The 49,591-nt window shown below is 61.5% G+C and carries 35 protein-coding genes (1 of these 35 running past the window's edge); 15 read left to right on the top strand and 20 right to left on the bottom strand.

Annotation, left to right across the window (positions count from 1 at the left end):
- A partial coding sequence (locus LQ952_RS00415; RefSeq protein ID WP_430733748.1) for a thiamine pyrophosphate-dependent enzyme occupies positions 1–1,737 on the bottom strand: 1,737 nt, incomplete at its 3' end.
- Between the two features lie 136 nt (positions 1,738–1,873).
- Between LQ952_RS00415 and uvrD the strand changes: the two genes are divergently transcribed.
- The 8 genes from uvrD to LQ952_RS15960 all read left to right on the top strand — a co-directional run bounded on the left by uvrD (position 1,874) and on the right by LQ952_RS15960 (position 13,219).
- Positions 1,874–4,063 carry a DNA helicase II gene (gene uvrD / locus LQ952_RS00410; protein ID WP_238620571.1) on the top strand — a complete coding sequence of 730 codons (2,190 nt, stop codon included), beginning with the start codon at positions 1,874–1,876 and terminating at the stop codon, positions 4,061–4,063.
- 29 nt (positions 4,064–4,092) lie between these two features.
- Complete coding sequence (locus LQ952_RS00405; protein ID WP_238620570.1) at positions 4,093–5,175, top strand: TRAP transporter substrate-binding protein; 1,083 nt, start codon at positions 4,093–4,095, stop codon at positions 5,173–5,175.
- A complete protein-coding gene (locus tag LQ952_RS00400; protein ID WP_238620569.1) occupies positions 5,172–5,402 on the top strand; it encodes a hypothetical protein in 231 nt (76 codons plus the stop codon). Before LQ952_RS00405 ends, LQ952_RS00400 begins: the two co-directional genes overlap by 4 nt.
- 1 nt (position 5,403) lies before the next feature.
- A complete protein-coding gene (locus LQ952_RS00395; RefSeq protein ID WP_238617185.1) occupies positions 5,404–7,482 on the top strand; it encodes a RecQ family ATP-dependent DNA helicase in 2,079 nt (692 codons plus the stop codon).
- Complete coding sequence (locus LQ952_RS00390) at positions 7,479–8,888, top strand: DNA-processing protein DprA (protein ID WP_238620568.1); 1,410 nt, start codon at positions 7,479–7,481, stop codon at positions 8,886–8,888. Before LQ952_RS00395 ends, LQ952_RS00390 begins: the two co-directional genes overlap by 4 nt.
- Positions 8,889–9,103: 215 nt before the next feature.
- On the top strand, positions 9,104–11,950 hold the full coding sequence (locus LQ952_RS00385) for a TrlF family AAA-like ATPase (protein WP_238620567.1): 2,847 nt from the start codon (positions 9,104–9,106) through the stop codon (positions 11,948–11,950).
- Position 11,951: 1 nt separating this feature from the next.
- A complete protein-coding gene (locus LQ952_RS00380; protein ID WP_238620566.1) occupies positions 11,952–12,599 on the top strand; it encodes an AlbA family DNA-binding domain-containing protein in 648 nt (215 codons plus the stop codon).
- Complete coding sequence (locus LQ952_RS15960) at positions 12,506–13,219, top strand: ATP-binding protein (RefSeq protein ID WP_238620565.1); 714 nt, start codon at positions 12,506–12,508, stop codon at positions 13,217–13,219. The genes LQ952_RS00380 and LQ952_RS15960 overlap by 94 nt, the downstream gene beginning before the upstream one ends.
- 31 nt (positions 13,220–13,250) lie before the next feature.
- Here LQ952_RS15960 and brxL read toward each other — a convergent pair whose 3' ends face one another.
- The 12 genes from brxL to LQ952_RS00315 all read right to left on the bottom strand — a co-directional run bounded on the left by brxL (position 13,251) and on the right by LQ952_RS00315 (position 31,357).
- The gene (gene brxL / locus LQ952_RS00370) at positions 13,251–15,293 is read right to left on the bottom strand and encodes a protease Lon-related BREX system protein BrxL (protein WP_238620564.1); all 2,043 of its coding nucleotides are present in this window, start codon (positions 15,291–15,293) and stop codon (positions 13,251–13,253) included.
- A gap of 6 nt (positions 15,294–15,299) precedes the next feature.
- A complete protein-coding gene (gene pglZ / locus LQ952_RS00365; protein ID WP_238620563.1) occupies positions 15,300–17,618 on the bottom strand; it encodes a BREX-1 system phosphatase PglZ type B in 2,319 nt (772 codons plus the stop codon).
- On the bottom strand, positions 17,615–18,223 hold the full coding sequence (locus LQ952_RS00360; protein WP_238620562.1) for an HNH endonuclease family protein: 609 nt from the start codon (positions 18,221–18,223) through the stop codon (positions 17,615–17,617). The genes pglZ and LQ952_RS00360 overlap by 4 nt, the downstream gene beginning before the upstream one ends.
- Positions 18,211–19,488 carry an AAA family ATPase gene (locus tag LQ952_RS00355; protein ID WP_238620561.1) on the bottom strand — a complete coding sequence of 426 codons (1,278 nt, stop codon included), beginning with the start codon at positions 19,486–19,488 and terminating at the stop codon, positions 18,211–18,213. Before LQ952_RS00355 ends, LQ952_RS00360 begins: the two co-directional genes overlap by 13 nt.
- Positions 19,489–19,832: 344 nt before the next feature.
- Positions 19,833–20,471 (bottom strand): retron system putative HNH endonuclease, encoded by a 639-nt coding sequence (locus tag LQ952_RS00350; RefSeq protein WP_238620560.1) that lies wholly within the window; start codon positions 20,469–20,471, stop codon positions 19,833–19,835.
- A complete protein-coding gene (locus tag LQ952_RS00345) occupies positions 20,468–21,742 on the bottom strand; it encodes an AAA family ATPase (protein ID WP_238620559.1) in 1,275 nt (424 codons plus the stop codon). The genes LQ952_RS00350 and LQ952_RS00345 overlap by 4 nt, the downstream gene beginning before the upstream one ends.
- A gap of 45 nt (positions 21,743–21,787) precedes the next feature.
- On the bottom strand, positions 21,788–25,351 hold the full coding sequence (locus LQ952_RS00340) for an Eco57I restriction-modification methylase domain-containing protein (RefSeq protein WP_238620558.1): 3,564 nt from the start codon (positions 25,349–25,351) through the stop codon (positions 21,788–21,790).
- The gene (gene brxC / locus LQ952_RS00335; RefSeq protein WP_238620557.1) at positions 25,351–28,815 is read right to left on the bottom strand and encodes a BREX system P-loop protein BrxC; all 3,465 of its coding nucleotides are present in this window, start codon (positions 28,813–28,815) and stop codon (positions 25,351–25,353) included. The genes LQ952_RS00340 and brxC overlap by 1 nt, the downstream gene beginning before the upstream one ends.
- A gap of 62 nt (positions 28,816–28,877) precedes the next feature.
- Complete coding sequence (locus LQ952_RS00330) at positions 28,878–29,423, bottom strand: BREX protein BrxB domain-containing protein (protein ID WP_238620556.1); 546 nt, start codon at positions 29,421–29,423, stop codon at positions 28,878–28,880.
- Positions 29,416–30,195 carry a hypothetical protein gene (locus tag LQ952_RS00325; protein WP_238620555.1) on the bottom strand — a complete coding sequence of 260 codons (780 nt, stop codon included), beginning with the start codon at positions 30,193–30,195 and terminating at the stop codon, positions 29,416–29,418. Before LQ952_RS00325 ends, LQ952_RS00330 begins: the two co-directional genes overlap by 8 nt.
- A gap of 89 nt (positions 30,196–30,284) precedes the next feature.
- Positions 30,285–30,635 carry a DUF2782 domain-containing protein gene (locus tag LQ952_RS00320; protein WP_238617189.1) on the bottom strand — a complete coding sequence of 117 codons (351 nt, stop codon included), beginning with the start codon at positions 30,633–30,635 and terminating at the stop codon, positions 30,285–30,287.
- Positions 30,632–31,357 (bottom strand): LOG family protein, encoded by a 726-nt coding sequence (locus LQ952_RS00315; protein ID WP_008932970.1) that lies wholly within the window; start codon positions 31,355–31,357, stop codon positions 30,632–30,634. The genes LQ952_RS00320 and LQ952_RS00315 overlap by 4 nt, the downstream gene beginning before the upstream one ends.
- A 135-nt stretch (positions 31,358–31,492) precedes the next feature.
- On the opposite strand from LQ952_RS00315, the gene polA reads away from it, so the two are divergent.
- Complete coding sequence (polA, locus tag LQ952_RS00310; RefSeq protein WP_238620554.1) at positions 31,493–34,195, top strand: DNA polymerase I; 2,703 nt, start codon at positions 31,493–31,495, stop codon at positions 34,193–34,195.
- 659 nt (positions 34,196–34,854) lie between these two features.
- Here the strand turns inward: polA and yihA are convergent.
- The gene (gene yihA, locus LQ952_RS00305) at positions 34,855–35,484 is read right to left on the bottom strand and encodes a ribosome biogenesis GTP-binding protein YihA/YsxC (protein ID WP_238620553.1); all 630 of its coding nucleotides are present in this window, start codon (positions 35,482–35,484) and stop codon (positions 34,855–34,857) included.
- 170 nt (positions 35,485–35,654) lie between these two features.
- Between yihA and LQ952_RS00300 the strand changes: the two genes are divergently transcribed.
- The 5 genes from LQ952_RS00300 to LQ952_RS00280 all read left to right on the top strand — a co-directional run bounded on the left by LQ952_RS00300 (position 35,655) and on the right by LQ952_RS00280 (position 41,720).
- Complete coding sequence (locus tag LQ952_RS00300) at positions 35,655–36,278, top strand: c-type cytochrome (RefSeq protein WP_238620552.1); 624 nt, start codon at positions 35,655–35,657, stop codon at positions 36,276–36,278.
- Between the two features lie 194 nt (positions 36,279–36,472).
- Positions 36,473–38,503, top strand: coding sequence for a cytochrome c biogenesis protein ResB (locus LQ952_RS00295; protein WP_238620551.1), 2,031 nt, complete (start codon positions 36,473–36,475; stop codon positions 38,501–38,503).
- A gap of 27 nt (positions 38,504–38,530) precedes the next feature.
- The gene (gene ccsB, locus LQ952_RS00290) at positions 38,531–39,871 is read left to right on the top strand and encodes a c-type cytochrome biogenesis protein CcsB (protein ID WP_238620550.1); all 1,341 of its coding nucleotides are present in this window, start codon (positions 38,531–38,533) and stop codon (positions 39,869–39,871) included.
- Positions 39,872–39,881: 10 nt separating this feature from the next.
- A complete protein-coding gene (locus LQ952_RS00285; RefSeq protein ID WP_238620549.1) occupies positions 39,882–40,751 on the top strand; it encodes an endonuclease/exonuclease/phosphatase family protein in 870 nt (289 codons plus the stop codon).
- 72 nt (positions 40,752–40,823) lie between these two features.
- Entirely contained in the window at positions 40,824–41,720 is an 897-nt protein-coding gene (locus LQ952_RS00280) for a carbohydrate kinase family protein (RefSeq protein WP_238620548.1), read from the top strand.
- A 381-nt stretch (positions 41,721–42,101) separates the two neighbouring features.
- Here the strand turns inward: LQ952_RS00280 and LQ952_RS00275 are convergent, their stop codons facing one another.
- The 6 genes from LQ952_RS00275 to LQ952_RS00250 all read right to left on the bottom strand — a co-directional run bounded on the left by LQ952_RS00275 (position 42,102) and on the right by LQ952_RS00250 (position 49,021).
- Positions 42,102–43,064 (bottom strand): mechanosensitive ion channel family protein, encoded by a 963-nt coding sequence (locus LQ952_RS00275; RefSeq protein WP_238620547.1) that lies wholly within the window; start codon positions 43,062–43,064, stop codon positions 42,102–42,104.
- A gap of 196 nt (positions 43,065–43,260) precedes the next feature.
- On the bottom strand, positions 43,261–45,273 hold the full coding sequence (gene asnB / locus LQ952_RS00270) for an asparagine synthase (glutamine-hydrolyzing) (RefSeq protein WP_238620546.1): 2,013 nt from the start codon (positions 45,271–45,273) through the stop codon (positions 43,261–43,263).
- Positions 45,274–45,340: 67 nt separating this feature from the next.
- Entirely contained in the window at positions 45,341–46,408 is a 1,068-nt protein-coding gene (locus tag LQ952_RS00265) for an aspartate/ornithine carbamoyltransferase family protein (protein WP_238620545.1), read from the bottom strand.
- A 78-nt stretch (positions 46,409–46,486) separates the two neighbouring features.
- Positions 46,487–47,227 carry a cysteine hydrolase family protein gene (locus LQ952_RS00260; RefSeq protein WP_238620544.1) on the bottom strand — a complete coding sequence of 247 codons (741 nt, stop codon included), beginning with the start codon at positions 47,225–47,227 and terminating at the stop codon, positions 46,487–46,489.
- A complete protein-coding gene (locus LQ952_RS00255) occupies positions 47,224–48,480 on the bottom strand; it encodes a Zn-dependent hydrolase (RefSeq protein ID WP_238620543.1) in 1,257 nt (418 codons plus the stop codon). The genes LQ952_RS00260 and LQ952_RS00255 overlap by 4 nt, the downstream gene beginning before the upstream one ends.
- A gap of 28 nt (positions 48,481–48,508) precedes the next feature.
- Positions 48,509–49,021 (bottom strand): MarR family winged helix-turn-helix transcriptional regulator, encoded by a 513-nt coding sequence (locus LQ952_RS00250; RefSeq protein ID WP_430733416.1) that lies wholly within the window; start codon positions 49,019–49,021, stop codon positions 48,509–48,511.
- Positions 49,022–49,098: 77 nt separating this feature from the next.
- Between LQ952_RS00250 and LQ952_RS00245 the strand changes: the two genes are divergently transcribed.
- Positions 49,099–49,591, top strand: partial view of a sucrose synthase gene (locus tag LQ952_RS00245; protein WP_238620542.1) — the beginning only. It continues 1,892 nt past the right edge of the window; only the first 493 of its 2,385 coding nucleotides appear in the window; the start codon lies at positions 49,099–49,101; its stop codon lies beyond the right edge, outside the window.

Below are 49,591 nucleotides of genomic sequence, written 5' to 3'. Positions count from 1 at the left end.
TTCAAAGCCTTCGGGCAGGTCCACCATGCGGCGCCACAGCCCACGCAGCGTATCCATGCTGACCCGGGTCTCGGTGGGCTCGCGCCAATCCTGGTCGATGAAGGGTTTCCAGTCCACCGCCTTGTCGTAGGAAGACTCGGACTTGTCGATGAGGAACGGCATCAGGCTGGCACCGGCATCCAGGCGGGCGCGGCAGGAGGTTTCCATGGCCCGGGCCTCTTCTCCGTCGAGGATCCCCTGCTGTTCCAGGCGTTCCGCATAGCGGGCGCGGGTGGTGGGCATGGACTTGATGCGTTGGTACATGACGGGCTGGGTGGCGGAAGGCTCATCGGCCTCGTTGTGACCATGCCGCCGGTAGCTGACCAGGTCGATGACCACATCCTTCTTGAAGGTCATGCGGTAGTCCAGGGCGATTTGAGTGGCGAACAGCACCATTTCCGGGTCATCACCGTTCACGTGCAGGATGGGGGCGTTCACCATCTTGGCCACGTCGGTGCAATAGGGGGTGGAGCGGGCGTCCTTGAGGGTGCTGGTGGTGAAGCCGATCTGGTTGTTGATGACAATGTGCACCGTACCCTTGGTGGAGAAACCCCGGGTCTGGGACATGTTCAGGGTTTCCATCACCACACCCTGACCGGCAAAGGCGGCATCGCCGTGGATCACCACGGGCAGGACCTCGTCACCATCGCGGTCGTCGCGGCGGGTCTGACGGGCACGCACCGAGCCTTCCACCACCGGACCCACGATCTCCAGGTGGGAGGGGTTGAAGGCCAGGGCCAGGTGCATGGGGCCGCCGGGGGTCTCGATGTCGGAGGAAAAACCCATGTGGTATTTCACGTCACCGGTGCCCGGATGGCGGCGACCGGTGCCCTCGAACTCCTGAAACAGTTCCGCCGGGGATTTGCCCAGGATGTTCACCAGCACGTTCAGGCGGCCCCGGTGGGCCATACCCATGATCATCTCCCGAACCCCCTGTTCACCGCCGCGCCGGATCATTTCGTCCAGCATGGGAATCAGGCTCTCGCTCCCTTCCAGGGAAAAGCGCTTCTGGCCTACGTAGCGATTGTGGAGATAGCGCTCCAGGCCTTCGGCGGCGGTAAGGCGGTCCAGGATGTAGCGCTTACGATCGGCGGTGAAGCCGGGTTCACCGCGCACCGGCTCCAGGCGTTCCTGCAGCCAGCGTTTTTCCGTGGTCTCGGTAATGTGCATGTATTCGGCACCCAGGGTCTTGCAGTAGGTGCTCTTGAGGATGCGGGTGATCTCCCGCAGGGAGGCTTCCCTGGGGCCGAACAGGGAGCCGGTATTGAAGACGGTGTCCAGATCGTCTTCCGAGAGTTCGTGGTGTTCCAGGGTCAGTTCCGGCAGGACGGTGTTGGGTTCGTACAGGCCCAGCGGGTCCAGGTCGGCCTGCAGGTGGCCCAGAAAGCGGTGGGCGTTGATGTACTGGAGTACGCGGACCTGCTTGCGTTCATGTTCCAGGCTGCCCATGGGCAGGCCGCGCTGGGTGCCGGCCTCGGCCATCTGGCGGAATTCCTCGCGGATCCGGCTGTGAATGACCTGGGGTTCCCGGCCGGCTCGGGTCATGTCTTCGAAATATGTTCGCCAGGCCTCCGGGACTTGTTGCGGATCTTCCAGGTAGGTTTCGTAGAGCTGGTCCAGGTAGGCGGCATTCCCGGCATCCAGGTGGGAGGTGTTCCATTGGGCCTGCATGTCGCGGGTTTGGGTCGCTTTGGTCATCGGCGCGTCCGCTGGTGGCGTGAATAGCGTGAGTTTATGGTTTCGGGGGTCCCTATATATGTAGACCTTTCCGGCGTTCTATCCAAGAGGATAACCCCGGATTCGCCCGGTCGCAGGTTTTGATAGACTCCCCGGGATGGATGCTGCCCCCTTGCTTGAATCACTGAACGAAGCCCAGCGCGAAGCGGTGGGTAGTCCCTGTGGTCCCCTGCTGGTGCTGGCCGGCGCCGGCAGCGGCAAGACCCGCGTGCTGGTCCATCGGGTGGCCTGGCTGATCCAGGTGGAGGGGCTCTCGCCCCACAGTATCCTCGCCGTGACGTTCACCAACAAGGCCTCCAGCGAGATGCGTGGGCGGTTGGAAGCTCTGTTGGGCCTTTCCCCCCGAGGCTTGTGGGTGGGGACTTTCCACGGTTTGGCCCACCGCCTGCTGCGTACCCACTGGCGTGAAGCCGGTCTGCCGCAAGCCTTTCAGATTCTGGATTCGGAGGATCAGTTCCGTCTGGTGAAACGGGTGCTCAAGTCCCTGGAGCTGGATGAGGCCCGCTGGGTGCCCCGGCAGATGCAATGGTACATCAACAGCCGCAAGGACGAAGGGGTGCGGCCCGAACACATGCAGGACACCGGCGATCCGGTGAACCGGCAGATGATTCGCATCTACAGCGCCTATGAGGCCGCCTGCCGTCGCGCCGGTGTGGTGGATTTCGCCGAGCTGCTGCTGCGCAGCCTGGAATTGCTGCGGGATACCCCTGATCTGCTGGAACACTATCGCCATCGCTTCCGCCATATCCTGGTGGACGAGTTCCAGGATACCAATGCGATCCAGTATGCCTGGCTGCGGCTGCTGGCGGGAGGGCGCACGCCGGTATTTGCCGTCGGTGACGATGACCAGTCCATCTACGGCTGGCGCGGTGCCCGCATCGAGCATATCCAGAAGTTCTGCCGTGACTTTCCGGGTGCCCGCACCGTACGTCTGGAGCAGAATTACCGCTCCACCAGGACCATCCTCACAGCCGCCAACGCCCTGATCCGAAACAACGGTGAGCGTCTGGGCAAGGAACTGTGGACCGAAGATACCGCCGGTGCTCCGGTCACCCTCTATGCGGCCTACAACGAGCATGACGAGGCCCGCTTCGTGCTGGAGCAGATCCGTGCCTGGCGGGCGGCGGGCGGCGCCTGCCGCGACGTGGCCATTCTCTACCGGTCCAATGCCCAGTCCCGGGTGTTCGAGGAAGTGCTGATCCAGGCCGCCGTGCCCTACCGCGTCTATGGCGGGCTACGCTTTTTCGAACGGGCGGAAATCAAGGACGCCCTGGGGTATCTGCGTCTGGTGGAGAACCGGGAGGATGACACCGCCCTGGAGCGGATCATCAACCAGCCGGCCCGGGGACTGGGGGAGCGGACCCTGGCCCTGATCCGGGGGCAGGCCCGCGAACAGGGCAGCAGTCTGTGGGTCGCCGCCGGCCACCTGCTGGCACAGGGCACCCTGACCGCCCGTGCCGGCAATGCCTTGCGCGGCTTCACGCAGCTGATCGAAGCCATGCAGCAGGCCGGCCAGGGGATCGAACTCCACGAGCAGGTGGAACATGTGGTGGCCCATTCCGGTCTGCGGGAGCACTACGCCCAGGAGAAGGGCGAAAAGGCCCAGACCCGGCTGGACAACCTGGATGAACTGGTCAGCGCCGCCAGGGGCTTCGTGCCCGATGCCGAGGCCCATGGGGACATGTCGCCCCTGACCGCCTTTCTCTCCCATGCCGCCCTGGAGGCGGGGGAAGGGGAAGCAGACCCCTGGGAGGACTGCGTTCAGCTCATGACCCTGCATTCCGCCAAGGGGCTGGAGTTTCCACTGGTATTCCTGGTGGGCATGGAAGAGGGGCTGTTTCCCCACCGCATGTCCCTGGATGAGCCCGGGCGTCTGGAGGAGGAGCGGCGTCTGGCTTATGTGGGCATCACCCGCGCTTGCCGCCGGCTGGTGATGAGTTACGCGGAGACCCGTCGGCTGCACGGCCGGGAGACCTATAACGCCCCCTCCCGCTTCGTTGGGGAACTGCCTACCGAGCTGTTGGAAGATGTCCGGCCCCGGGCCATGATCCGGCGTCCGATACCCGAGAGTCCCGCCCGGCCCCAGGCGCGACCGTCCCCGTTCCGCGCGCCGGCGCAGGCGGGTGGGCTGGCCATGGGCGCCCGGGTGCGTCATCCCAAGTTCGGGGAGGGCGTGATCACCGACCTGGAAGGGCAGGGCAAGTCGGCCCGGGTCCAGGTACGGTTTGTCGGCGGCCAGGGCAGCAAGTGGTTGGTGGTGGGTTTTGCCAAGCTGGAACCCATCTGACACTTTGAACAACAGAACCGAGGTCATCCATGCATCGACGGGATTTCCTGGGCAAGGCCGCCCTCACTGCCCTGGCTGCCGGCGGCGCCCTGAGCGGTTGCGGTATGCCTCAGGGCAGTGACCATTCGGCGCCGGATACCGGCCGTCGCTTTCACTGGCGCATGATCACCGCCTGGCCCCATGAGTCTCCCGGCCTGGGCGCCGGCGCCCAGTTGCTGGCACGGACCATCCATGAGCTGTCCGAAGGTCGCATTCAAATCCGGATCTTTGCGGCAGATGATCTGGTGCCGCCCTTCGAGATCTTCGGTGCCGTCTCCCGTGGTGCCGCCGAGATCGGCCACGGTGCTGCCCATTACTGGCGGGGCAAGAGCGGGGCTGCGCAGTTTTTTACCGCAGTACCGTTCGGCATGAATGCGCTGGAGACCCAGGCCTGGCTGTACGAGGGCGGTGGTCTGGCCCTCTGGCGGGATCTGTATCGTCCTTTTGACGTGATCCCCTTCCCCTGCGGCAATACCGGTGCCCAGATGGGGGGGTGGTTCCGGCGCGAGATCGAGTTCATTGAAGATTTCCGGGGGCTACGCATCCGTGCCGTGGGGCTGGGGGCCGACGTCCTGCGGCGCGCCGGGGCCGAGGTGATCCGCCTGCCTGGTGATGACCTGCCGGAGGCCATGGAGTCGGGGCTGCTGGATGCAGCCGAGTGGATGGGACCCCACGAGGACATGGCGCTGGGCCTGCATCGTCAGGCCCCCTATTACTACCACCCGGGTTGGCAGGCCCCCAGTTCGCAGGTGGAGGCCCTGATCAACCGGGATGCCTACGAGGCCCTGCCCCAGCACCTTCAGATCGCTGTGGCCCAGGCCTGTCGTCTGGTCGGCGAGCAGATGCTCCATGAATTCCTGGCCCGCAATCAGCAGACCCTGGATCGACTGGTGAGTGAGCAAGGGGTTCAGCTGCGGCGTTTCCCGGATGCCGTGCTGGATGATCTGCGCCGGCTGAGCCGGGACATGCTGCTGGAGATGACAGCGGACGACCCCTTCATCCGCCGGGTTCATGCCTCCTACATGGGGTTCGCGTCGGAGATGGTCCGCTGGAAGGAAATTCACTCGATTTGACCGTGCTGGATCCTTCCACACTGGGAGATTCGCCCGACCGTTGCCAGCTCTGCGGTCGGGCCGAAGTGCTTACCCGGCATCATCTGATTCCCAAAACCCGACACCGCAACCGGCGCGCTTATGAATTCAGGCTCTGGCTGAAAGATCACCTGGCGCTTTATGGCGTCAAGAAGACTGTGTTGGCACCGGGTTACCGCTCGCCCGACCAAAACAATGGAGAGCAATAACGTGATCTACGATCCAAGACGCGCGATGGAACTGCTACGGATCGGCTCCCGACACGCCGATGCCACTTTCCGCGAAGGCCAAGAGGACGCTATTCGTCACATCGTCGAAGGCAAAGGCCGCTTGCTGGTCGTGCAGAAGACCGGATGGGGTAAGAGCTTTGTCTACTTCATAGCGACCAAGTTGCTGCGGGAAGCTGGGGCTGGTCCTGCGTTATTGATCTCGCCGCTACTGGCGCTGATGCGAAATCAGATTGCTGCCGCAGAGCGGATGGGGGTTCGCGCCGCCACCATCAACTCCAACAACATGGACGACTGGACGGGAGTCGAGGGCAAGCTGGTCAAGGGGGAGATCGACATTCTCCTGATCTCGCCGGAGCGCCTGGCGAACGAGCGCTTTCGGACGCAGGTTCTGGCCAGCATCGCTGAACAGATTTCGTTGCTGGTCATCGACGAGGCCCATTGCATTTCCGACTGGGGGCACGACTTCCGACCTCACTATCGCCTGTTGGAGAGGATCGTCAAGATACTACCGCCAAACCTGCGACTGCTTGCCACCACGGCAACAGCGAATAACCGCGTGATGGACGACCTTACAGCCGTGCTTGGCCCGAAGCTGGACGTCTCACGTGGCGACTTGAACCGGACCTCGCTTTCCCTGCAAACGATCCGCTTACCCAGTCAGGCTGAGCGCCTTGCCTGGCTGGCAGAGCAACTGACCACGCTGCAGGGCCACGGCATCATCTACACGCTGACGGTTCGTGATGCCAATCAAGTGGCGCAATGGTTGAAGACCCAAGGCTTCAATGTGGAAGCCTACACTGGTGAGACTGGAAATCGCCGAGAACAGCTTGAGCAGGCGCTGCTCAACAACCAAGTCAAAGCGCTGGTTGCCACAACGGCACTTGGCATGGGTTACGACAAGCCGGATCTGGCATTTGTCATCCACTACCAAATGCCGGGATCGGTCGTCGCCTACTACCAGCAGGTTGGTCGCGCGGGACGCGCACTGGACTCCGCCTATGGAGTACTCCTCAGCGGTCAGGAAGAGTCTGACATCACTGACTGGTTTATCCGGACTGCCTTCCCGACCCGACAGGAAGTTGCCGATGTCCTGGGAGCGCTTGAAGACGAGCCCAACGGGTTATCAGTCCCCGAACTGCTGAGCCGAGTCAATCTGAGCAAAGGACGTATCGACAAGACGATTGCACTTCTATCCCTCGAAGCGCCGGCACCCATCGCCAAGCAAGGCAGCAAGTGGCAGCTCACGGCGGCAAGGCTAAGTGAAGTGTTCTGGGAGCGAGCGGAACGCCTCACTGCGCTACGGCGAGACGAGCACCAGCAGATGCAGGACTACGTCAGCCTGCCGTTTGGTGAGCACATGGGCTTCTTGATTGGCGCGCTCGACGGCGATCCAAGTGTTGTCACAGAACCTGCCTTACCGCCATTGTCTACAACCGTGGATACCGAACTGGTCAAAGCTGCCGTCGAATTTCTCCGTCGAACCAGCTTGCCCATCGATCCGCGCAAAAAATGGCCTGATGGTGGAATGCCCCAGTACGGCGTCAAGGGATTCATCGCTCCTGCCCATCAGGCTGAGTCCGGCAAGGCCCTCTGCGTCTGGGGCGATGCCGGCTGGGGTGGTTTGGTTCGACAGGGCAAATACCACGATGGCCACTTTTCTGATGACCTCGTTGCTGCGTGCGTGAAGATGATCCATGAGTGGAATCCGCAGCCGAGCCCGACTTGGGTGACATGTGTTCCTTCACTTCGGCATCCCGAATTGGTACCGAATTTTGCGCAACGCTTGGCTGCTGCGCTGTGTCTGCCGTTTCGTATGGTCATCGCGAAAACAGACGCAAGGCCCGAACAGAAAACGATGGCAAACAGTACACAACAGGCGCGCAACATTGACGGTTCACTCGCACTCAATGGCCAGCCCATTACTCCCGGCCCGGTCCTCCTGGTGGATGACATGGTCGACTCGCGCTGGACGCTGACGGTGTCTGCATGGCTGCTGCGCAAAGGCGGTAGTGGCGCCGTTTGGCCTATGGTCCTTGCTCAGACGGGGCACGACGAATGACGCCAGTCCTTTCACCCAATACCCAGGCGATCCTGCTGCTGACTGCGCCACTCATTGCCGGACGAGGTGCTGTGTCATCGGATTTGCTCACGCCTGGTGAATACAAACGTCTCGCACGTCATTTGCGCGAGATCCAGCGTCAGCCTGCGGATCTCCTCTCGCCGGATGCGCCTGAGATCCTGCGTGCGTGCCAATCGGTGATTGACGAGAACCGCCTGCAGAAATTGCTGGGACGCGGATTCCTTCTGAGCCAAGTGATTGAGCGCTGGCAAGCACGCGCCATCTGGGTAGTCAGTCGCGCCGATGCAGAGTACCCCCGCCGCCTGAAGGCCCGCCTGCGCGAAGACGCCCCGGCAGTGCTCTACGGCTGTGGCGACATGGCTTTGCTCGAAACCGGCGGGCTTGCCGTCGTGGGATCGCGCCATGTGGACGACGCCCTCATCGATTACACCATGGCAGTTGGCCGGCTCGCTGCTCGGGCAGGCAGAACACTTGTCTCCGGTGGCGCCAAGGGCATCGATCAGGCCGCCATGTGTGGTGCGCTCGAGGGGGGAGGGAAAGTTTGTGGTGTGCTGGCGAACAGTCTGGAAAAAACCACCATGAACCGCGAGCACCGTAACCTGCTGCTCAATGGGGAACTGGTGCTGATTTCGCCCTACGACCCGAGTGCCGGGTTCAACGTCGGCAACGCCATGCAGCGGAACAAGCTGATTTATGCATTGGCAGACACCTCACTGGTGGTCAGTTCCGATCTCAACAAAGGTGGCACTTGGTCGGGTGCTGTCGAGCAGCTTGACAAACTCAAGTTCATCCCGGTCTTCATTCGATCGACGGGCGAGTCTTCCGCAGGATTGAATGGTTTGCGAAAGAAGGGTGCTCTTCCCTGGCCGAATCCGCAAGACGTGGATTCGTTCGAGGATGTTTTCAACGTGGAGATGCCAACGCCGCCGGCATCCCCACAGGTTGGTTTTGCGCTGTTCTCGAACGAAGAGTCATCGTTGGCTGACGCCAAGCCAACGGCTCCAGTGCCACGCAATACGGCTCCGGTGCCCCAGAACGAGATTAAGCCATTTGCGATGGTCGATGTTGTTTCCGATACGCAGCCACCCGCTCCACCATTGGAAAAAGCGCCGTCGGCCACGCCAGAGGCAGTAGCGCTACTAGACGGTGCCGAGAAACCTCGGCAGCCGGAATCTACCCCAGCAGAAATGCTCTTCGCTGCCGTTCGTGAAGCAATTGAGCAGCTATTGAGTACGCCGATGAAAGACGCAGAAGTGGCTGCAGCGCTGGACGTGTCAAAAACTCAGGCCAAGGCGTGGCTGCAGCGCCTGGTCGACGAAGGCGTACTGGAAAAGCAGAAGAGGCCTGCGGGTTACATCGTCAAGCAAAAGCGGCTATTCGAGTAATCGATAAAACGGTTACGCCCCTGTCATAGCCAGATCCATCGGGTAGGACCACTCAGCCGTAGATCACCTGCGCGTCAACTGCAAGGACATTGAGGCGTGTCTCACCTGCGATCTGGACGAGTTCGACGACAGCCCGTTCAGGGATGAGGTGCAGGCGTTCATGCCGGTGCCGAGAACCAAGGCGGAGGAATGATGGCCGCAATCAGGAGAAGAGCATGAGCCAACCCTGGTCCTATCCCGGCGCACGCTGGTGGAAGTTCGATTTCCATACTCACACCCCGGCTTCCAAAGATACGAATGCCTGGCAAGCCGCCATCGGCACGTCCGATGAACTGACGCCGCAAACCTGGCTGCTCAAGTACATGGCCGCCGAGATTGACTGCGTGGCGGTCACCGACCATAACACGGGTGAGTGGATCGACAAGCTCAAGACTGATTATGCAGACATGAAGCGCCAGGCCGACGCTGGAACTCCGCCTGTCGGTTTCCGTGAATTGCACCTGTTCCCTGGCGTGGAAATCTCGGTGCAGGGCGGCTTTCATATATTGGCGATCTTCGACCCGTCGGCTACCAGCCAGACCGTCAGCGACCTGCTGGCGAGGGTGGACTACCAAGGCACGCGCGGCGACAGCGATGGCGTCACTCGAATCGGTGCCGCCCAGGTGGTGGAGCGCATTCTGGCGGAGGGCGGTCTTGCCATTCCGGCACATGTAGAGGGTGACAAGGGACTGCTGCAGGTCGAGCCCGGCACGCGCAAATGCCTGCTGGATACCATCACGGTCAAGCAGGTTTTGCAGGAACCCGGCATCCTGGCCCTGGAGTGGGCAGCATCTTCCAGTCCTACGCCGATGGTGCTGGACGAACTGAAGCTGCGCTTTGCCAGCGTGGTCGGCAGCGATTGCCACAGCTTCCAGGGTGCGGCTGTTCCAGGGTCGCGCTACACCTGGATCAAGATGGCCAAGCCCAGCCTGGAAGGCTTGCGCCTTGCGCTGCTGGATGGGCAAGAGATTTCCGTTCGGCGCAGTGATGAAAGCAGCGGTTTTACGCCGTTCAACACGCCCGAGCATTTCATCGAGTCGATTGAAATCCGCGAGGCGCGCTATATGGGGCGCGGCAGCTTGCCCGCCAGCTTGCCCCTCAACCCCTACTTCAATGCCCTGATCGGCGGACGCGGTACTGGCAAATCAACCATTGTGCATGCCCTGCGTTTGGCCTATCGGCGGGAGCGGGAGCTGTCACCTGCCTCGGAAGCGGGGCAGACCTTCAACCGCTTCAACAAAATCGCAAAGACCCGCAACGACGAAGGCGGTTTGCGCGCGGAAACCGCCATTCACGTGCAAGTGCATCGTGATGGCACGTCCTATCGCCTGATCTGGCGGCAGGATGGCCACGGGCATGCGGTGGAAGAATGGGACGTCGTCACAGCTGGTTTCAAACCCTCGGTCAGCCAAACCATCACCGAACAACGCTTCCCGCTGCGCTTGTTCAGTCAGGGGCAGATTGCGGCCTTGGCCGGCGACAGCCAGCAGGCATTGCTGAAGGTGATCGACGATGCGGCTGGCACGCAGTCGCAGCAGGCTGCCTTCGAAGAGGCCAAGCGTGCTTTCCTGGCCGCTCGGGCACAGATGCGCGAGCTGGAAGGCAAGCTGCAAGGGCGCGAGTCGTTGACGCTTTCCCTGCAAGACATTCAGTGCAAGCTTGCCCGCTTCGAGGGTGCTGACCATGCGGCGGTATTGAAGAACTACCAGCGCACCAGCCGACAAAGCCGCGAGCTGGAACGTCAGTTTGAAGCTTCCGCCGAACTGGCTGCCCGCTTGAAGGACGTTGCTGCAGACTTGCTGGCGGAAGACTTGCCGGAGAGGTTGTTCGATGCCGCCGAAGACGGTCCAGCACTGAGTCTCGTCCAGGCGCTACACGCGGCCATCGACAAAGCGAGGCAGGAGGTCGAAAGCGCGGCTGCCGCGCTGCGGGAGCGCGGGCAAGTCCTGCGCGGAGAACTGGACGCATCGCCCTGGTTTGCGCGGATCGGTGTGGCCGAGGCGGCTTACGCTCAGCTCAAGGCCGATTTGCAGCAACAGGGGGTCAGCGACCCCAGCGAGTACGGCCGTCTGGTGCAGGAAAAACAGCGGCTGGAAACTGAGTTGAGGCGGTTGGAGGCCTTGCAGAAGCAGCACGCGAATCTGCGCGAAAAAGCCAAAGCGTTACTGGAGCAGGTGCAGTCCGCCCGCCGCGCCATCAGCGCGCAGCGCAGCGCGTTTCTACAGGCAACGCTGCACGGCAATCCCTTTGTGCGGATTGAGCTGATCCCTTACAGCCGGGATGCGCAAGGCATCGAGCACTCATTGCGGGAGGTGCTCGGCGCTGCTGACGGCAAATACGTGGACGACCTGTATCAGGCGCAAGATGGTGAGTCCCCCAAGGGGCTTGTAGCGGACCTGCTGGGCACGGTTGATCTTATCGAGCAGCCGGGAGCATGGGACACAACGGCCTTTGAGCAGGCGTTGCTGGCGCAAAAGAAGCGCCTGTTGCAGGCATGTGGTGGTAGCGCGGAGTTTGGCGGGTGGTTCAATAGATTCCTGAAAGCTGAGGCCGACAAGCGCCCTGAGTTCGTCGATCACATCCTCTGCTGGTTCCCCGAAGACGGTTTGCAAGTAGAGTACAGCCGCAAAGGCGATGGTCGGGACTTTCAATCCATCGGCCAAGCTTCCGCCGGACAGCGCGCAGCCGCCATGCTGGCCTTCCTGCTGGCGCACGGCAACGAGCCGCTGGTGCTCGACCAGCCCGAGGATGATCTGGACAATCACCTGATCTACGGCCTGGTGGTCCAGCAAATTCGCAGCAACAAACTGCGCCGTCAGCTCATCATCGTGACCCACAACCCCAACATCGTTGTCAATGGTGACGCGGAGCTGATTCATGTGCTGGACTTCAACCACCAGTGCCATGTGAAGCAAACCGGCTTCTTGCAGGACAAGACCATGCGCCGGGAAGTCTGCCAAGTGATGGAGGGTGGCGAAGAGGCGTTCGAACGGCGTTATCAGCGCCTGGGAAGGGAGGTTTGACGTGTTCGATAACATTGCCGACTTGCTTGACAAGATTCGCCTGGGGGAGGACTCCTATCTGGAACTGAAGGAAGTGCGCTTTACCGGTCCAAAGGTATCGGCACCCCATAAAGATTCCCTGGCCGATGAACTGGCGGCCTTTGCCAACAGCCGTGGCGGTGTATGCGTGCTGGGCGTTGATGATACCCGGGAGGTGCTTGGCATTCCCCTTGAGCGTCTGGACTTGGTGGAGGATTTCGTCCGGCAAATTTGCCTGGACAGCATCACCCCACCGCTGACGCCAGTGATCGAGCGCCTGACCCTGCCCAGTACCTCTGGCGAACAACTGCCGGTTTTGAAAGTCGATGTCACGGGCAGCCTGTTCGTGCATAAAAGCCCTGGTGGTTATTTGCACCGCGTTGGCAGCGCCAAGCGCGAGATGGCACCGGATTATCTGGCACGATTGTTCCAGCAACGCAGCCAAGTCCGCATTATCCGCTTCGACGAGCAGCCGGTGCCCGGCGCCACGCTCGACGATCTGCCGACGACCTGTGGCAGCGTTTTGCCAGCCCCCGCGTGCAGGACTCGCGCGAGGTGCTGCTGGACAAGCTCGCCATGGCGCGTTCCGATGCCGACGGAGCACTTCGCCCTACGATTACCGGCGTGCTGATGGCGAGTACAGACCCCCGCCGCTGGTTGCCGAATGCCTTCATTCAGGCCGTGGCGTATCGTGGCACCGAGGTGCTGCCGCAGGGTGACACGGCCTATCAGCTCGATGCCCAGGACATCACAGGGCCGCTCAACGTCCAGGTGCTGGCGGCCTGTCACTTCGTCCGCAAGAACATGCAGGTCTACGCCATTAAGGATGAGGGCCGGCGTGATTTGCCGCAATACGACATGACGGCCGTCTTCGAGGCGTTGGTCAATGCCGTTGCCCACCGGGATTACTCCATCCACGGCGCCAAAATCCGTCTGCGGATGTTTGCGGATCGGCTTGAGCTGTATTCTCCCGGCGCCATCCCCAATACCATGACGGTGGACAGCCTTCCCTACCGTCAGGCCGCCCGCAACGAAGCCATCACCAGCCTGCTGGCCAAGTGCCAAGTGCCCGCGGCTGACAAAGCCATAACAGGTCGCGGCGCCATGATGGATAAGCGTGGCGAGGGTGTTCAGATCATCCTGGATCAGAGCGAACGATTGTCCGGCAGGCGCCCGGTGTACCGGTTGATTGATGATTCCGAGCTGTTGTTGGTCATCCCGGCAGCCGTACCGCCCGAAGCGGATGAATAAGATGAACGGGATGCATTCACTAACGGTAGATCTACTCCACAATCGCCTTCAACAATGCATCACGCGCATCCTGGTAGAACTGAATATCAATCTTGGTTGCCATATCATCCGATAAATCATAGAGCTGTCGCCTTGAAGTCACTGGCATCAAAAGCGTACTTGCTCCTTTCTCCACAGCTAATTCGGCGATGTTTACAGCGCTGCTGATGGGCTCAATAGACCCGCCTAAATTAATTTCTCCAACCACGATCAGGCCGCCTTTTATAGACTTTTTCAGCAAACTGCTACACATCGCGATCAGGGCGGCCATGCCAAGCTTGGAACCACGCCTTGCAGCATCGAAAGCACGAAGCTGAATGGAGAACTCGTGAGCACGCGGGTCGCGGTCACCGATCAGCTGTCCAGCACGTGAATACAGGTTTTGCTCGGCATAGCGTACCGATTCCTTGAATGCCGGGGGTGCTGGATTGTTGAGGATCTTAACCCCAGAGCCTGGTCCTTCGTTGACCTCGATACGGTACAGGCCGGCATTGTCTTCAATGTCTGAGCCGCCTTCACTGATGGTCCAGATCTGACCCGGCTCCAGCGGGTCATCACCGATCTCATTGTCAGCTCTGAGCTCGGGCGTTGCTACGAACTTCTCAATGCCGTCATCACCAATGAAGTAGCTGAAATGGGTATTGCGGAACTCGGCTGCGCCCACACGCTTTTGCTGTTCCTTGACCCGTCGGCGTACTTCAAGGCCAAGACGGGTAGCCCACTCCAGATCCTCGTCGGAGATCGGCATATCCTGGCTGGGATACATCAGCTTGAGCAGGCCAGACACCGTCTTGTTGACGGCATTGGTATCACGGCCACTGAGTGCACCGCCGAGATGGACACGGTTTTGCAATGCCGACACGCGGCTCTCGAACCTGAGCCGGCTCATGCACTCGGAGAAAAAATCACTCACCAGACCGAAGTGGTCCGTGGTCAGTTCCCTGCTCATCTTCGGCACATCCCAGCCAGGCAGGTAACAGTGGATACGGTCCATCCAGGCGGTGTCATCGCGCATTTCGGCCGGCAGCGGGCCAAACAAATGCCCGATCCGTTGTTGGTGCTCGACATCCACATCAAAATTGCCGACAAACACCATGGAGCCATCGGCACGGATACTTTCCTTGCCACGGCTGAACTCACCGGACTCCATGTAGCCCTTCATGATGTTGATCCCTTCCTTGGTGTCAAAGGAGATCCCGCTGACCTCATCAAAGCAGACCACATCGTACTGGCAGACCAGACCACGCTGACCATTGGCATTGTTAACGAACATCTTGGCGATGGTCGCCTTGCCACCGGAAATCAGGTGAGCATAAGGTGACACCTGCTGAAATAGATGGCTTTTGCCGGTTCCCCGCGGTCCCAGCTCAACCATGTTGTAGTTGCGCTCCACGAAGGGCACCATTCGTAGCAGGATGGCATCCTTGTCACGCTGGGTCAGCGCGTTGGACTCCAGACCAATGGAGCGAATCAGAAAGTCACGCCATTCCTCACTACTGAAGTTGCTACGCGCCTCAGCCAGAATGTCCAGCACATTGCGCTTGGACATCTGAATCGGCCGCAGCTCCGATATGCCGAAAGCGTTGCCCTTCTCCTCGGCAATCACACTGTCATATTCCAGGGTGACCTCGGCATAAAAACCACCGGTCAACAAGCGCTCGTTGTCATCGACAATCTTGTCAGGGATGCGTACACGGTTCAGGTTCAGGCTGGGCAGGCTGGCCAGGTAACCGCCTTCCTTTTCCACGAAACGCACACTGACAATATCAATCAGTTTGGCCGAGCCTTGTTTATAGGCCCGGGCTTTGAACAGCTCCTCTTCGCCGGCACGCACGGTTCGGGAGGACAGTTGACGCTGAACGATCTCAAGTCCTTCCTCAATCTCCTCTGGATCGGTCGATGCACAGTAACGCCCCAGCATAAACTCGACCACATAGGTCGGCACCGGAAACTGGCGGGCAAAGGTTCGGACCAAATCCTTACGGACCAGGTAACCCTCGAAGGCTGCAGCCGCCTTGTGGTCCAGCGTATCCATTTCCACCTATTCGCCTCCTACCAGTGTCGGCTTCTTCGCCAGCACATGACCTTGATCATCCAGCAATACCAGTACCGCCGAGCTGCCCTCAAACTGGTCGTCCACCATCAAGCTGCATTTGCCCTCTTTGAGCGGCTTGCGCTTGGTGATTTCTGAATCAGGGTCACCGGGGTGAGTTCTCAGTACCGCCAACACGCCTTCAGCCTGGGTCTCAGCCTGAATCTTGCAGATCAGGCCCAGCCAGCGAATATCCGACAGGGTCGCAGTGACGGCCGGTACAGCAACGGCTGACTGTGCACTGCGTATTTCAATCACGGGCGTCAGGCACTCCTGCAAGCTCAAGCCGCCGTGGTCATAGTGCTGGCCGGCCTTGAAGCTGCAGACACCAGGCGCCATGGCGATACTGACAGCACTGTTCCAGTACCAGCCCACTTGCTGATAGCCCGTATCCACAGAGTCCTTGATGACCGCGCAACGGCTCCAACGGGTCTCGGTCAGGTGCTTGGGCAAATCAACTTTCGACATCGGCCGGGGGGTGAGTACCCAGCCGTGGTCGGTGACAATGCGGATCTTCCGCCAGCCGGCGGCAATCAGTTCCTCGCTTCGCTCGACCACCTCATCCAGCAAGGTATCGATGCGAGCAGCCAGTTTCAAACCTTTAACATGGCCTTCCTTGTCGATATCGCCACTTTGCAGCCAGGCATTCGACGAAGGATCACCGGCATCACCTTCTTCCAGGTATTGCCAGCCTTTCTCTTGCAGCAGCCTGCGAAGATGGTGGGCGGAAAAGTCCTTGTCACCATCCGCAAGGCTCGGTTCAAAATCCCGATCCGTCACCCGCCCGGTCAAGCGATCATGCACGGGCGTTATCGCCGCCTTGGCCGTTGCCGTCACGGAAGGCAATGCCGCCCAGCTCGAGCCAAGCTGGACGTCGCCCAGGCCTTGCAGCTTCTCGCTCAAGCGCTGAGCCGTATCAAAGCGCAGGCCATCGACAAAAAATACCGCCTCACCCGCCATGGCATAATCCGCCGTGGCTTCATTGGCACGATCCAGGCCCGGATAGCCCTTGCTGTGCACCAGGTTCTGAAAGTTGCGTGTGATGCCATCCAGCCAAGGGGTATAGATCAAATCCAGAAGGCCTTGCACCAAACCCTGTTGCCCAGAAGTCAGCGGATAGGCCAATGCGCGCAGGGCGTGATCATCCGCACGCCAATAGTGGTCCCGATACTGGCTCGCCATCTCCTCGGGATCAGCACCGGAGAACGTGGTTGACGTGGCTTTGGCGACCTCGGCCAGATGCTGCAGCACGCCCGCCAGGGGAGCCATGCCCAGGGCATGCCATACCCAGTCGCGGCGCTCCGCATGGTGGCTCTCAAGGTGTGTGATACCCAAGCGGGCCTTGGCCGGATCAAGCTGCAGCAGCCCGTTCAGGTCGTGCTCAAGCTGTTGCTCCTCACTGGCGTTTATCGCCGGGTAACTGGCACCACTGGCCGCAAGATCCGCCCGTACCTTCAACAGCAGGTGCGGCAACCGGGGGTAGTGGTTGCATGACTCCAGGAAACGCTGCCAGACCCCTTCCCAGACACCCTGACGCTGGCACAGCAGTTCTGCCGCGGTGAGTTCGCCATCCTGTTCGGGGTGGAAGTGGAATTCAGTGTCGCAAATGCCGACCAGGGCTTGCCAGCGTGAAGGCTCCCAGCGCTCCCGACAGGCCTGGCTGTCATTCATCCAACTGAGCAAGTCACGCACCGGATCGCTGCTGACCAATTTATTGAAGTCCGCCGCTTCCAGGCGGCGATTGCACAGATCATCGCGCTCACTCGTGAGAATGTCAGGCAGCACGCGAAGCATAACCTGCTGGGTCTTATCATCTTTAGCTACATCGAGCCCGGCACCCCCGTTACTCGATACTAAAAAAGCATTGACCGTCCAGTCTCGGCCAGCATTGCTGTATATCCACCAGCAGCCACGGTACTGAAGTTCAGCCAACGGCTTGAGTGACTCCGGGCACGCCGAAATTGCCCGCAAATCACGCCGCTCATAGCCCGGCAGATAGACAATGGGCGTTCGGTCGGAGGGCAACTCAACACCTGGCAAAACACCTTCGACCACACACTTGATCCAGATGGCCGGCCCGGTTTTACGTTCGGGGGTATAGTCACCCAGCACAATCAGTTCTGGCAAAGCAGCCTGCAGCAGAGGCAAAGCCGACTCCCACTGACGTAACTTGTCGGTCCAGAGAATGACCTTGGGCGCGACTTGCACGTTGGAGTTGTAAGCGGCGCTGGCGCGGACTTCCTGGGCCAGCAGGTCAATCAGTTTCATAGCAGTCCCTGGCGGTTGGCTTCGTACCAGACAAAGGGCGATTTCTTTTTCAGGTAGTCGGCAGGCAGTTTGTGTTCCAGGTAATCCTGATACCAGCTGGTACGCAGCGCACGACACTGGGGATCATCAAGACCAAGCTGTTCAATGGTTTCCTCAACCAAACGCATAGCCTGGGCAGGTAGATTCGGATTTGGGTAAATATGGCCTGTGGAAAGCTGCAAACGGAACAGGTCAGGCGCCAGATAAAAAGGATCCAGCACATCACTGTACTCACGTTTACGACTGTTCATTGTGGTACAGGCCAGTCGGTAATTCTTCCACTCATAGGCCAAACCGGCATTGGCTGACTTGGCGATGAAGTGATCGACACTGCCGCCCCCCATTACCCGCTCGAAGTGCACGCCAAGATAAGCGCAAATCCCGCCATACGCTTGGTACAGATCAGTTAAGCAGTCACGCCAATAGGGCGTTATCTTCGCATTCGGAGGCAAGGGCTGATTCAGGGAAAATCCCTTTCTCTGAAGATGCGCCAACCCCTTTACCCTCACCTGCGCATCAAAAGTGCGAGGCTCTGGCTGTTCCGCAACGGGGATCATTGCAGCCACCCCTGCTTCTCCCCCACATAACGCCATCTGATCCAGAACGGGTCGGTATCCCCCAACAAGGTGCGCAATTTAGCGTCGAGGGTCTTTGCCAGCTCAGCATCAATGACCTCTTCCGACAGGATTCTTGCGGCCTGCTCCAGGGTTTCTTCGGCTTCCAAAGACCTGGCGCTGCCCAAGTCAAACGCTTCGCTGGTGAGCCAGCGTGATGCATCTCCATGGCGGACAAACGGGCGCTTGCGCAGTACCACATCACCCTTCTCAAGATCCAAGTCAAACCAGGCATCCCTGCGCTCATCAAACAGCGGCTCAACCGATGCCATGATCAACGGGGAATGGGTGGCGGTAATCAGTTGCACGTCAGGGCGTTTGGTCAGTTGCTTCATCACATCGAGCAGCGCAGGCACGATGGTTCTTTGCCAACTCGGGTGCAGGTGGGATTCGACCTCGTCAATCAGGAACACCACCTGATGGGTCGGTTCTTCACCCAGGTGCTCGGCGGCCTTGCCATGCTCCAGCCAGGCCCATACCAGAAAATAAGCCAAGGCCATTACCCGCTTCATACCCGAAGAGGCGTGCAGCACCAACACATCCTGCTTATAGGGCATGGTGATGGTGGGTATGTCCCTGACGTCATCCAGGCTCAGTTTGCCCAGCTTGCCGGGCACCATGGCTTCCCTTTCGTTGGGTGACAGCGCCTTGAGCACTTTCTTCAGTAACTTGAAGGCTTTGCCATCTTCCTTCTGCCACGTCGCCCAGTCCTGGATCAGGCCATTGCAGAGCACACTGCCCTCTTCCTCCAAGCCATCCCACACATCAACCGGGCTGAAGACAAAAGCCGGGCGGCGCTCCTGAATGTCCACATTGTTTTTGGTCTGCCAGTAGTTGCGGGCAGGGTCCCAGACGGCAAAGCTGCCGTCACTCATGGCATACAGCACCAAACCAGGGTTGGCCGGGCGACCGGATCGTCCGGTCCAGGCTTCTTCACGGCGCTGATAATTGCTGCTGTAGCGCTCATCCTTACTTTTTGCGGTAAAGCAAAAGCTGATCTCACCGTCCTTTTTTGCGTGGGGACGGACTTTCTTGCCCACTGTCAGGCTGCTGTTCAGCTCTGCCGGCCACTTGCGGGTCATCGACCACCAGGCAATGTCCAGCAGAAAGCTCTTACCCAAGCCGTTATCGCCGGTGATCAGGTTTAGACGCTTGCCAAAGTCCAGATCCATACTCGACGCGGGGCCGACGTTGGTCAACGTGAGCTTCTTAAGCATATTTCTCTCCGGCAACAGCCAGTTTTACTGGGCTCAAACTCACAGTCATTGGCTGAAATCCCGCAAAGGATAGGTGTCCATCACGGCCTTGAATTGCGCTCATTGTGCAGCACCTAACATCCAGAATGAATTATTGCCCATCTGACACCATCGACGGTGACTTTTCCATCATCCATGCAACCTGCCTGTCTGTTGTTCTGTTCGGTCGGGGGCAACTCAATACCTGGCAAAACACCTTCGACCACACACTTGATCCAGATGGCCGGCCCGGTTTTACGTTAATGGACAAGGCCATGAATTGGGGCATGGCGCACTCATCACTCGTGAAAACTTATTTTCAGAAGTCAATCAACTATCTCAAATGCACCATCGAACAAGCCGTGAATAGTGGTCCAGAAGGGACCAAAACGACCGTCGGCGTCTTTCAGCAGATAACCATCGACAAAGTGGCTCAACTCTTCATGAGTCAGATTTTCATCCAAAAAAGGGGCAATGGCCGCAGAGCGCATGCTGACAAGTTTTGGAATATCAAGTCCAAGACGCTGAATCGTTGCTAAAGCAGCAGCATCATTTTCACGCGGAAAGATATGGCCATCCGCTGTGTATAAAAAACGCGCTTCACTGTCTGGAGAGGTGGGCGATACCAGCAAGTGCGCATCAAACCAGTCCCCTTTAAGATTGCCACAATGCCTGGGCACTCCCTTGTCCAGCTGGTTCTGACAGGAGCAAAGCAAGTTTGCGTAATCCAACGGATCAACGTCGGCCAAGTGCTGCGGCTTAAAGTGCTCAATATGTGAATCGTCATCGCTGAGCTGACGCTCGCAGTAGCAGCAGAGATAGCCTTGCTCTTGCATCAGTGCAGCCTTCACTGCTTGCTTTTCTGCCCCTCGGAGATCATCGTAAGTTGGTGTCCAGTCGGGGTTCTCAAGCGCTTTCCAAGCGGAAAAAACGCCTGGTTCACGCCCCTTCACAATGTATTTCATTTTCCGATCAGTTCCTTGCGTCTAATCAGCACGGACGCTTTGACCAATTCCGGGTCAGCGCCAATCCTCTCTTGTAACGCCGCCAGCTTAACCTGAGCACTCGCCAGTTCCCCCTGTTGGATAAGCGCATGCAGCTTTCTTAAATCATGATGAACCGCATCGGGCCTGGTGGTCTCAAGCCCCATGATGTCCTCCAGGATACGATCCACACTTTTGCCGTAGGACTCAGCGACAGGAACGACCTCCAGAGCACCATCTTCCATTTTTAGTAGATGCAAGTGTTCTGGCTGGATATGAGTAATCACATGGGGTGAATGCGTCGATACCAGAAACTGGCAATTGGGAAATACTTCACGCAAACGGGGTATCAGAATCCGTTGCCATTTGGGGTGAAGGTGAAGATCGATCTCATCGATCAGGATGACACCATCACCTTTTAACGGGTTCTTACGCATCGGATTAGCAATCGCCAGTCGACGTGCCAGGTCGCCAATCATTGCCATCAGACACTTTTCCCCGTCTGACAACTGGTTGACGGTCAAGCGCCGGCCTTTCTTTTCAACCTCCATGCGCAAGGGTTTACGGCGTACCGTGAGATTGCCAAAGTCCGGCATGAAGATCGCCAGTGCTTGGCGAACGGCCTCTAACTGGGGATCAGGAAAGGTATACCCGTCAGGCTTGATCAGGTCAGCCTGATAGCGACGGTTTTCATTTTCCAAATCTTCCCGCTCACGAAACCACTCAAAGAAAGTTCGAAAGTTGGCGCCACTGGTCAATGCGCCTTCGTAGGCATCCAGTAAGCCAAATTGGTGCTTGTTGCGAATCCGCAGGGGGATATCCAATACCGCTCGATTGACCGGGTAGTAGGCCAGCACCGGTATATTCACCTCGCCTGAGCTATCGGAAATCATTGCCTGATAGCGCTTGGCAAGTTCCGTCGCATTTATCAGGATGGATGCATGGTCTTTGCGACTATAGCCAGACCGTGTTTTCGCCAGACTCCATTTGAAATGGCTGGTGTCATGGCAAACGATCTCGATGGTAGCTGCCGAGGTGCCATTACGAATATCGCTCTCATCTATTGGGCGACCGGATGCTGAAGTCGAACGTATTCTGTTTGCCAGCCAAGACAACAGAATGGCTGTCGCATCGAGAATGCTGGATTTGCCTGAGCCGTTCATCCCTACAAATACGTTCAAATGTTCGTCGAGACGAATCGGAAGATTCCTGGCTCCCCTGAAATTCAATAGTGTAAGCTCAGAAACGTGCACTGGTACTCTCCAATTCCAACGGATCATCACGATGTCGGGCTGGCATCACTTATCCCTCGCCGCTCGCTTCTCAGCCAAACTCAGGTGATGATCATTGATCCGGGCGCCTTCGCCTTCGCCGTATTCCAGGCCCAGTTTGTACCAAGGGGCGGATTGGACGTCTTTGCCGCGGTCTTTGGTCCATTTGATGTTGGGCTTCCAGCGCAGGATGCCGGCGTCTTTTTTGCCGACGTCGCGGGCTTTGAGGAAGGGGCGGATGTTGAGACGGACGCCGTCGTTGAGGTCGGGGGTCCAGCCGATGGGTTGTTCGGCCAGGGGCTTCCAGCGGACGAAGATGTCGTAGGGTTTTTCGCCTTCGAGGATGGCTTCCAGTTGTTTTTTCAGGACTTCGGCGGCGGCGAGGCGTTCCTGGGCGCCGTCTTCGCCGTTGGCGAGGCCGGCCTGCTGGGTGCGAATCCAGTCGCCCAGGTAGGTGTAGATCAGGCGTTCCAGGCCGGCCTTGTCGAGCTTGTGGTAGTTGACCAGGACGCTGAAGCCGTCCTTGAGGCCGTCCCAGATGTGCCAGATAAAGGGCCGGTGCTGGAACAGCTTGCAGTGCTGCTCGAAGAACTTGTCGCGCAGCCAGAGGCTGAGGGATTTGCTGCCGACGGCGTCGAGCAGGCGGTTTTTCAGCGGGGTGGTCCAGGCGTCGCCATAGGCGGTTTGCAGCAGGGCTTCCAGGCGCTGGTCGGCGGCCTTTTCACCGCGCACCGGCGGCAGGCAGACAATGCCGTCGTCATCGACAAAACCGGCCAGTTCCGCGCAACGCTCGACCCATTCCCGCTGTTCGGCGGCCAGTTCCATGTCGGGGTCCAGCTCCGCGGGCCAGCGGTAACCAAGCAAACGGGCGACAGCGACCTGCAGCACGCTGTCATCGACGCGCAGGTCGCCGTGGGCGGTCCATTTGGTGTCCTCGTCCCAGATGACCGAGCCACAGGGGTGGCCGTGGAAGATCCATTGACTGGGATCGTTGGTGTAGGGCTGGGGGAGGCCGTCAGGGTACTTACTCCTAGATACTTCTTGCCACTTTGAGAGCTCAATTGGAGCCTTCTCAAAATAACGAACGTCGACACTTAGTTTTTGATTTACAGATCGAACAGATTCCTCAAATTTATCTGAAGAGCAAAACTCCCACAAAGCAGGTAAGTTGCAATCATTTTTAGGGATCAAGACGCAAATTATGTTTTCGTATAAAGAGCCCGAATAAAGCGTATTTTTTAATGATCCAGTGTATGTGATAGCAATGCCCGAACGCCCCCATGCATCACGACCAGCGATAGTAGCCCCACCGTTTTCTGCTACCCACGAAAGCTGCCCGCCTCCCTTCTCCCAAAGCAGACAAAGCTGGCGCCCAGAAAAATGAAAGCTATTTGAAACTGTGCTTTGCTGAAATGAGAAATTCCCTGATGAGTTGTCTATCTCCCAAAAGAATCTTCTAAACCTAGGGGAGTCTCCAGTCGTAATCCCCCCTCTTACATAGGCAAAATCGCCCACACGGACCACCTGGGACATATCCGTCAGCTCAATCGCGCTGTTCGGATTCCCCAACTGCCTCCCCTGCTCCACACTTTTCACGTCATCCGCTAACAACCCCGCCGCCTTCTCCGCCGCCGTGCGCGGCTCGGACACATCCACCCCACGAATCCAGTTGCCCTGCTCGCCACTGTGCAGCAGATCCGCCGACTGGCCTGCGGCATTGCCACGACTCAGGTTGATCAGAATGGCTTTGACCACCTCGCCACTGATGGTCTCGAAGGCGCCTGGACCCAGTCGGGCAATCAAATGCCAGCTGTCGTTCTGCAACAGCTTTTCTCGGAATTTGCGATAGCCCGTAAGAAATAACCAGTTCTGCGGTAGCACAATACTGGCAGTACCGCCCTGCACACAGAACTCGAGGCAACGGTCGAGAAACACGGTTGCCAGGTCATTCTTGCCTTCGGGGTAATAGCTTTCGCAGTAATCCTTGAGGGTCTCGTGCTGCTTGCCCCGCGCCAGGTAAGGCACGTTGGTGATGACCCAGGTGTATTGGCCAGCCAACAGTTCAGCGGCCTTGGCCAAGCCCTGGGCGACAATGCCCGCCTCCAGGCGATGGGTCAGGGCTGAGATTTCGCCGTCGGTCTGGCTTTGCTGGTTGGCCTGATCCTGAGTGAGTGCTTCACCCAGCAATTGCTGCAATTCGTTCCACTGGGCGATCTGCGCGGCTTTGCTGCGGCGCGGGTTGATCAGACTGCCGAGCACCGGGGCATCCTGGAAGGTCTGGTACATCCAGTCCAGGGCAATGGTCAGATTCTGTTTGCCGGCCTTGCGGCTGAGCGCTTTCCATTCGTCGCGGGCAGCGGCGATGGAAAGACCACTGCAGGCCAGGTGCAATTCCGGCAGGGTGCGGTAACCACCGGCATCGGGGTAACGCCAGGCTTCCAGGGCCACCGCAAAAGCGGCCAGTTCGACGCAGCGCTGGTCCAGCTCCAGGCCGTGGAGGTTTTCGCTGAGTACCTTGTCAATGGCCTGGCGGGGGTTGAGCTGTTCGGCCTGCATGCGCATGGGGACCAGCATCAGGAAGGCGGCCACCAGGAAGTGGCCGGAGCCGCAGCAGGGGTCCAGGGCTTTGAGTTCGCTCAGGTGCTTGGGCCAGGCGTCGAAGGTGCCGGAGGCGGGTTGCCATGGTTCTCCCTCTTTTTCCCCCTCTCCCCGGCCCTCTCCCGCGAGGGGAGAGGGGGTTTTGACGAAGCGTAGGTAGGTGAGTGGCACGCCGGGGATGGCGGCTTTTTCGCGCAGTTCCTGTTCGCTTTGGGCGCCTTGCCAGTCTTGGGCGGTGAGCCGTTGGCCGGCCCACCAGGCGCCCAGGCTGTTATCCAGCAGGAAGCTGACCATGTAGGGCTCGGTAAACAGCTGGGTGACGGGCGAGAGTTCGTCGGCGCCGATCTTGACCTCGGACTTGTTGACCTCTTCCTTGCGCTTGCTTTGCCAGAACTGGTACACCCAGCCGAGGCTGTCCTGGGCCTGGAAGGTGTCCGGGGCCAGGCCGGTGACCAGCTTTTCCAGCTCGCGTTGGTGCTCGGGGGCGAATTCCAGGGCAAAGACCGGCGAGTCGATACGGAAGATCTGCGGCAGCATTTTCGAGGCCAGCACACCGGCCAGTTCCCAGCCGCTTTTACAGCGGCGCTCCAGGTCATCACGCAGGGTGTCCGGGTCTTGTACCAGTTCGCTGCATTCGGCCAGGGTCAGCGCGGTGTGCGGGTCGTACATCAGCAGGTGGTTCTGCTCCAGAAAACGGGCGAACAACATACGATGCCAATGCTCGTAGGCAACCTCGGTGATCAGCTTGTTCAGGCTTTGCTGGCCGTTGGTCTGTTTGCTGTCACCTAGCTGGCGGCCATGGGCGCGCAGCCGGGTGCGCAGTTGGCGCTGCGGGTCATTGAGGTAATCCGCCGCTTTGGCCTCGCCCACGCTCAGGCGGGTCAGCGCCTGGCCGGCGGCCCGTTCGGCGATGTCACGGGCTTTGACCACGGTCGCTTCCAGCGCACGGCGCAGGGCTTTGTCGAGGGGCTGGCGATGTGGGGCTTGGGGCATCAGAAGGTCACCGGTCCGTCGTTGAGTTTGCTGAGGATCTGTTGTTTGACCTCGTCCAGCCAGGCATCCACATCCGCTTCGCTTTCAAAGGTTTTGCGCGGCAGGCTGATGCGTTGCAGCTTGGGTTGCAGCAGCTCGGCGGCTTCCAGGCGGGCGCTGTCGAACTTGCTGGCGAGGGAGTCGGTACGGTCGGTCCACTGCTCCAGGCTGACGTCGCTGAGGCTGTCGATAATGGCGGCGGCGTCGTTGAGCGTGGGTTGCTCCAGGGTCAGCAGTTTGCGCTTGTCGAGGATGGTGCGTTGTTGCTCGTCAGTCAGTCGTTGCCAGTGGCTGTCGGCTTGTAGTTGGGCCAGGCACTTGGCGTGCTGATCCAGATACGCCTGCACATGGAACTGGATGGCGTCGCGCAGCTTGCTGACCAACTGCTGGATCAGGCCGGTGGCCGGATTGGGGTCATCCAATAGCGAGCGATGCTGACTGATGGCGTTGGCTTCGGCCTGGATGGGTGCGTGGAAGGACAAGCCGCGACTGGCGTCGAGCAGACTGGTCAGCAGGGTCCAGTCACCACGGCGGGCTTCAATGCGCTGGGCGGTATCGCTCCAGTCCTTGATCGCCTGTTTGATGGCGTCCTGCTCGTCCAGTACCAGTTTGAGCTGGGCATTGCCGGATTGGCGAGCCAGTTCATCAAAGACCTTGGTATCCGGCACTGCCGGGAATGGCGCGGCGCCACCGGCGCGCTTGGCCAGTTCGCGGCCCTTTTCGGCCAGTAGGGGCAGCTTGCTGGCCTCCTCGCCTGGCTGGCAATCCATACCGCTGGCGCTGAGTACGCCACGGATCCTGATCAGGTCCACCGGGCGGATGGTAATGCTTTCCGGGCGGAAGCTGGCCTGGGTGATCTGTTTGCGTTCCAGGGCGCTGGCGGTGACCGGGTTGTTGCGGCTGTCGGTGGCGATCAGGATGCCACTGGCGAGCAACACATGGAGCGCGCCGTCGATGGCATCCTGCGGCCAGCCATAGGGCGCGGCGAGGAAATGCTCGCGGATTTCGCTGCCCTTTTTCGAGACGCCGATAAATCGCTTGATGGCGGCACAGACCGGGTGCTGTTCGGCATCGCCACTGTAACCGAGCACGTCGAGGGCGTTCTGCCCGCCGTCTTTACTGGCGCGCTCATAGACCTTGCCCCAGGCCGGGTGGTCGGCCTGGTCAAACTCGCGGTAGAGCCTGACAAGAGAAGCCTTGGCGGCGGTTTCGACCCGGTCGCTGATGCTGTTGCCGTCTACTTCGTTGCCACCGGCTTGCAACACCTGTACGCCGTCGAAGATTTCACGCAGCAGGGTTTGCACCCGCTTCTGGGCGTCGCGGTGACGGGTTTCCATGGCGCTGCGGGCATCTTTACCAGCATCGGTGTTGGGGATGCCGCGCTTGTCCAGGGTGGCCTGGGCGGCGTGTTCGGCGGTAATGGCGTTGGTCAGCTCGGAGCGGTTGCGTGCCGGCACGTAAATAAAAATGGTCGGCTCGCTGGGGTTGCGGCTGCGGGCCTCGGTCATAAAACTTTTTTCGTCCAGCGCCCAGCCATCCTGCACCCAGGCGTAAATCTTGTCGCTGGCGTCCTTGGGCAGCTCCGGATCAAAGCAGGGAATGACCTGGCGTGGCTCGTTGCATTTGCCCTGGGTCAGCCGTACCTGGGCGATCTGGCGGCGCAGTTCCTTGTGCAGCAGATCCACACGGATGTTTTCTACCCGTTGCAGGTTGCCGCGCAGGTCGGCCTCTTCCTGGCGCAGGGTGTCGTACCACTGGGCACTTTCCTGGGTTTGCAGGCGGTATTCGGTGCCGGTGCTGGTTTGCATGGGCATGACCAGGCCGTCGTCAGCCAGCTGTTGCAGCAGCTTGGGTACCTGGGTGCGGATCGCCTCCTTGCCCTGGTTGAGGTCATCAATCAGCAGGTCGCCAAGCATGTCGGCGGTGGCGCGTACGCCGCAGTCCGCCGTGGGGTCGGTGGGCAGTTTACCGATCAGCAGCACCAGGGAGAGGATGCGGGACTTGAGCAGGGCATCGGCATCACCGGCCGACAGGCGGCCAATGATTTCGGCGATTTCCTTGGAAATCACCCCGGTCTGTAGCAGGTTGACCGAGATCTGGTTGTAGATGAAGTCTGCGGCGACCACATGGCCCAGGGGTTGATCGGCGGTGGCCTGGGCGGCTTCATGGATGACCTTGAGCTGGTTACGCAGCTGCGAGGCGGTGCCGGTGGTATCGACAATGCGCAGCACCTTTTCCCAGAAGCGTCGGCGTACCGGCAGCAGGGGGTAGTCGGCCAGCATGACCTTTTCATCGTCCCGGTGGTGCTCGATCTTGGTACCGCGCAACTGGCGGGAGATTTCGCCCAGGTGAGATTGCATGACCTGTTCCAGTCGCGGGCGGGCCGAGGCCTTCTTGCGCAGGATGACCTTGCGAATCACTGATTCAACATCGGTATCGGACAGCTGCACGGGGATCTGGAAGCGCCCGAGCAGGCGCTGCAGGTTAGCCATGCCCGAGAGTGCGCTCTGGCCGGTGGCAACAAAGAGCATCTTGCTTTTGAATTTGGAGCTTTTGCAGCAGGTTTCCACCGCTTCTTGAACCTGGTGGGCTTTTTCCGAATCGGAGCCGACGTATTGCTGCACCTCATCGAGCACGATCAGGGTCAGCGGGAACTGGCTGTCTTTGGTCAGGGCGTCATGGATGGCATCGACCATCTGCTGGTTGGTGACATCCTGCACATTGGGGTACTGCGCTCGCAGCAGCTGGCGAACCTGCCTGACGTCATCGCCCAGGGTGCTGTCGATGGCCAGCAAGGCGCGGGCGATGCTGCTGGAGACATAGAGGTCTTCCAGCTCGTCGTCCCAGTGGTCGCCGGCGGCTTCCACGTGGGCCTTGACCTGATCGAAAATGCCTTGCCTGTGCAGCCAAAGCACGAAGCGGGCCTGATGGTATTGCTCCGGCAGTCCGGCGGATTTGAACACGATGTTCAGCAGGGCCAGGCGCACATTGTTGTTGGCGCCGGCGCCCAGGGTGCCGGATGCGGCGTGCAGGCCACCGTGGCGCTTGGCCTGGATGCTGAGTTCCTTGAAGTGATCCTTGATGTCCTGGGGCAGTTCGGCGATGTCGCGGGCGGCAGTGCCGTCGCTGAAGCCCTGATTGGTCCAGAGGGCGCGGAGCATTTTGGCCAGGTGGGATTTACCCGAACCGAAAAAACCGGAGATCCACACACCGGGCTGTTCGTGGCCGTCACCCAGGTTACGCAGGTAGGTGGAGAGAATCTTGTCCAGACCCGCCTGGTATTCGCCATCACAGACAAAGGTCTGCAATTCGTAGCGCAGGGTTTTCAGGGCCTGCTGGGACTGGTCATCCTTGACTTCGGCAACGCCGTTGTTTTCCAGCCGGTTCTGTTGCGGGTCTAGGTCGTAAATCTCGCGGTTCAACATCCTGGGCATACTCCCTGTGCGCATGGGCGCCATTCATTCAAATCGGCAATGGGTGCCGGTGTTCAGTTGTCCGCGGTAATGGCCGTGGCCTGGTAGCCCCAGCCATCGCGGGCGTCCAGCAAGCGGTAGGTGTTGTTGACGTATTCCCCGGGGAACAGCACCAATAGGCGCCCCGGCACATGCTCGGCCAGTTGCTTGACAAAATCGGAGACCGACGCAAATCCGAACAGGGTGCCGCAGCCGATTAGAGCCACCAGGGTATTGCTGTCGGCTTGATCCTGGATGCGTTCGGCCAGTGCGGTGACCGACTGGCGGGCAAAGGTGTTGTACTTCGGGGTCAGACTGTCCGGGTCTTCGAAGTAATCTTCACGGTACTTTTGCCGCGCCATCCATTCCGGAAACAGCCGGGTGACGTCCAGCGCCAGCCAGGGGTGGCCGGCGCTCTCCGTGGCCAGACGAAATTCTTCGATGCGGGCGCGCAGCTTGAGTTCGTCTTCCTTGTGGTAGACGGCGAAGAGCACCCGCTGCTCATGGGCCAGGCCGCTGATCCAGGGCAGGCTGATGTGGTTGTTGTAGCTTTTCAGCAGACGGTTTAGCCGGTTACTCATGCAGCCAACCCTCCTCTTCCTGGGTCAGGTAGTCGGGAAAGGTGATCTCCACGACGTCGCTGGCGTGTTTGAAATTCAAAAGGCCGGCGTGGCTGGCCTGTCGGGCCAGTTCCAGCAGGTGTTCCAGACGGCAGCCAAACAGTTTGGTCCATTCGGTGTTGAACAGGCGGTTGCCAGTGGCGCCTTGCAGATAGCCAAGAAACAGCGCAAAGGCGATGTTGGCCGGGCGAATGTCGGGCTCGGTGCGGTGTTTTTTATTGCGCCCTTCCAGATAGCCGGCGTGGGTCCAGGTGCCGTTGACGTTTTGGGCCAGGGATTTGAGCATGGCCGGGCTGTAGCGGTCCGGGAATTGCTCGTTGAAGGCTTGCTCCATCTCTTCACGGGGCAGCCACTGGCCTGGGGCCAATGACAATATCTTGTTTTGCGACAATCTCAGCAATGGATCGCGTGCGAGGGCCATTTGGCAGGTCAGGAGAGCCTGCGCACGTTCATCGCTGTCCCATAGACGACGAAAGGCGCGAAAGAGCACCACCTCTTTATCCATGGCGTACAAATCGACCAGATGGCGCCATGTCAGTTTGCGGGCTTTTTCAGTGGGCTTGTGCAGGACGTTAAAGCGCTCGATATCTTCCTGATACTGTGTTGCGCTGGCATCAACACCGCGACCCCGGAAGAGCTCGGTCAGTTCAGCCAGCATCATGGTGCGTGCGGAATGGGCGCCATTGCGGCCAACTTTGAAGCCGAATTTCTGTTGTGAAGCGGTACTACTCATGGACGGACTGATTCCAGGGTAAATCTGGGGCGATAGCGAGATGCCAATGGGTGTCAACTACGGCTTTACCCGTCGATGAGACATACCGACTAAAACCGGAAGATCACCCAGGCCGGCACCAGGATCTTGGCATCCAGCTCCGTCATGCGGGTCTCCAGCTGGCCGTCTCCGTCCGTGTCCACCAGGTAATAAGGGGGCGCGTTGGCCGGTGTGACCCGGATCATGTAAAGCTCCCCATGGAGCCGGTATTCCTCGATCCGTTCCCCCTCCCGCTCGATGATGGTCACTGTGGGCTCCAATAGCTCCCGGGTGGCCATGTCGCTGTCGTCCAGCAGCGGCGGCGGGGGAGGCGCCGCCTGCTCCTGGGCCGACAGGGGGAGGGCGGCCGGCCAGAACAGGAGGGCGGCAAGAACAACGGGCAGGGTGCGATAGCTGTTCACAGGTCCATCAGCCTCTCTCTCTCTTCGGAGGTCGGTTCCAGGCCGCCGAATTCGTAGAAATTGAAGATCGCGTCCACCACGGACTTGGCGTCATCCACGAGAGTATAGAGGTCCAGGTCTTCCTCGCTGATGGTGCCTTCCGTCACCAGGGTGGTTTCAAACCATTCCAGCAGCCCCCGCCAGAAGCTGCTGCCCACCAGGATGATGGGGATGCGCCGGGTCTTGTTGGTCTGCACCAGGGTGAGGATCTCCGCCAGTTCGTCCAGGGTGCCGAAGCCTCCGGGCAGCACCACATAGGCGGAGGCATATTTCACGAACATCACCTTGCGGGAGAAGAAATGCCGGAAATCCAGCGAGACATCCTGATAGGGGTTGGCCGTCTGCTCGTGGGGAAGCTGGATGTTCAGGCCGATGCTGGGGGACTTGCCGGCAAAGGCGCCCTTGTTGGCCGCCTCCATGATGCCGGGACCGCCACCGCTGACCACGGCAAAACCCGCGTCGGAGAGCTGACGGGCGATGTCCTCCGCCAGTGCATAGGTGGGGTGTCCGGGGGGGATGCGGGCGGAGCCGAAGATGCTCACCGACGGCTTGATGCGGGCCAGGCGCTCGAATCCTTCCACGAACTCCCCCATGATCTGGAATATCTTCCAGCTCTCGCGGGTGAGCATGGTGTCGTCCATGGGTTGCAGTCCCGGATGGCTGGCGCGTTCGTGGCTCTTCATGTCGGCCCCTTTTTCATTGTTGTGTACTCCGGCAAGGTTAGCCCTCCGGGCGGCCAGTGGCTAGTGGCTGGCCTGATCCCTTGCGCCCGGGTACCCTGTGGTCCCGGTCCTTGAACACTGCTGAGAACCCGCCTGGTGAACACTTCATCTCCCCTGATCCTGGTGGACGGATCTTCCTACCTCTACCGCGCCTTCCATGCCCTGCCTCCCCTGACCAATTCCCGCGGCGAGCCCACCGGGGCGATCTATGGTGTGGCCGGCATGTTGCGTAAGCTGATCGGTGAGTATCAGCCCAGCCACATGGCCGTGATCTTCGATGCCAAGGGCCGGACCTTCCGCGATGATCTCTATGCCGAGTACAAGGCCCATCGCCCACCCATGCCGGAGGAGCTGTCGGCCCAGGTGGCGCCCCTGCACGCGCTGGTACAGGCCATGGGCATTCCCATGCTGGTGGTGGCCGGCGTGGAGGCCGACGACGTCATCGGCACTCTGACCCGGCAGGCCCGCCGGGCGGGCATGGAGGTGATCATTTCCACCGGCGACAAGGACCTGGCCCAGCTGGTGGAGCCGGGGGTGACCTTGGTCAACACCATGAACGGCACCGTGATGGACGAGGCCGGGGTGGAGGAGAAGTTCGGTGTCCCCCCGGCGCGCATCGTGGATTACCTGACCCTGGTGGGAGATGCCGTGGACAATGTCCCCGGTGTGGACAAGGTGGGTCCGAAGACGGCGGTGAAATGGCTCAAGGCCCATGGCAGTCTGGACGAGATCATGGCCCGGGCCGATGAGATCAAGGGCAAGGTGGGGGAAAACCTGCGCACCGCCCTGGCCTGGTTGCCCCTGTCCCGGGAGCTGGTCACGGTGCGCTGTGACGTGGCACTGGACCGGGAGCCTTTGGACCTTCAGTTGCAGGGGGCCGACACGTCGCAATTGCGGGAGTTGTTGGCTCGTCTGGAGTTCCGCCAATGGCAGGCCGAGTTGGAAGGGGGCGAACCGGTCCCCGAGCCGGACCCTGACGCGGCGCCCGAGGTCCGTTATGAAACCATCCTGGAAGCGGAGCAGCTGGAGCGCTGGATGACGCGACTGGCCGAGGCGCCGCTGTTCGCCTTCGACACCGAAACCACCAGCCTGGACTACATGCAGGCCCGGGTGGTGGGACTGTCCTTCAGCGTGACCCCCCATGAGGCGGCCTATCTGCCCCTGGCCCACGACTATGGGGATGTACCGGACCAACTGCCCCTGGACGAGACCCTGGAGAAGCTGCGCCCCCTGCTGGAAGATCCGGACCGACCCAAGCTGGGGCATCATCTGAAATACGATCGCAATGTCCTGCTCAACCACGGCATCGAGCTGCGGGGCATCACCCATGACACCATGCTGGCCTCCTACGTGCTCAACAGTACTGCCGGGCGCCACGACATGGACAGTCTGGCCCAGCGCTGCCTGGGGCTGAAGACCGTCCACTACGAGGACGTGGCCGGCAAGGGGGCGAAGCAGATCCCGTTCTCCCAGGTGCGGCTGGACGAGGCCGCCCCCTATGCGGCCGAGGATGCGGACATCACCTTGCGGCTGCACCACCATTTCTGGCCCCGGCTCAAGGACCTGGAGGGGCAGCGGCGGATCTACGAAACCCTGGAGATCCCCTTGGTGCCGGTACTCTCCCGCATGGAACGGGCCGGTGTGCGGGTGGACCCGGAACTGTTGTTCACCCAGAGCCATGAGCTGGCCGACCGCATGGGCCGGATCGAGCGGGAGGCCCATGATCTGGCCGGTTGTACCTTCAATCTGAGCTCGCCCAAGCAGATTCAAGAGATCCTGTTCGAGCGCCAGCAGCTGCCTGTGATCCGCAAGACCCCCAAGGGGCAGCCTTCCACCGCCGAGGATGTCCTGGAACAGCTGGCCCTGGACTACCCTCTGCCGCGCCTGATCCTGGCGCATCGTGGGCTGTCCAAGCTCAAGTCCACCTACACTGACAAGCTGCCGGAGCGGATTGATCGGGATACCGGGCGGGTGCACACCTCCTATCATCAGGCGGTGGCCTCCACCGGGCGCTTGTCTTCCTCGGAGCCCAATCTGCAGAACATTCCCATCCGTACCCCGGAGGGCCGCCGCATCCGGCAGGCCTTCATTGCGCCCGAGGGGCGCCGGATCCTGGCGGCGGACTATTCCCAGATCGAACTGCGCATCATGGCCCACCTGTCCGGTGACCGGGGGCTGCTGCAGGCCTTTGCCGATGGGCAGGATATCCATCGAGCCACGGCCGGCGAGGTCTTCGGGGTGGCGGTGGACGCAGTGACCACGGAGCAGCGGCGTGCCGCCAAGGCCATCAATTTCGGTCTGATTTACGGCATGTCCGCCTTCGGGCTGGCCCGGCAGCTGGGGATCGACCGGGGTTCGGCCCAGGACTATGTGGACCGTTATTTTGCCCGCTATCCGGGGGTGAAGGCCTACATGGACGGCACCCGTGAGCAGGCCCGGGAGCAGGGGTATGTGGAAACCCTGTTCGGGCGTCGTCTCCATCTGCCGGATATCCGTGCCCGCAATGCCCAGGTGCGCGCCCAGGCGGAGCGGGTGGCCATCAATGCGCCCATGCAGGGCACCGCCGCGGACATCATCAAGCGGGCGATGCTGGCGGTGGACGGATGGATTCAGGCGGAATCTCCCGGTGTCACCATGATCATGCAGGTGCATGACGAGCTGGTGTTCGAGGTGGATGCGGCCGAGGTGGCCTCGGCCCGGGAGCGGATCACCGCGCTGATGTGCGGTGCCGCCGAGCTGGATGTCCCGCTGCTGGTGGAAGTGGGGGTGGGGGACAACTGGGACGCCGCCCACGCCTAGGAAACACTGAACAAGTCCCCTTCCGTCACCCCGCTTCTTCCGTCACTCCCGCTTCTTCCGTCACTCCCGCTTCTTCCGTCACTCCCGCGAAGGCGGGAGCCCAGCCCTTGCGTCAGTGCCGTCCGTCACTCCCGCGTGCGCGAGAATGACACATTCGGGGCGGGGCCCCCGCCCGGGGGTGAGGGCCGGCAATGAATGAAGGGGCTGGTCCGGGCCGGGCATTTCTACAGGGTTGGAGTGAAAATGGCGCTGAATATGCTCTCATTAGCCCTTTTTTTGAGAGATCTTTCACAGATCCGCAAACTCCTGCCGGAACTGAGAACTTCCTGACGGGCATATAGTCTTTAATCAGTGAGCACCTTTTCCATGGGTGCTCCCCGTCTAACCCCCTAGGCGGGTAGCTCTGACTCCCCCAAGTCGAGCCCAAGCTGGCCCCGGACCACGCAAGTGCTCCGGGGCTTTTTTTCCTGCAGTTGCCGAAAAATTTTCCTTACCCGATTAATTTTGTGAACTATAGGCGGCGACGGGAGTCCCATTCATCAAGCGCTGCAGCCCGGCGCTTCCCGCTTACCTCCCTGAGCGGGATGGCTCGAACTCCCCCAAGTCGAGCCGGACCCTGCCCCGGTTCATGCCAACCCCCAATGGCCGCCGGGGCTTTTTTATGCCTCCTGCTCAGGGTGGGCGAGCCCTCCCTCACTGAACAGCCAGCCATCCAGCACGGAATGGGCATCATCCACCCCCTGCTTCTTCAGCGATGAAAACGGTTGCACCGTCGCCTCCACCCCTTCGTTGCCCAGCGCCCGCACCACCTGACGTACCGTATCCATGACCGGCCCCCGCTTGAGCTTGTCGGACTTGGTCAGCAGCACATGCAGGGGCAGATGCCGGGCATGGACCCAGCCGATCATCTGCCAGTCATGGTCCGTCAGGGGATGACGGATATCCATGACCAGCACCAGCCCCCGCAGGCAGGCGCGCTGGGCCAGATAGTTCTCCATCAACTGCCCCCAGCGCCGCCGCATCGCTTCCGGTACCTTGGCATAGCCGTAACCGGGCAGATCCACCAGTCGGCGTTCCCCGTCGAGGGCAAAGAAGTTGATCAGCTGGGTTCTGCCCGGCGTCTTGCTGGTGCGTGCCAGGGCGCGTTGCCGGCACAATGTGTTGATGGCGCTGGACTTGCCTGAGTTGGATCGGCCGGCAAAGGCCACTTCGTGGCCCTGCTCCGGTGGCAGGCCCTTGAGGCTGGCGGCGCTGGTGAGGAATTCCGCCTGGTGGTAAGCCGGGTTCATGGGTGACGTGACTCGCTGTGTTCTAATGGCTGGTTGACCTTCGTCGACTTTTGCGACGGTGGAGTTAGTATGATATACATTGCGGCTATTTTGAGGCTGCGCCCGACGCGCGAGTCAGTGTCAGGTTACCAACGAAGCGCTTTTGTTTCAGGTTCAGGAGTCAACCCACGATGAAAAAACTTGTCCTTATCGCCGTCGCCACACTGGGTATGAGCATGTCGGCGTCGCTGCTGGCCGAATCCGGTGACCCGGTGCGCGGCAAGGAACTTTCCAGCCCCTGCGTGGCTTGCCACCAGGCTGACGGCAATAGTGTGGTCCCGGCATGGCCGAAGATCGCCGGCAAGGACGAGGCCTATCTGCTCAAGCAGTTGCAGGACTACAAGGCCGGCCGTCGCAGCCACGCCCTGATGAATCCCCAGGTGGCCGCCCTGGAAGAGGAAGACCTGCCCCACCTGGCCGCCTACTTCGCCAGCCAGACCCCGGCGCCTGGCCGCACCGCCGCCGCTGCGGAAAAACTGGCCCTGGGCAAGCAGATCTACTTCGGTGGCAACACTGCCACGGGTGTGGCCGCCTGTGTGGCCTGCCACGGCCCCAACGGCAAGGGTAACCCCGCCGCCGTGTTCCCCAGCGTGTCCGCCCAGCACGGCGTGTATACCCTGGATCAGCTCAAGCAGTTCCGTGATGGTCTGCGTGCCAATGATCCGGGCCGCATGATGCGTAACGTGGCCGGCCGCATGACCGACGAGGAAATGTCTGCCGTGGCCGAGTACATCGCCAGCCTGCCGTCCAAGTAAGGCGAGATCGGTAAAACACTCGAAAGGGTGGCCCAGCGGCCACCCTTTTTTGATTCTGTCCGGCATGTCTTGAGTCCGGAAGGTATTTGACCCAGGACAACAAGACCTGCTGATCACGTGGTTTTTGTGCCCTGTGACACGAACTTGTGTGCCTTGCAGGGTCAAACAGGCAACCACTTTCCGACCCGAGAGACATGAGCAGCACACCCACCGACCCGACGCCGCCAGGCCGGCGTTCCACCTTTGCCGTCCTGATGGGTTTTCTTGGGTCCATGGGCCTGGCCATCACGTTGCTGGTCGCCCTGGCCGTGGCTTCGGTGGTCGGCACCGTCCTCCAGCAGAATCAATCCTATGAGACCTATCTGCTGGACTACGGTCCCTTCTGGCATGAGCTGTTTCGCACACTGGGGATCTACCACGTCTACTCCGCCGGCTGGTATCTGCTCATCCTCGTCTTTCTGGTGATCTCCACCAGTGTCTGCGTCTATCGCAGCACCCCGGCCATGATCCGTGACATGCGTCAATTCCGGCTGGGGGTCAAGGAAAAATCCCTGCGCAGCTTCCAGCATAACGTGCAGCGGGATACCCACCCCGAGACGCCGACGGCGCTGATGTCTCGTGCCGAGTCCGTGTTCAGGGCCCGTGGCTACCGGGTGCGTCAGGCAGATCATGGTGATCACCGGGTATTGTCGGCCATGCGCGGCAGTGCCGGCCGCCTGGGGTACTTCTTCACCCATGTGGCCATCGTGGTCATTTGCATCGGTGGCCTGGTGGATGGCCGTCTGCCGCTGATGCTGGCGGAATTCACCGGCCGGCTGGAGGTCGAAACCCGACAGGTGCCTGTCTCCGAGATCCCTGCGCAGAGCCGGGTCTCCGTTTCCAATCCGTCGTTCCGGGGTTCGGTGGAGATCCCCGAAGGGCAGCGGGTGGACGTGGCCTTCGTGACGATGCGGGACGGCTACGTGGTGCAGGAGCTGCCGTTTCACATCGAGGTGAAGGCGTTCCGGGTGGAGCGTCATGCCACCGGTCAGGAACGCGCCTTTGAGACCGATCTGATCATCCATGATGACTTGCTGGATGAACCCTTGGCGCATACCATCAGCGTGAACCATCCGTTGGTGCACCGGGGTTATACCATCTACCAGGCCAGCTTCCGTGATGGCGGCTCTCACCTGAATCTGGGCATGTATCCCCTGGGCCGGGGGGCCGACCGTCCCATGCCCTTCGATGCCCGCGTTTTCGGTACCTATTCCCAGACCGCAGGGGACGGCACCCGTCTGCGGGTGGAATTCACCGATTTCAAGGACACCAACCCGACTCTGATCGAGGAAGACGGCGTGCGCGAGCGCATGGACATGGGGCCGAGCTTCGAGTACGTGGTCCGGGACAGCAGCGGTGCCGGCTGGTTTCACCGCAACTTCCAGCAGCCTGTGGAGCGGGATGGCCGCCGGTATCTGCTCAGCGGCGTCAGGCAGAACCCGGCAGAACCCTTCAGCTTCCTCTACATTCCTCTGGACCCACAGGGCGGCGTGGACCGTTTCATGCGCTTTCTGGCCAAGCTGACGGACCCTGCCGTGGTGGCCGCTGTGGTTGATGAGTCCACCCGGGCCGCCGCTGGACAATTCACAGGCGTGGACGAACAGATCCGTAGCCAGGTGGCCGAGACCATGCGCGACTTGCTGGAGACGTTTGCCGTCGGCGGCTATGAGGAGGTCATTGCCCAGGTGCAGGAACAGGCCCCGGCCGGGCAGTGGGACCAGCTGGCGGATGTCTTTCTCCGGGTCCTCAATTCCGGTCTGGATGCCATCTACCTGCGGGTGCTGGCGGAAGAGGGCATCGAGGTGGTCAGCGAGGCGGATGACCACTTTCTGGCCGATGCGCTGCGGGCCATCAATGCCCTGCCGTTCTACGGCTCGCCGTTTTTCCTGCACCTGAATGATTTTGAGCACATCCAGGCTTCCGGCCTGATGATCACCAAGGCACCCGGGCAGGTGGTGGTCTATGCCGGCAGTGTCATGTTGATCCTGGGCATCTTTCTGCTTCTGTACGTGAGTCATCGCCGCTGTTGGCTCTGGGTGCAGCCTCGTCCCGACGGTTCGGGTCTGGTGTTGGCAGGGACCAGCAACCGCAGCACATCGGATTTCAACAGGGAATTTGATGAAATATCCCGGGCCGTTCTGGGTGAGCCACGGCCCACGCCCGCGGATCAGGATGCCCGCGCCTGACCATGATTCTGATTGCGAGGTAAGCACATGTCCGTCACCCAAGACTCCATGAGCGCCGAATATCCCGGTTTCTTCCGCCGCCTGTCACCGGCGGACTGGATCTGGGCGGCCGGCGTGGTGGTGGCCACGGTCTTCGTCCTGGCCGCCTACGGCAACCGCATGGACATCTACCAGTCCGGCACCCTGGTGGTCACTGCCGCTACCGGCCTGTGGTTGGGCTGGTTCTGGAAATCGTTCAAGGGTTATGCCCTGGCGGTGACCGGCATGAGCCTATTGGGGGTGTTCAGCTACGGCGACACCCTGGCCAGTGCGCAGACCAATTTCTTCCTCAAGTACCTGGTCTCCGGCGAAGCGGCGGTGATGTGGATGTGCGCCCTGCTTTACATGTCCACCACCGCCTATCTGGCATCGCTGTTCCGGCGCGAGGCTGGCCGCGGTGTGCTACCGGCCCTGATTACCGCCGTGGTGACCGGCGCCCTGGGGCTTGCCGGCCTCTGGCTGGGGCGTAGCGGCCTGGTCCCGGGCCTGGAATGGGCCAGTCCCCTGATCCTGCTGGTGGCCGTGGGCGCCCTGCTGGGTCCCATCGCCCGCACCGACTTTGCCGCCCGGGTGGGCAGTGTGCTGGCCTGGTGCGCCGCCGCCTTCGGCCTGGCGGGCCTGCTGGTGCGCTGGCGTGAAACCTACCTGCACGATCCCACCTGGGGCTATATCCCGGTGAGCAATCTGTGGGAGGTCTTTGTTCTATTCTGCATCGTCACGGTGCTGATGTATCTCTATTACCAGGGCCGCACCCGCAACCTGGGCATGGGCGGGTTTGTCATGATGGTGGTCAGCGCCGCCGTGGCCTTCCTGCTCTGGTACACCCTGGACCGAGAGGCCCATGTGGTGCAGCCGTTGGTGCCCGCCCTGCAGAGCTGGTGGATGAAGGTCCATGTGCCCACCAACTTCGTGGGCTACGGCGGCTTTGCCATCGCTGCCATGCTGGGGGTGGCCTATCTGATGCGGGCCCGGGGCGAGCGGCGCCGGCCCGACGGCCTGCTGGTCCGGCGGCTGCCCAGCCGCGAGGTGCTGGATGACGTCATGTACAAGTCCATCGCCATCGGCTTTGCCTTTTTCACTATTGCCACGGTGCTGGGCGCCATGTGGGCGGCGGAGGCCTGGGGTGCCTACTGGTCCTGGGACCCGAAGGAGACCTGGGCCCTGATCGTGTGGCTGAACTATGCTGCCTGGCTGCATCTGCGCTTCACCAAGGGCTGGCGCGGTGTTCCCATGGCCTGGTGGGCCATCCTGGGCCTTCTCATCACCACATTCGCCTTCGTCGGGGTGAACATGTTCCTGGGCGGGCTGCATTCCTATGGCACGCTTTGAGTCAGGATGCATGCAAGGCAATCACGGACATGATCACCCTTCCGTGGTGGACACCCTGTCCATCGGTCCCAGTACCCCGCCGGTGGCGGGGGGGCAGCGGCTGCGGATTCTCAGCTACAACGTCCAGGTGGGTATCGCCTCGGGGCGCTTCCACCATTACCTGACCAACAGCTGGAAGCATCTGCTGCCCTACGAGGGGCGCATGGGCAACCTGAACAGCATCGCCCGCTTCATTTCGGGGTTTGATCTGGTAGGGTTGCAGGAACTGGATGCCGGCAGCCTGCGCAGTAACTTTGTCAACCTGGCCGAATACCTGGCCCATCGGGGAGAGTTCCCTTACTGGTACAGCCAGACCAACCGCAACTTGGGCAAGCTGGCCAAGCATAGCCTGGGGCTGTTATCCCGCTTCCGGCCCCACTCGGTGGTGGAGCACCGCCTGCCCGGGCGCATCCCCGGACGGGGCGCCCTTGAGGCCCACTTCGGCGCCCACCATGGCGAAGACTCCCTGGTCATCATGCTGGTGCACCTGTCCCTGGGCCGTAAGGCCCGCATGCTGCAGATGCAGTACATCGCCGAAGTGCTGCGCGATCATGAGCACGTGGTGGTCATGGGCGACATGAACACCCCGGCCCATTCCCAGGAAGTGCGGCGTCTGGTCAGCCATACCCGACTGCAGGAGCCCTTGGCCAGCGCCAAGACCTATCCCAGCTGGCGGCCCATACATGCCTTCGACCACATCCTGGTGACACCGGGGCTGGGGCTGGAGCAGGTCCATGTCTACAACCTGAACTATTCCGATCACCTGCCGGTGGGGGTGGAGCTGGTGATCCCTGAGACGGTGCAGATGGCCCATACCCGTATGGAACTCTTCTGCCAGTAATCCACCGGGTTGCACACGGCCACCCCCCCCGCCTAAGCTGAAGGGCCACTTACTGACGGCGGGAGGCCTCCTGTGACCCAGACATCCCGGACCCGGGCCGTGATCTTCGGCGAAGTCCTGTTCGATTGCTTCGAGGACCGCTCCATCCTGGGGGGTGCCCCTTTCAACGTGGCCTGGAATCTCAAGGGACTGGGGACTGATCCGCGCTTCGTCGGCGCCGTGGGCGATGACGCCCTGGGCCGTCAGGTGTTGCAGACCCTGACCCGCTGGGGCATGTGCCGGGAAGGGCTGCAGGTGGACCCCGGACATCCCACCGGCCAGGTCAGGGTGACCCTCAAGGGCGGTGAGCCCAGCTACGACATCCTCTCCGGCCAGGCCTACGACCACATCGATACCGCTCAGGCCCTAGCAGTGGCTCCGGCACCGGCCGGCGTGCTCTATCACGGCAGTCTGGCCCTGCGCGACCCTGTCTCCCGGCAGGCCCTGGAAGCACTGCGGGAGCGCCTGTCGGCCCCGGTGTTCATGGATGTGAACCTGCGCGCCCCCTGGTGGGATCGTGACACGGTGCAGGGCTGGATGGCCCATGCCCACTGGGTCAAGCTCAACCAGGATGAACTGGTGGCGTTGTCCCCGGTGCCCGATGAGCCGGACCCCTTGGTTCAGGCCCGTCGCACCCTTGAACGGTACGGGTTGTCGGCGGTGATCGTCACCCGGGCGTCGGAGGGCGCGATGGTGCTCACCCGCGAGGGTGAGTGCCACCAGCGATCGGCGCCGCCGGTGGCGGGACTGGTGGATACCGTGGGGGCAGGGGATGCCTTCAGTGCCGTCACCCTGACCGGCATCCTGCAGGGCTGGGACTGGGAAACCATCCTGGCGCGCGCGGCGGATTTCGCCGCGAAGGTCTGCACCCTGCATGGAGCGACCACGGAGGATCGGGAATTCTATCAGGCGTCCCGACAGGACTGGTGATCGAATCCCGGTTCAGATTCCCGGACCCGAACCTCTGGACTCCCGCTTTCGCGGGAGTGACGGCAAGGTTGAGGTCGTCATTCCCGCGCAGGCGGGAATTCAGGCAGGGACCGGGCATTCTGGGCTCCCGCGTTCGCGGGAGTGACGACAAGGCTGAGGTCGTCATTCCCGCGCAGGCGGGAATTCAGTCACGGCCCGGAAATTCTGGGCTCCCGCGTTCGCGGGAGTGACGACAAGGCTAAGGTCGTCATTCCCGCGCCGGCGGGAATTCAGTCACGGCCCGGAAATTCTGGACTCCCGCGTTCGCGGGAGTGACGGCAAGGTCGAGGTCGTCATTCCCGCGCAGGCGGGAATCCAGACAGGGGTCGGGGCAGATCCGGTTCATCTTTCCCCGGCGTGAGAGTTTTCCCGCTGGAGGGGGGGTGCAGGGGGAACGGGGGCCGCCTCGGCGCGGTTGAGCATCTGTGCCACCACCGGCGGGCTGGCGGCGCCGAAATACAGCGTCCGATGGGGGAACGGGATCTCCACGCCCTCGGCGTCAAAGGTCTGCTTCACCCGTCGCAGGAACTCCCGTCCCACCTCCCACTGCTTGATGGGCAGGGTCTTGATCCGTCCCTTGATGACCACCCCCGAGTCATCGAACTTGTCCACCCCGAACACGTCCACGTCTTCCAGCATGCTGCGCCGGAGTCTGGAATCGGTCCGCATCTCGGCGCCCACCCGCTGGATCAGCGCCACCACCCGGTCGGTATCCTCCTTGTAGGCCACCGGGATATCGAACACATAGGCCGACCAGCCGTGGGTCACGTTGGTCATGAAGGTGATGGTGCCGTTGGGGATGATGTGCAGCTTGCCCTCCAGGTCCCGCAGTTGCAGGGTGCGGAAGTTGATGGCCTCCACCAGTCCGCCGGTGCCGTTGATCACCGCCACGTCACCTACCCGCACCTGGTTTTCCAGGATGATGAAGAACCCGCTGATCACGTCCCGCACCAGATTCTGGGCGCCGAAGCCCACGGCCAGGCCGACCACACCGGCGGAGGCCAGGATGGGGGCGATGGAGATGCCCATCTCGTTGAGGATCACCAGCAGGGACATGATCCAGATGAGGATGACGATGGCCTGGCGCAGCAGCCGAACCAGGGTCTCGGCCCGTTTGTGGGCCTCGGAGGGGACGTCGCCCTGCTTCTTGCCCCGTTCCACCAGGCGTTTTTCCATGCGCCCCAGGCCGGCCCGGATGAGGGACATCACCACCCAGGCAATGATGAGGATGAGCAGGATGCGCAGGGAAGCGAAGATCAGGTGCTGCCATTCCACCTGGGTGAAGTACTCAAGGACGTGTTCCATGGGTGTCTCCTTGTCGTATGGGTTTTCCTTGTCGTATGGGTGTTTCCTTATCGGGTCGGCGCCCTCTTAATCTGGTCATTCCCGCGAAGGCGGGAATCCAGTCACGGCCCGGGCATTCTGGACTCCCGCGTTCGCGGGAGTGACGGCAGGGGGCTCCCCCTCATCCCCGGCCCTTCTCCCGAGGGAGAAGCCCTGATCAGACCCTCCAGCCCAGTTCTTCCGCCCGGCGCCGGGCCAGGGCGGGGATGTCCTGGGCCACGAAGTGGCTGTGCAGCACCTGCACCCCGATCATATGGTTGATCACCGCGTCCAGCTGCACCTGGGTGGAGGTGGAGGTGTCCGGGTCCTCGTGCAGCGCGAACAGCGTCTTCACCCCGGCCGGGTCCAGCAGGCCCGCATCCTGGATCGCCTGATCCGACAGGTACTGATCCGCCAGGGCCTTCATTGCCGCCCACTTCTTCGGGTCCGTGTGGGCCGGCGGGGCCATGAAGGCGAACTTCTCGCGCTCATACAGCACCTTGGGCAGCAGTCCCTTCATGGCCTCCCGCAGCACGTACTTCTCGGTCCGGCCCTTGATGCGCATGGACGGCGGCAGGTGCACCGCCAGATCCGCCAGATGGTGGTCCAGGAACGGTGGTCGCGCCTCCATGGAATTGGCCATGTCCACCCGGTCACCGCCCCAGGTGAGGATCTGACCTTCCAGCATGGTCTTGATCCAGACGTACTGGGCCTTGTCCAGGGGATGGCGGCCTTCGATCATGTCGCCGTCCAGGGCCTCGGCAATGGCGCGGCCCGGCTCGTAGCCCCTGACTGCGTCCCGGTGGTGGGCGGCCATCAGGCCCGGGGCGTGAGCGGCACTGGCCAGCCAGGGCTGCAGGCAGGAGGGGGTGAAACCCACCAGAGCGTCCAGGGCCGGGTCATGCAGTTCATTTTCCGCCAGCATGGCACCCTTGAAGAGCTGGTTGCTCTCCGCCAGCAGCTGTTCCCACCCGGCCCGCTCCGCCGGAGACAGGGTGTCCAGGCCGTGCAGGAACATGTCCCGACGGAAGGAGGGGTAGCCGGCAAACAGTTCATCGGAACCCTCCCCGGTGACCACCACCCGGTAACCGGCTCGGTTCACATGGCGGCTCATCAGGAGCTTGGCCACCCCGAGGGTGTTGTAGATGGTGCGTTCCGCGTGCCAGAGGGTTTCCACCAGATTGTCGTAGAGGTGGCCGGCATCCAGACGCATGATGTCCTGGTCCGCCCCCACGCTACGAGCCATCTCCTGGGCGATGGCGGTCTCGTCGTAGTCGGCGTTGTCGAAGCCGATGGTGAAGGCTTTGACCGCCGACTGCTGGTGGGCGGCCGACAGGCCCAGGGTGATGCAGGAGTCGATGCCGCCGGAGAGATAGCAGGCCACCGGCACGTCCGCCTCCAGGCGCAACTGCACCGCCTCCATGAGCTTTTCCCGGATCCCTTCGATGTAGAAATCCTCGTCCTTTTCCTCGCCCCGTTCCGACTGCAGGGGAAAGTCCATGTCCCAGTAGCGGTCGTCGCGGATCTGGAACTTGCCGTGACGACGCTCGATGGTGACCACATGGCCCGGCTTGACCTGATGAATGCCTTCGAAGGCGGTGCTGCCGGGGACCATGGTTTGCATCAGCTGGTGGTACAGGCCCTGGGACTCGAACCGGCGCGGCACGTCCGGATGGGCGAACAGCACCTTCAGCTCGGAGCCGAACACCACGCTGCCGTTGACCTCGGTCCAGTACAGGGGTTTGACGCCGAAACGGTCGCGGATGAGCATCAGGCGGTCCCGCTGACGGTCATAGAGGGCGATGGCGAATTCGCCCCGCAGGTGGGGCAGCATGTCCTCCAGGCCCTGGCGCTGATACAGGTGCAGCACCATCTCGGAGTCACTCTTGGTGCGGAATTTTGCACCCCGGGAGGTGAGCTCGGTGCGGATGCGCTTGTAGTCGTAGAGTTCACCGTTGACCGCCAGCATCAGATGACGGTCCTCGGACAGGAAGGGCTGGCGTCCTCGGTTTTCGTCCAGGTCGATGATGGTGAGGCGGGCATGGGAGAAGCCCACGCCGCGATCGTCCTGCACCTTGTAACCGAAGCCGTCGGGGCCGCGATGGTGCTGGATGGCGGCCATGGCCACGAGATTTCGGGGGTCAACGGGTTTTTGCGGGTCGGCATGAATGACGCCGGCGATACCACACATGGGCAACTCCTTGAGGCTGTGAATTCGAGGTCTGCGTGAGGGCCGGTCGGCCCCCACGCGGGAGGGATCAGGGGGTGTCCATCACTTCGCTGATGCGACGGACGATGCAGGTGAGCAGGGCCATGCGGATGAAGACCGCGCCCCGGGCCTGGGCGAAGTACCAGTTGTGGGAGGTGTCATCCAGGTCCGTGGAAAGCTCCTCCCCCCGCGCCAGGGGGTGCAGGATGATGGCCCCCGCCTTGAGGGGAGAGTCAGTGGAGAGCTTGAGGTCGGCGCCCATGGCCTCGTAGCTGTCGCCCACCCAGGCAATGGCGTTGATGTACACCACGTCCAGACCGGGCAACTCGGCGCCGAGGTCCTGGGCCACCCGCACCGACAGGCCCTGTTCGGCCAGTTCTTCCTGCTGGCCCGGATCGAAGGGCCGGGCTTCATCGGTGAGGATCACCACCTCTTCAAAGGCGCTGGAGAAGCGGGCCAGGAGCAGCAGCAGGCTGCGCACGGTACGCATGCGGTTGGGGACGCCGATGATCCCGACCCGGACCCGCCGGTCCGGCGGTAGGTCCGGGTCCAGCAACTGCGGCCTCCATTTGAAAATGGTGTACAGGTCCGCCATGGCCTGGGTGGGATGCTCGTCGATACCGTTGCCGGCATTGACGATGGGGATGCGCAGGGTGTCGAGCATCTCGTAGATCGCCCGGTCCTGGTTGCTGCGCAGTACGATCACGTCGCCGTAGTTGTTGAACATCTCGGCGATGTCCGCCAGGGATTCTCCCTTGGCCATGCCCGTGCTCTTGGGGTCGGTGATGGACATGATGTCGCCGCCCAGCCGGTGCCAGGCGCTCTCGAAGGAGAGGCGGGTGCGGGTGCTGGGTTCGTAGAAGGCACTGATGAGGATCTTGCCCTGCAGGGGTAGATGCATCAGCGCCGGGGTACTCTCGTACTGGGCCGACAGGCGGAACAGCTGGGTGAGGGTATCCCGGTCGAACTGGCGCGATGAGACCACATGGCGGCTGGAGAGTGTCACCAGGTGCCGGGGGTCTTCGGCGATGCTTTCCATGAGTGCCTTGGGCCGCTCGATGCCGGCGGTGCCGTCCTTGGGCCTGAGCGGCTTTTGCAGCTGGGCGTCGACTACCATCGTTGCGTATCTCCTGATGCATCTTGAAAGCCCCTCTCCCCCAGGGAGAGGGAGGAGGGGGGGGAGGGAATATCCATGTCAGGCGGCCCCTTCTACCTTGGCAATCTCCACCAGTGCCTGCTCCGTGCTCATCACCCGCGCATAGCGGTCCTTCATGGTGAGAATCGTGGCCCGGTCCAGTTCCGGGGTCACGGTGGCCACGGCGTCCTCGATCAGGGTGACGTAGAAACCCAGATCACAGGCATCCCGGATGGCGGTGGAGACACACTCGTTGCTGTACACCCCGACGACGAACAGCGCCGTCACCTCCAGGTTGCGCAGCACGTATTCCAGATTGGTGGCGGTGAACACCCCGCTGGCGGTCTTGTTGATGATGATCTCGTCCCCCTGGGGTGCCACCATCTCCAGGAACTCCGCCTCCTTGGACCCCGGCGCCGCATGCAGGCCCAGGCGCTTGTGTCCCGGTCCGCGGTCACGCCCGTCATGGGTCAGGGACTGGATACGGGTATGGATCACCTCCAGCCCCAGGGACCGGAAGCCATCCTGCAGCCGACGTACATTGGGCAGCACCAGCCGGTCCAGGCGGTCGAAGTAGTAGTCCTGGGATTCCGGCGGCAGGCCGGAGCGCTGGGCATCGGCGAACACCCCCCAGCCCCGGGCCGCATCCAGGTACTGCAGGTCGATGCACAGCAGGGCTGCGTGATGAGAGACCAGGGCCCGCGCCAGGGCGCGGTTGCTGATCAGGGTTTCCCGGTACTGCTCACGCAGCGGGTCGATATTGTCGTAGGCCGGATCGCGGCCGGAGGTCTTGTCGTTCATCGCAGTGTCTCCGTGTCCTGGGCCGCCAGCGACAGCACCGCCTGCAGCATGAGATTGGCGCCCCGTTCAATGTCTTCCCAGTTGGTCCACTCGGCAGGGGAATGGCTGCGCCCTTCCAGGCTGGGCACGAACACCATGCCGGTGCGGGCGATGCAGGACATGATCTGGGCATCGTGGGCGGCGCCGCTGGGCATGCGCAGATGGCGGAAACCCAGGGCATCCGCCTTGTCCGACAGCAACTGCACCAGGCCCGGATCACAGCGCTGGGGCGGCAGTTCCGAGAGCACTTCGAATTCGAACATCAGACCCCGCCGACGGGCCATGGCGGACAGGGTGCGGCGGAAGGCATCGGACAGCCCCTTGAGGGTGTCCGGGTCGGTGTCCCGCACGTCCAGGGAGAAACTGGTGTGACCCGGCACCGTATTGGCGGCGCCTGGGCGCAGCTCCACCCGGCCGATGGTGGCCCGGCTGTGGGGGCTGCCGTGTTCCTCCAGGATGCGGTCGATCTCGCCGGCAAACTCCGCCAGCCCCTGGAAGGTGTCGTTACGCATGTCCATCGGGGTGGTACCCGCATGGTTGGTCTGGCCCTTGAGCTGCGCCTCCCACTTGAACAGGCCGGTGATGGCCTCCACCACGCCGACGCTGATATCGCCGCGATCCAGCACCGGCCCCTGCTCGATGTGCATCTCCAGGTAGGCGTGGATGGATTCCTTGGAGCGGCGGGCGAACAGGGCGGCATTGGCATCCAGACCCCAGGCCGCCATGGCCTCGGTGAGACTGATGCCGTCCAGATCCCGGGCATTGTGGATCTGGGCCGGACTGAGTTGCCCCGCCATGGCCTGGGAGCCGAACAGGCCGCCGAAACGCCCTTCCTCATCGGTGAAGTTCACCACCTCCAGGGGATGGCGCAGGGCGACGCCGGCCTCCTGCACCGTGCGCAGTACCTCCAGCCCCACCAGCACCCCCAGGGCACCATCCAAGGGGCCACCGCCGGGGACCGTGTCCAGATGGGAGCCCATCATTACGCTGGGACGGCCGCCATCCCAGTCCAGGCGTCCGTACAGGTTGGCGGCGCCGTCCTCGTAAAAGTCCAGGCCGGCGGCCAGGATGCGCTCCTTGAACCAGCGCCGCCCGGCCAGGTCCCCCTCGCTGAAGGCCATGCGATGGATGCCCCGGTCGGCATCCCGGCCGATGGCGGAGAGATCCTGGATATCCTGCTGCAGTCGCTGGAAATTGATGCTGGCGTGGGTCATGGGGTCTCCCGGAAGGGGTGGCGGGGATTCAGTCGTCGGCGATGGGGCGCAGGGCGGCCTGGTCATCGCGGGCCTCCATGGTATCCAGCAAGATGCCCAGGCCGGCTTCCAGTCGGGCCAGTTCCGCCGCCGGCATGGCGCGCAGGGCCCGGTTCAGGGCGCCCTGGGCCGGGGCCGGGGCATTGTCCAGCAGCGTCTGCCCGGACTCGGTCAGATACAGGCTGACCACCCGCTGGTCCTTGTCCGCCCGACGGCGCTCCATCAGACCCTTGCGTTCCAGCTTGTCCAGCATGTTGGATGCGGTGGAGGCATGGATGGACAGGCGCTGGGACAGGTCGCTCACGTTCAGGCCCGGCTCCAGGTGCATTTCCCACAGTGCCCAGAGCTGGGCCGCACTCACCCCGCAGTCGGTGCTGATGCGCCGGGAATGGGCCTGCAGGGAACGAAACAGCACCCGCAGATGCCGAATGACATGTTGCACCCGGTCATCGCTGCCGGCGGGAGAAGCGGAGGTGTGGGGGTCGGTTTGCACCATGGCCATGGGCGTATCTTTTTGCACAAAGTGTTTTTGTACAATAACATCCGTCTGGTGGATGGCACAAATCTAAGGGGGCATACATGCTGGAATCCCTACGCAACGACATTACGACTCATCGGGAATTTTCCTACCTGCTGCTGCGGCGGTTTCAGGGCATGGGACGGGCCTTCGTCCTGCGCTCCGACCTTCAGGATGAATACCGGACTCTGGCGGCTGAACATGCCGAGCCGCCGCCGGAGCACAGTCCGCTGGTGCAACTGGTGGAGGATGTCCAGGAGGCCGTCATCGCCGCGCCCTGGGTCTGCCTTTCCGTGCGCCCCCGGGTGGGCCGTTGGTGGTACCTACGCATCCATGCCGACGAACTGGCGGTGGAACCCCTGACCGTCAGTGAGTTCCTCGCCTTCAAGGAACACCTGGTCAGTCCCCATCGGCTCCATGACAAGCCCCTCGAGTTCGACATCGGCGCCTTCCAGCGCAATTTCCCCAGCATGCGTGAATCCCGCTCCATCGGCCGCGGGCTGGAGTTTCTCAACCGCAAGCTCTCCAGTCAGCTCTTCGACCGGGATGGCGCAG

Source organism: Ectothiorhodospira lacustris, from assembly GCF_022227785.1.
In the GTDB taxonomy this organism is placed as follows: domain Bacteria; phylum Pseudomonadota; class Gammaproteobacteria; order Ectothiorhodospirales; family Ectothiorhodospiraceae; genus Ectothiorhodospira; species Ectothiorhodospira lacustris.
This window is presented reverse-complemented; position numbering and strand designations above follow the sequence as displayed.

Bases quoted from the DNA above. Each gene is read 5' to 3' on its own strand.
- uvrD (WP_238620571.1), top strand. From the start codon at position 1,874: ATGGATGCTGCCCCCTTGCTTGAATCACTGAACGAAGCCCAGCGCGAA.
- LQ952_RS00405 (WP_238620570.1), top strand. From the start codon at position 4,093: ATGCATCGACGGGATTTCCTGGGCAAGGCCGCCCTCACTGCCCTGGCT.
- LQ952_RS00390 (WP_238620568.1), top strand. From the start codon at position 7,479: ATGACGCCAGTCCTTTCACCCAATACCCAGGCGATCCTGCTGCTGACT.
- LQ952_RS00385 (WP_238620567.1), top strand. From the start codon at position 9,104: ATGAGCCAACCCTGGTCCTATCCCGGCGCACGCTGGTGGAAGTTCGAT.
- brxL (WP_238620564.1), bottom strand. From the start codon at position 15,293: ATGGATACGCTGGACCACAAGGCGGCTGCAGCCTTCGAGGGTTACCTG.
- pglZ (WP_238620563.1), bottom strand. From the start codon at position 17,618: ATGAAACTGATTGACCTGCTGGCCCAGGAAGTCCGCGCCAGCGCCGCT.
- LQ952_RS00355 (WP_238620561.1), bottom strand. From the start codon at position 19,488: ATGCTTAAGAAGCTCACGTTGACCAACGTCGGCCCCGCGTCGAGTATG.
- LQ952_RS00350 (WP_238620560.1), bottom strand. From the start codon at position 20,471: ATGAAATACATTGTGAAGGGGCGTGAACCAGGCGTTTTTTCCGCTTGG.
- LQ952_RS00340 (WP_238620558.1), bottom strand. From the start codon at position 25,351: ATGCCCCAAGCCCCACATCGCCAGCCCCTCGACAAAGCCCTGCGCCGT.
- brxC (WP_238620557.1), bottom strand. From the start codon at position 28,815: ATGTTGAACCGCGAGATTTACGACCTAGACCCGCAACAGAACCGGCTG.
- LQ952_RS00330 (WP_238620556.1), bottom strand. From the start codon at position 29,423: ATGAGTAACCGGCTAAACCGTCTGCTGAAAAGCTACAACAACCACATC.
- LQ952_RS00325 (WP_238620555.1), bottom strand. From the start codon at position 30,195: ATGAGTAGTACCGCTTCACAACAGAAATTCGGCTTCAAAGTTGGCCGC.
- LQ952_RS00315 (WP_008932970.1), bottom strand. From the start codon at position 31,357: ATGAAGAGCCACGAACGCGCCAGCCATCCGGGACTGCAACCCATGGAC.
- yihA (WP_238620553.1), bottom strand. From the start codon at position 35,484: ATGAACCCGGCTTACCACCAGGCGGAATTCCTCACCAGCGCCGCCAGC.
- LQ952_RS00300 (WP_238620552.1), top strand. From the start codon at position 35,655: ATGAAAAAACTTGTCCTTATCGCCGTCGCCACACTGGGTATGAGCATG.
- LQ952_RS00295 (WP_238620551.1), top strand. From the start codon at position 36,473: ATGAGCAGCACACCCACCGACCCGACGCCGCCAGGCCGGCGTTCCACC.
- ccsB (WP_238620550.1), top strand. From the start codon at position 38,531: ATGTCCGTCACCCAAGACTCCATGAGCGCCGAATATCCCGGTTTCTTC.
- LQ952_RS00285 (WP_238620549.1), top strand. From the start codon at position 39,882: ATGCAAGGCAATCACGGACATGATCACCCTTCCGTGGTGGACACCCTG.
- LQ952_RS00275 (WP_238620547.1), bottom strand. From the start codon at position 43,064: ATGGAACACGTCCTTGAGTACTTCACCCAGGTGGAATGGCAGCACCTG.
- asnB (WP_238620546.1), bottom strand. From the start codon at position 45,273: ATGTGTGGTATCGCCGGCGTCATTCATGCCGACCCGCAAAAACCCGTT.
- LQ952_RS00265 (WP_238620545.1), bottom strand. From the start codon at position 46,408: ATGGTAGTCGACGCCCAGCTGCAAAAGCCGCTCAGGCCCAAGGACGGC.
- LQ952_RS00260 (WP_238620544.1), bottom strand. From the start codon at position 47,227: ATGAACGACAAGACCTCCGGCCGCGATCCGGCCTACGACAATATCGAC.
- LQ952_RS00255 (WP_238620543.1), bottom strand. From the start codon at position 48,480: ATGACCCACGCCAGCATCAATTTCCAGCGACTGCAGCAGGATATCCAG.
- LQ952_RS00250 (WP_430733416.1), bottom strand. From the start codon at position 49,021: ATGGCCATGGTGCAAACCGACCCCCACACCTCCGCTTCTCCCGCCGGC.